Source organism: Calditrichota bacterium (assembly GCA_013151735.1).
Taxonomy (GTDB): Bacteria; Zhuqueibacterota; JdFR-76; order JdFR-76; family BMS3Abin05; genus BMS3Abin05.
Genome location: JAADHR010000127.1, coordinates 1 through 57,671 on the forward strand (window position 1 = coordinate 1; position 57,671 = coordinate 57,671).

The 57,671-nt window shown below is 48.8% G+C and carries 51 protein-coding genes, 1 tRNA gene and 1 pseudogene (1 of these 53 running past the window's edge); 51 read left to right on the forward strand and 2 right to left on the reverse strand.

Annotation, left to right across the window (positions count from 1 at the left end; all coding sequences use genetic code 11):
* From GXO76_08705 to GXO76_08715, 3 genes are all read left to right on the forward strand, one after another.
* A partial coding sequence (locus GXO76_08705) for a PD-(D/E)XK nuclease family protein (GenBank protein NOY77933.1) occupies positions 1–195 on the forward strand: 195 nt, incomplete at its 5' end.
* 105 nt (positions 196–300) lie between these two features.
* Positions 301–1,431 carry a hypothetical protein gene (locus GXO76_08710; GenBank protein NOY77934.1) on the forward strand — a complete coding sequence of 377 codons (1,131 nt, stop codon included), beginning with the start codon at positions 301–303 and terminating at the stop codon, positions 1,429–1,431.
* Positions 1,432–1,653: 222 nt separating this feature from the next.
* A complete protein-coding gene (locus GXO76_08715) occupies positions 1,654–4,431 on the forward strand; it encodes an AAA family ATPase (GenBank protein ID NOY77935.1) in 2,778 nt (925 codons plus the stop codon).
* A gap of 23 nt (positions 4,432–4,454) precedes the next feature.
* Here the strand turns inward: GXO76_08715 and GXO76_08720 are convergent, their stop codons facing one another.
* Positions 4,455–8,312, reverse strand: coding sequence for a PAS domain S-box protein (locus GXO76_08720; GenBank protein ID NOY77936.1), 3,858 nt, complete (start codon positions 8,310–8,312; stop codon positions 4,455–4,457).
* Positions 8,313–8,701: 389 nt separating this feature from the next.
* Between GXO76_08720 and GXO76_08725 the strand changes: the two genes are divergently transcribed.
* From GXO76_08725 to ftsZ, 13 genes are all read left to right on the forward strand, one after another.
* Positions 8,702–9,508, forward strand: a complete 807-nt coding sequence (locus GXO76_08725) for a hypothetical protein (protein NOY77937.1) — start codon at positions 8,702–8,704, stop codon at positions 9,506–9,508.
* Between the two features lie 301 nt (positions 9,509–9,809).
* Positions 9,810–10,223, forward strand: coding sequence for a division/cell wall cluster transcriptional repressor MraZ (locus tag GXO76_08730; protein NOY77938.1), 414 nt, complete (start codon positions 9,810–9,812; stop codon positions 10,221–10,223).
* A 272-nt stretch (positions 10,224–10,495) separates the two neighbouring features.
* A complete protein-coding gene (gene rsmH / locus GXO76_08735; GenBank protein NOY77939.1) occupies positions 10,496–11,431 on the forward strand; it encodes a 16S rRNA (cytosine(1402)-N(4))-methyltransferase RsmH in 936 nt (311 codons plus the stop codon).
* A 17-nt stretch (positions 11,432–11,448) separates the two neighbouring features.
* Positions 11,449–11,868: a hypothetical protein gene (locus tag GXO76_08740; GenBank protein NOY77940.1), complete on the forward strand. Its 420-nt coding sequence runs from the start codon at positions 11,449–11,451 to the stop codon at positions 11,866–11,868.
* Between the two features lie 96 nt (positions 11,869–11,964).
* Entirely contained in the window at positions 11,965–14,073 is a 2,109-nt protein-coding gene (locus GXO76_08745) for a PASTA domain-containing protein (protein ID NOY77941.1), read from the forward strand.
* A gap of 136 nt (positions 14,074–14,209) precedes the next feature.
* Positions 14,210–15,616, forward strand: coding sequence for a UDP-N-acetylmuramoyl-tripeptide--D-alanyl-D-alanine ligase (locus GXO76_08750; GenBank protein NOY77942.1), 1,407 nt, complete (start codon positions 14,210–14,212; stop codon positions 15,614–15,616).
* Positions 15,617–15,626: 10 nt separating this feature from the next.
* Positions 15,627–16,715 (forward strand): phospho-N-acetylmuramoyl-pentapeptide-transferase, encoded by a 1,089-nt coding sequence (locus tag GXO76_08755; protein ID NOY77943.1) that lies wholly within the window; start codon positions 15,627–15,629, stop codon positions 16,713–16,715.
* A gap of 10 nt (positions 16,716–16,725) precedes the next feature.
* Positions 16,726–17,880, forward strand: a complete 1,155-nt coding sequence (locus tag GXO76_08760) for a cell division protein FtsW (GenBank protein ID NOY77944.1) — start codon at positions 16,726–16,728, stop codon at positions 17,878–17,880.
* Entirely contained in the window at positions 17,877–18,995 is a 1,119-nt protein-coding gene (gene murG, locus GXO76_08765) for an undecaprenyldiphospho-muramoylpentapeptide beta-N-acetylglucosaminyltransferase (GenBank protein NOY77945.1), read from the forward strand. Before GXO76_08760 ends, murG begins: the two co-directional genes overlap by 4 nt.
* A 169-nt stretch (positions 18,996–19,164) precedes the next feature.
* Entirely contained in the window at positions 19,165–20,073 is a 909-nt protein-coding gene (murB, locus tag GXO76_08770) for a UDP-N-acetylmuramate dehydrogenase (protein ID NOY77946.1), read from the forward strand.
* A complete protein-coding gene (locus tag GXO76_08775) occupies positions 20,074–20,913 on the forward strand; it encodes an FtsQ-type POTRA domain-containing protein (GenBank protein ID NOY77947.1) in 840 nt (279 codons plus the stop codon).
* Positions 20,914–21,122: 209 nt separating this feature from the next.
* The gene (gene ftsA / locus GXO76_08780; GenBank protein NOY77948.1) at positions 21,123–22,457 is read left to right on the forward strand and encodes a cell division protein FtsA; all 1,335 of its coding nucleotides are present in this window, start codon (positions 21,123–21,125) and stop codon (positions 22,455–22,457) included.
* A 389-nt stretch (positions 22,458–22,846) separates the two neighbouring features.
* Entirely contained in the window at positions 22,847–24,025 is a 1,179-nt protein-coding gene (ftsZ, locus tag GXO76_08785) for a cell division protein FtsZ (GenBank protein ID NOY77949.1), read from the forward strand.
* A gap of 307 nt (positions 24,026–24,332) precedes the next feature.
* Here the strand turns inward: ftsZ and rpmB are convergent, their stop codons facing one another.
* Positions 24,333–24,527, reverse strand: a complete 195-nt coding sequence (gene rpmB, locus GXO76_08790) for a 50S ribosomal protein L28 (GenBank protein ID NOY77950.1) — start codon at positions 24,525–24,527, stop codon at positions 24,333–24,335.
* 196 nt (positions 24,528–24,723) lie between these two features.
* Between rpmB and dusB the strand changes: the two genes are divergently transcribed.
* The 35 genes and pseudogenes from dusB to GXO76_08965 form a co-directional block, all read left to right on the forward strand.
* Entirely contained in the window at positions 24,724–25,689 is a 966-nt protein-coding gene (gene dusB, locus GXO76_08795) for a tRNA dihydrouridine synthase DusB (GenBank protein NOY77951.1), read from the forward strand.
* Between the two features lie 314 nt (positions 25,690–26,003).
* The gene (locus GXO76_08800; GenBank protein NOY77952.1) at positions 26,004–27,326 is read left to right on the forward strand and encodes a GTPase; all 1,323 of its coding nucleotides are present in this window, start codon (positions 26,004–26,006) and stop codon (positions 27,324–27,326) included.
* A gap of 3 nt (positions 27,327–27,329) precedes the next feature.
* Positions 27,330–28,277, forward strand: a complete 948-nt coding sequence (arcC, locus tag GXO76_08805) for a carbamate kinase (protein NOY77953.1) — start codon at positions 27,330–27,332, stop codon at positions 28,275–28,277.
* A 64-nt stretch (positions 28,278–28,341) separates the two neighbouring features.
* On the forward strand, positions 28,342–29,499 hold the full coding sequence (gene sucC, locus GXO76_08810) for an ADP-forming succinate--CoA ligase subunit beta (GenBank protein ID NOY77954.1): 1,158 nt from the start codon (positions 28,342–28,344) through the stop codon (positions 29,497–29,499).
* Between the two features lie 44 nt (positions 29,500–29,543).
* Positions 29,544–30,422: a succinate--CoA ligase subunit alpha gene (gene sucD / locus GXO76_08815; GenBank protein NOY77955.1), complete on the forward strand. Its 879-nt coding sequence runs from the start codon at positions 29,544–29,546 to the stop codon at positions 30,420–30,422.
* Between the two features lie 34 nt (positions 30,423–30,456).
* Complete coding sequence (locus GXO76_08820; protein NOY77956.1) at positions 30,457–30,702, forward strand: 4Fe-4S dicluster domain-containing protein; 246 nt, start codon at positions 30,457–30,459, stop codon at positions 30,700–30,702.
* Positions 30,703–30,730: 28 nt separating this feature from the next.
* Positions 30,731–31,852 (forward strand): 2-oxoacid:acceptor oxidoreductase subunit alpha, encoded by a 1,122-nt coding sequence (locus tag GXO76_08825; protein ID NOY77957.1) that lies wholly within the window; start codon positions 30,731–30,733, stop codon positions 31,850–31,852.
* 1 nt (position 31,853) lies between these two features.
* Complete coding sequence (locus GXO76_08830) at positions 31,854–32,678, forward strand: 2-oxoacid:ferredoxin oxidoreductase subunit beta (protein ID NOY77958.1); 825 nt, start codon at positions 31,854–31,856, stop codon at positions 32,676–32,678.
* A 5-nt stretch (positions 32,679–32,683) separates the two neighbouring features.
* Positions 32,684–33,289: a 2-oxoacid:ferredoxin oxidoreductase subunit gamma gene (locus GXO76_08835; protein NOY77959.1), complete on the forward strand. Its 606-nt coding sequence runs from the start codon at positions 32,684–32,686 to the stop codon at positions 33,287–33,289.
* Positions 33,290–33,468: 179 nt separating this feature from the next.
* Positions 33,469–33,891 (forward strand): nucleoside-diphosphate kinase, encoded by a 423-nt coding sequence (ndk, locus tag GXO76_08840; protein NOY77960.1) that lies wholly within the window; start codon positions 33,469–33,471, stop codon positions 33,889–33,891.
* 340 nt (positions 33,892–34,231) lie between these two features.
* The gene (locus GXO76_08845) at positions 34,232–34,753 is read left to right on the forward strand and encodes a DUF177 domain-containing protein (GenBank protein ID NOY77961.1); all 522 of its coding nucleotides are present in this window, start codon (positions 34,232–34,234) and stop codon (positions 34,751–34,753) included.
* 49 nt (positions 34,754–34,802) lie between these two features.
* Positions 34,803–34,985, forward strand: coding sequence for a 50S ribosomal protein L32 (gene rpmF / locus GXO76_08850; protein ID NOY77962.1), 183 nt, complete (start codon positions 34,803–34,805; stop codon positions 34,983–34,985).
* A 25-nt stretch (positions 34,986–35,010) separates the two neighbouring features.
* Positions 35,011–36,018 carry a phosphate acyltransferase PlsX gene (gene plsX, locus GXO76_08855; protein ID NOY77963.1) on the forward strand — a complete coding sequence of 336 codons (1,008 nt, stop codon included), beginning with the start codon at positions 35,011–35,013 and terminating at the stop codon, positions 36,016–36,018.
* A 23-nt stretch (positions 36,019–36,041) separates the two neighbouring features.
* On the forward strand, positions 36,042–37,010 hold the full coding sequence (locus GXO76_08860) for a ketoacyl-ACP synthase III (GenBank protein NOY77964.1): 969 nt from the start codon (positions 36,042–36,044) through the stop codon (positions 37,008–37,010).
* Positions 37,011–37,145: 135 nt separating this feature from the next.
* Positions 37,146–38,237: a tetratricopeptide repeat protein gene (locus tag GXO76_08865; protein ID NOY77965.1), complete on the forward strand. Its 1,092-nt coding sequence runs from the start codon at positions 37,146–37,148 to the stop codon at positions 38,235–38,237.
* Positions 38,237–39,154 (forward strand): ACP S-malonyltransferase, encoded by a 918-nt coding sequence (gene fabD / locus GXO76_08870; GenBank protein NOY77966.1) that lies wholly within the window; start codon positions 38,237–38,239, stop codon positions 39,152–39,154. Before GXO76_08865 ends, fabD begins: the two co-directional genes overlap by 1 nt.
* A gap of 17 nt (positions 39,155–39,171) precedes the next feature.
* Positions 39,172–39,918, forward strand: coding sequence for a 3-oxoacyl-[acyl-carrier-protein] reductase (gene fabG, locus GXO76_08875; GenBank protein ID NOY77967.1), 747 nt, complete (start codon positions 39,172–39,174; stop codon positions 39,916–39,918).
* A 108-nt stretch (positions 39,919–40,026) separates the two neighbouring features.
* Positions 40,027–40,269 carry an acyl carrier protein gene (locus GXO76_08880; GenBank protein ID NOY77968.1) on the forward strand — a complete coding sequence of 81 codons (243 nt, stop codon included), beginning with the start codon at positions 40,027–40,029 and terminating at the stop codon, positions 40,267–40,269.
* A 231-nt stretch (positions 40,270–40,500) separates the two neighbouring features.
* The gene (gene fabF / locus GXO76_08885) at positions 40,501–41,742 is read left to right on the forward strand and encodes a beta-ketoacyl-ACP synthase II (GenBank protein NOY77969.1); all 1,242 of its coding nucleotides are present in this window, start codon (positions 40,501–40,503) and stop codon (positions 41,740–41,742) included.
* Positions 41,743–41,820: 78 nt separating this feature from the next.
* Positions 41,821–42,582, forward strand: coding sequence for a ribonuclease III (rnc, locus tag GXO76_08890; protein NOY77970.1), 762 nt, complete (start codon positions 41,821–41,823; stop codon positions 42,580–42,582).
* 15 nt (positions 42,583–42,597) lie between these two features.
* Complete coding sequence (locus GXO76_08895; GenBank protein ID NOY77971.1) at positions 42,598–43,749, forward strand: acyl-CoA dehydrogenase; 1,152 nt, start codon at positions 42,598–42,600, stop codon at positions 43,747–43,749.
* A 577-nt stretch (positions 43,750–44,326) separates the two neighbouring features.
* Complete coding sequence (locus tag GXO76_08900) at positions 44,327–45,856, forward strand: hypothetical protein (protein NOY77972.1); 1,530 nt, start codon at positions 44,327–44,329, stop codon at positions 45,854–45,856.
* Positions 45,853–47,163 (forward strand): ribulose 1,5-bisphosphate carboxylase, encoded by a 1,311-nt coding sequence (locus tag GXO76_08905; GenBank protein NOY77973.1) that lies wholly within the window; start codon positions 45,853–45,855, stop codon positions 47,161–47,163. Before GXO76_08900 ends, GXO76_08905 begins: the two co-directional genes overlap by 4 nt.
* A gap of 172 nt (positions 47,164–47,335) precedes the next feature.
* Positions 47,336–48,583, forward strand: a complete 1,248-nt coding sequence (locus GXO76_08910; protein NOY77974.1) for an NmrA family NAD(P)-binding protein — start codon at positions 47,336–47,338, stop codon at positions 48,581–48,583.
* Positions 48,584–48,816: 233 nt separating this feature from the next.
* On the forward strand, positions 48,817–49,692 hold the full coding sequence (locus GXO76_08915) for a HEAT repeat domain-containing protein (GenBank protein ID NOY77975.1): 876 nt from the start codon (positions 48,817–48,819) through the stop codon (positions 49,690–49,692).
* A gap of 16 nt (positions 49,693–49,708) precedes the next feature.
* A complete protein-coding gene (locus tag GXO76_08920; GenBank protein NOY77976.1) occupies positions 49,709–50,338 on the forward strand; it encodes a YigZ family protein in 630 nt (209 codons plus the stop codon).
* Positions 50,335–51,558, forward strand: coding sequence for an HlyC/CorC family transporter (locus tag GXO76_08925; GenBank protein ID NOY77977.1), 1,224 nt, complete (start codon positions 50,335–50,337; stop codon positions 51,556–51,558). The genes GXO76_08920 and GXO76_08925 overlap by 4 nt, the downstream gene beginning before the upstream one ends.
* Before the next feature lie 152 nt (positions 51,559–51,710).
* Positions 51,711–52,262 carry a hypothetical protein gene (locus GXO76_08930; protein NOY77978.1) on the forward strand — a complete coding sequence of 184 codons (552 nt, stop codon included), beginning with the start codon at positions 51,711–51,713 and terminating at the stop codon, positions 52,260–52,262.
* A gap of 212 nt (positions 52,263–52,474) precedes the next feature.
* Complete coding sequence (locus GXO76_08935; GenBank protein ID NOY77979.1) at positions 52,475–54,358, forward strand: AmpG family muropeptide MFS transporter; 1,884 nt, start codon at positions 52,475–52,477, stop codon at positions 54,356–54,358.
* Positions 54,359–54,431: 73 nt separating this feature from the next.
* The gene (locus tag GXO76_08940) at positions 54,432–55,385 is read left to right on the forward strand and encodes a tetratricopeptide repeat protein (protein ID NOY77980.1); all 954 of its coding nucleotides are present in this window, start codon (positions 54,432–54,434) and stop codon (positions 55,383–55,385) included.
* Positions 55,382–55,870 (forward strand): annotated as a pseudogene (rfaE2, locus tag GXO76_08945) (D-glycero-beta-D-manno-heptose 1-phosphate adenylyltransferase). The gene GXO76_08940 and the pseudogene rfaE2 overlap by 4 nt, the downstream one beginning before the upstream one ends.
* 126 nt (positions 55,871–55,996) lie before the next feature.
* On the forward strand, positions 55,997–56,488 hold the full coding sequence (locus GXO76_08950) for an HAD family hydrolase (protein NOY77981.1): 492 nt from the start codon (positions 55,997–55,999) through the stop codon (positions 56,486–56,488).
* A gap of 122 nt (positions 56,489–56,610) precedes the next feature.
* Positions 56,611–56,687: transfer RNA gene (locus GXO76_08955), tRNA-Val, on the forward strand.
* 98 nt (positions 56,688–56,785) lie between these two features.
* A complete protein-coding gene (locus GXO76_08960) occupies positions 56,786–57,175 on the forward strand; it encodes a DUF3783 domain-containing protein (protein ID NOY77982.1) in 390 nt (129 codons plus the stop codon).
* Between the two features lie 30 nt (positions 57,176–57,205).
* Positions 57,206–57,671: the start of a peptidase U34 gene (locus tag GXO76_08965; GenBank protein ID NOY77983.1), read on the forward strand. The gene runs 830 nt beyond the window's last position; only the first 466 of its 1,296 coding nucleotides appear in the window; its start codon is at positions 57,206–57,208; the stop codon falls past the right edge of the window.

The following is a 57,671-nucleotide window of genomic DNA, read 5'->3' on the forward strand; positions in this document are numbered from 1 at the left end:
CGTGTGGAACTCCGCTTTCTGGAATCGGGACAGACCGGATCCGTGGATGTGGAAAAAATGAAAATGGACAAATTCCTGGACGATATTCAAACGGCTGCTCATGGAATTCGCCAGAGAGATTTTGAAGCCCGGCCGGATTATATGAGCTGCCGCTACTGCGCGTTTAATTCCATTTGCCCCAGCGTGCAGAGTTAAAGGAATTTTATTTTTTTGTTTTGGCTACAAAGGCACAGGGACGAAAAGATTTCCCGGTCCGGTTTTTCAATGAACAACCTATTCGAAAAAAGAGAGTAAAACCACATGGCTTTTAAGATTCTCCATTTTGCAGATGTTCATCTGGACATTTCATTTGCGGGAATGGGGTTCCCCGTAGACGTGGCCCGGCAGTACCGACAAGCCTTGCGGGAAGCCCTTAAGCGTTTGATCGATATTGCCTTGCACGAAAATGTGGCAGCAGTAACGGTTGGCGGCGATTTGTACGAACAGGAACGGTTTACGGCCGATACGGGTAATTTTCTGGCCGAGCAATTCGCTCGGTTGGGTGCCATTCCCGTGTTTATGGCCCCCGGCAATCACGATCCTTTGGTGCCGGACTCCCTTTACCGTCAAACCAAATGGCCGGAAAATGTGACTATTTTTCCGCATCCCAAACTGGAACCCATTCCCCTTTCGGAAGACATTGTCCTGTGGGGGTTGGCCCACCCCTCGCCGTCGTGGCGGGAGGCACCCTTGAAAAAATTCAGGGTTCCTGACGATAGAATCCACATTTTACTGCTGCACGGGTCGGACATGTCCAGTGTGCCGTCGAACAAGGTGACCCATGCGCCGTTTGTTCCGGAAGAAATCGGGCGGGCAGGATTTTCATTTGCCCTGTTGGGGCATTACCACCAGGGGCGGTTGTCTCCGGAGGAAAACCCGATTTTGGCTTACCCGGGAAGCCCCGAGCCTCTTGCTTTTTGTGAATCGGGATTGCACGGGGCGGTTCTACTGGAGATTGAAACGGGTGGCCTGTCCGCGCGCCACATCTCCACGAGCACCTACCAGTCGGTTCAAAAAAACGTAGCGGTTTCCGAACTGAGCAACCGGGACGCTATTCTGGCCAAAATTCACGAGGAACTTCGGGAACATGCCGGGCCAAAGGTCCTGGCTCGGGTGATTTTGGAAGGCACCCGGCATCCGGATGTGGCCTGGGATTTGGCCGTACTTCGGGAAAATCTGCCGGAAAATTTTTTACATGTTTTTCTGGAAGATCACACCCTTCCGGCTTTTCCGCTCGATGAGTTAAGAGAAGAAAAGACCGTTCGGGGTGAATTTGTGCGCCGTTTGCTGAGTGAGATGGAATCGGCTTCGGACGAGCAGAAAACGCTGATTAAAGATGCCCTTACATTCGGCCTGCTGGCGTTTGAAAAGAAAGAAATTGTGACGGATTAATCGCCGGGTTGCTCTAAAAGGGGTTTGCCCGCGAATTTTGCGAATTTTCACGAATGGGTTTTTTATTGAAATTAGATTTGTGTCGTGGAGTATTTTGACAGGATTTACGGGATATTTTTTTTGTCATAGCGAAAATGCACACATATTTCATTCGCGCATTCGCGGCTTTTAAAATGAGATTTTTAAGTGCCGCTGTTGCGCATTTTCTAAACGGACTATTCCATGAAACTGATTCACGTATCTATTCAGGGCTTTGGAAAATTAGCCACGCTGTCGGTTGATTTTTCACCGGCCCTCAATCTGGTGTGGGGTCCCAATGAAGCGGGGAAATCCACTTTTCAGCAGGCGATTTTGGCGGCCCTTTACGGATTTTATCAGGGAAATCGAGCCAGCACGCTTGAAAAACAGGAGCACCTTCGCTTCAAACCCTGGACGCATGCCCACTACGGACTTCAACTGACCTACGCGCTGGAAAACGGCCGGCAGTTTCAGATTTTGCGCAATTTTGCTGACGATGATGTCCCCACAAAGGTGCTGGATGCACAGACCGGGAAGGACCTCACCCGGCAATTCAAGGTTCGGCGCCACGGGAATATTTCATTTGCCGCCGAACACACCGGCCTCAGCCGGGAAATCTTTGAATCCACTGTTTTTGTCCGCCAGGCAGAGGTGAAATCCCTCCAAAATAAATCGGGGCTGGTGAATGAAATTATCAGCTTACTGGATTCCGGGACGACACAGACCTCTGCGGAAGAGGTGATTGCCTTTTTAGAGGGTCAAATTGCACGCGTTGGAAGTGACCGTGCCCGAATTAAACGGCTTCCCCTGGCTCAGGAGCGATTGAAGAAACTGCAGGCGGAGTACGACGCCTTGCTTCGCGCCAGAGAATCCCTTCACGACGCCGTGCTGCAAAAACAGGACATGGAGCGCACCCTTCAGAAGGATCGAACCAAATTACTGCAATACCAGTATTTAATTCTCGATAAACGGATCCTCGAGCTTGATCAGAACCTGAAGCGTTCGGAAGACATTCGGGACCGGCTCAAATCCCTTCAGGAAAAAATAAACGCACTTAAAGCGGGGGAACCCATTTCGGATGCCCTTCGGGAGGGAATTGTCCGAAAATTTCAGACGCTGGACAATCAAAAAGAGCAGATCGAAGAAATTCGGGAGAAGATTGCCCAACAGCAAAGCGTGGTCAAGGGACTTTTTAACGCGTTGTCAGAATATGCGGGCATGGAAAAACTGGCAGAGTTTTTGTCCTACGATGAATTTGCCGCTCTTCAGGCACGGTGGGAGGTGGCGCATCGTGCCTTTGGGAATGCAGCCCGGGAGTACGATGAGGAAGTAAAGCGGCTGAGGTCTCAGAACCTGGATGTGGAGCGTTTACAGCGGATTTACCAGTTGAGTGCGGAAGACTCCCGCGCCCTCCGCCAGCAGGAAGAAGACCTGGAGCGTTTGCAGCGGGATATCCGGAATCTGGAATGGGAACAAAAAGAGCTGGCTCAAAAGGCCCCCTTTACGAAAACAATGCGGTGGGGATTTTCCGGCCTTGGATTTGTGGGAATGGTGGGCGTTTTCTTGTCGTTGGTGTGGGGTTTGGCTCCATGGGGGGCCATTGCCGGCGGCAGTTTGGCCATTCTCGCGGCAGCGGGCTTTTTCATTTATTCACAAAAGCAGAAACGCCACTCAAACAGCCTGAACGACCTGATTACGAATTTGAATGGTCTCATTGCCCGGAAAAATGACCTCGAGTCCGATTATCGCTCCCGACTAACTGATCTGGGCGTGGAAAATTTCAGGGATTTATTGGAGAAACGGCTTCAATTTGAAGGCCTGTCCCGAAAGGCGGATGCCCGCCAGCGGGCACGGGAGGAACTGGATTCGGTGGAGTTTCAGCTCCTGAAATACCTCGGGTCGATCGGGGTCCAGTCCCTATCGGAGGAGGAGCTAAAAACGATTGGCAGCCAGTTCAAATCCTATTTTGGTTTGAAGGAGCAATTCGATCGGGAAAAACGGATTCTGGAAGAGGCCCGCAAAGATCTCGTGCGTGTTCAGGATCGGCTGGAACTGACCCGTGAATCTCTTCTGGAGAGACTGCAGGAGGCCGGAATTCGCGAGAAGGATCTGGAAAAGGCGCTGCAGCAGTTTAAAAAGCTGCTTGAAAAGCGGAAGGAAAGGGATCGGCTCCAGCGGGAAGCGGAAAAATTGCAGTCGGAACTGGAGGGTCTTTTTTCCGGAAAATCCGAAGCCGAATGGCAGCAGCAGCGACAGGAATGGCAGCAGCAGCGGGACGCTTTGGTGGCGCATCATCCGGAATTAAAGGGGCTTTCCTCGGGGTGGACGTCGCAGAAGCTTTTGCACGAATACACCACCCTCGACCAGCGGCGGCAGGAGCTTGAAAAGCAGATCGAAGGTTTGAAAGCGACCATTCAAACGGTACTGACTGCGCACCGGCCGCAGGCGGAGATTGAAGAGGAACTGGCTCAGGCCGACCGTGACGTGCGGCAGCTTCTGAATGTGCGGCATGCTCTGGAAAAGGCTCGCACCACTCTTCGGGATGTCATGGAAAGCTACCATCGGGATCTGGCACCCATGCTTAATCAAAGCGTTGGAGACGGGCTTCGCCTGGTTACAGGGGAGCGGTACAGCGATGTCCGAATCGACCCGGAAACCTTCCGTGTAAACCTTGTTGTTCCCGAAACCGGAGAGGTTCAGCCATCGGAGAAGCTCAGCCTTGGGACGCAGGAACAGATTTATTTGCTGCTCCGTGTGGCGATCGCCAGAGTGCTGAGTGAGAATGCTGAACCTTTGCCTCTCATTCTGGACGACCCCTTTGTGCATTTTGATCACCAGCGGCTGCTGAATATGTTGGAATTTTTGACTAAATTATCGGAAAAAAATCAGGTTATTCTCTTTACAAAAGATGAAGATGTTGCGGCCTGGATCAAAAGACACGTGGAGCCCGAGCGAAGAATGATTCTGGAGATGAACGGGTAGGTTCTGGGGTGCCGGGGATTTTTTTAGTGGGGTGATGCCACAACCCGGTCGGACTGAAGATGATGGACCCCGTTGGAATCCAGTGAATCCCGCACTTTTTGAAGGAACTCTTCGCTGTCAAAGGGTTTGGGCACGACGTCAATTTTTCCGCTGTAGTTTTCAAATGTAATTTGACCTGCACTATATCCGGAAACAAAGAAAAATTTTTGAGAAGGCTTGAGCCGGAGGATCTCCTGAATAAGCTGGGGACCGCTCATTTGCGGCATAACAACGTCTGAAATCACCAGGTCAATTTGTTCCATTTTTTCCTGGAATATTGTGAGCGCTTCAACGCCGTCCGTTGCAGGAATAACGGTGTAGCCCTTGGACCCCAGAATTCGAATGGCCGTTTTTCTCACAAAATCTTCGTCCTCAACAAAAAGGATACGTTCATTCCCGCTTACATGATTTTTTGTCTTCTCCGGAGCAGTCTTTTGTTTCTCTTCCTGAATGGCCGGAAAATAAATCTTAAAGGTTGTCCCCTGCTTGGGATCGGAGTATACGTGAATAAACCCGTTGTGCGATTTCACTATTCCGTACACAACCGAAAGCCCAAGACCGGTTCCTTTTCCCAGTTTTTTGGTTGTGAAGAAGGGATCAAAAATCTTGTCGATAAATTTCTTGGGAATTCCGGTTCCTGTGTCTGAAACGCTCAATAAAACGTAGTTTCCGGGTTGAGCGTACGTGTGGAACGCCTGATAGGCCTCCGAAATGGTGATCGGTTTGGTTTCAATACTGATGGTGCCGCCCTGGGGCATGGCGTCGCGTGCATTGATGGAAAGGTTCAGTAAAATCTGGTGAATTTGTTCCGGATTAGCCAAAATATGACTGACGGGGTGAGTTGTGATTTGAAATGAAATATTCTCCCGAAATGTCCGTTGAAAAAGTTTTATGGATTCCTTGACGAAGTGATTCAAGTTCAGTATTTCTTTCGTTACATTATTTTTGCGGCTAAAGGTTAGTAATTGATGAATCAGCCGGGCCGCCCGTTCTCCAAGTTCCACAATTTGCCGGGCATCTTCATAAGACGGATGATCCGGGGACAGATCTTCAAGCATAAAATTGGCGCTTCCGATAATTCCCGTCAGGATATTGTTGAAATCGTGGGCAATTCCACCGGCCAAAATACCAATGCTTTCCATTTTTTGGGCCTGCAAAAGCTGCTGTTCCAGGCGTTTCCACTCTGAGATGTTTTGATGAATTCCCTCAATGTACCGCCACTCCTTGTTCTCACCGAATTCCACCCGAAAATTTGATTGGACGATAATTTCTGACTGGTCGCGGCACTTAAATGTCGCTTCAAAATTTGTAATCCGTCCTGACTTTTTTAATTTCTTCAGAAGATCGTCAAATTCATCGGGGTTTTTCAGCAATTGCCTGAAATTCATCCGAAGCAATTCATCGTCGTTGGAATAGCCGAGCATATGAATCAGCGTGGGATTGGCGGTTAAAAATGAGCCGTCCGGAAAGAATTGTGAAATTCCAATCAGGGCGCTTTCAAAAAGATGGCGATAGCGACTTTCGGATTCCTTGAGGCTTTGCTCCGCTTTTTCACGAAATGAGAGATCCCGGATGATATCCAATAAGGCAATTCGCCCGTTGTACGTAATTTGACTGACCGAGATTTCAATGGGAATTTCTCTCCCGTCTTTGTGTACGGCCTTAACGGTGTAAACGGGAGGTGCCGGTTTTCCCGCCATTCGACTTTTGTAGAATTTGCTTACCGTTGGCAGAGACTCCGGACTGACGAAGGGAATAAAGGGCTGGTTTAAGATTTCCTCTTGCTTGTATCCCAGCATTCTGGCCAGTTGGGGGTTCACAAATTTGAACACCCCGTCCTGAACAATGGTTATACCGTCAGAAGCGTGTTCGACCAATGTGGCGTATTTTTGTTCGGATTCCTTTATTTCAGCAAAATAGAGTGCCCGCTCAATAGAAATGTTCGTCAGGCTCAAAAATGTCTGCAAATAAGCGAGGTCTTCATCGGAAAAGCCCTCGTTCTTTGTGGTATAAAGTGCAATGAATCCCAATGGGAGATGTTTTTTAATAATGATCGGGAGAAAAATGGCCGATTTGTATCCCAATTCCCGGGCAGCTTTTTGATGTCTCTTGCAGAAACACGTCTCAAAATCCTGAATTGTGAGCGGAACTTTGTTGTGAATACAGGATACCAGGATTTTCTCAAGACATTCCGACAAATTGTCGTCATTCAGAAGAAGCCGGATAAGTTTTTCTCCGCCCCCGTTCCAACTGTGGATGTGGATTTTTTTGTTTTCCAAATCCCGGGCAGCGATCCAGGCAAAAGGGAATGAAAAATTTTCCGTCAGAGCCTGGGTTACTTTATCGAAAATTCCCTCAAGGGAAATTTCCTGATTAATATCTTTTGAATACGTAATCAGGCGGCTTAAGAACACATGGTTGTGTTTCAGCTGATCCTCGTAAGATACCCGTTTCGTGATATCCAGGATGCTTCCCTGAATAAACTGGGACCCATCAGGAAAAGTAAGCAGTCGGGCGCTTTCCAGAGCGAAAAGCAAGGAGCCGTCTTTGCGTTTGAGGACAGATTCAAAATTATGAACCGAACCCTCTTTCGTTAATTTTTGAACAAATGCTTTTCTGTCTTCCAAATGCAGATAAATGCCTTCCGCAATGGCAATATTCATGAGCTCATCGGGGGACGTGTAGCCAAGCATCTTGGCGAAGGCCGGATTGACCTGAATAAATTTTCCGTCCAGGGTGCTCTGGTAAATGCCTTCGAGGGCTTCGGTAAAAAGGTCTCTGAATCTTCTTTCGGACTCCAGTATGCTTTGGGTGCGGCTGTCCAGCTCGTTGTTAAGGTCTTCCGTCCACCTGCGGTAGCTCCGGATAATAATAAGTGAAAGAAGAAGAATGACGATCAGAGAAATGATCCACAACAGCAGTTGCCGGGCATAGGCTTGTTTTAACGGTCTGGAAAGCTCCGAACGCGGCCCGACAATAAACAAGCGGTAATTAAAACGGCCAATCTTAATATCCTGCCCCGCAACAAAAGAATTTCGGAAGAAGGGGAATTTTTGGAAAAGGGCGATCTCGTGATGCGCCTGAAAAGCGCGGGCAAGAGAATCTTTGCTGACGGTTATTCCCGTGATCGAAAGCAGATTCTTCCCTATGAAATCCCGGTTGTTGTGTGAAATAATTGTACCGTCTTTGTCAACCACAAAAATATGATCATTTTGATCATTTGAGGTGATTAATTTATGAAAGAGGTCCGGGAGAAATTCCACCGGGATAAGCGCGGCCAGGGATCCTGAAAAAATGGCTTGTGCGTTTTTTTTCCGGAAAACCGGAACGTGCATGATGATGGCCTTATATCCCTGTATGGCCTGAATGGGTTTTGAAATGACAAATTTGTGCTGTGCCAGGATATACCGAACATGGGGTTGGTTTGAAATGTTTCTTCCAATTGATGCGGGGTTGGGAGGAAAAACGGCAACCAAAACACCGTTTGAATCCATTCTCGAAATAGACTTTACGGAGGGGGCAAGCGCCGAATACAGACTTTTTAAGGCAGGCTGCAGCTTGTCATAATCGGACGACTGGATCCGCGGATCAAGCGCGTAAAACCCCAATTCCTTATAGATTGAATTAAAGGTGTTCGAAAGATTGGTGCCAATTGCCCGCGCAATGGTCTGCTGTTCCTGCTGGAATTCCTGAATGAGCTGTTTCTGATTGGTCCGGTAAATCTTCAGGTTCAAAAATGAAATGAATCCCAGAAGGACAAAAATAATTCCAACGGTTAAAGGAAATACAAACCGCTTGTTTAAGAAATGAGGAAACAAATTCGGGAATTTTTGATATGTCATACGACGAATCATCCTTGACAAAATTAATAAAGGTCTCCCATAACCCGCCGCTTATGGTTGAGCAACCGCAGGGAATCCATTTCCCCGGGCAGTTTCCAATTGTGTATTTTCAACCAGCAGCTCCTTTCTCCGTGACCATTTAATTGCTGGAGAACGGTGATATCAAAGTCCCCGTAATTATTAATCGGCACATACCCCGATTTAATGAAATAAGAAATTCAGTTGAATGTCAAGTTAATTTTTTGTAAAATAGGCTATAATGTATTAATCGAATTCATTTTTGAGAAAACACGCTTAGCGAATAGAATTGACAGGGTTTACAGAATACTCAGGAAGATGATCTTTTTCGTAAAACGATTGAGAATGACCATGAAAAACACAGCCCCCAAATGCAAAAGAATCTTCACATAAAATCTGAGCTGGTTCGGAAAGCCATCCGCGTCCTAAAGGAAAATCCTGACGGCATTCCCTGCAAAGAATTGGCAGAATATCTGTTCCAGATGGAAAATATAACAGAGGCACTCGGGCTGAAATTACTGCAGGCACTTTTGGGAGAAGACGCCCGTTTTCAGCTCGTGGATGGACGATGGCTTTTTGGCCGTACCGAATTCTGTTTGACCGTCTCGCTTGCGGAAACAACGTTTGTTGTTCTGGATGTGGAAATTATCGGCCGCGGAAAATCATCGAAAATCGTGGAATTGGCCGCTTTTAAGGTAAAAGGAGGGGCCGTACAGGATGAATTCTATTCCCTGGTCAATCCGGGCCGCCCTCTTTCCCCCGGCTGGACGGGTCCCTCTCGATTTGCAGGTGAAGCCCTGGAACAGGCACCCGATAGTTCTGTTGTTTTACAAAAATTTGCGGATTTTGCAGAAAATGCCGTACTGGTTGCCCATAATGCCCGATTTGATATTCGCGTTTTGAATCTTGAATGGAGCCGGGTAACCCACTTCCGCCTGGCTGCCCCGGTCATTGACACGTTGATTCTCTTTAAAAAGTGGCTCCCGGGCCTGGACGCCTACACCCTTCCCCACGTAGCCGCCTATTTTGGAATCGACCTGCCGCAGCACCACCGCGCCCGCAGTGATGCACTGACCCTGTGCCGGATTTTCAATCGCATGCTGCAGCGCCTGGAGAATCAAGGTGTTCAAACCCTGGACCAATTGCAGGATTCCTTTTTACCGGGAATAGGCGAGTAAAATTTGACCCGCTTCGGTCCGCATATTCAGTTGTAAAAATAGGGGGAAAGAATAGGAAAGTTGGGAGATGATTGACCATCGAATCCTGCCCAGAATTGTCTCTTTTTTATGACATTCCGCTCCCTTCCTCCGGGATGCTTTACTCCGTCGAATCTGCTTGAAAAACAATAAGATGTGCCTCGAAATGTGAATTTTTGGTAATATTCAGATTTTTCACTTGACAAAGTCGTCAAAAAGTATTATAATTGTTCCATAGGAATAAAAAGGTGTAAATAGGAAAATATAGGAAGGCAATAGGAGAATGTCCTATCTTTTTGGAAATGCGGCAACCACCGTGGACGACAAGGGTCGTCTGAGCCTTCCTGCTATTTTCCGAAACGCCATTGATGAGAAGATTCGCGATAAATTATTTCTCACCTTGGGGCACGACAACAGTTTTTACGGGTATCCCCTGGACGAGTGGGAAAAAATAATTGAACGAAACCGCTTAAAAGATTACGATGATCCGCAGGTTCGATTACGGATTCGACAAATGGCCACCAATTTTGATGTTGTAAAAATAGACAAGCAGGGGAGAATTTACCTGCCCGCGCATTTAATGCAAAAAGCGGGAATCCAGAAAGAGGTGTTGATCCTGGGTACGGTCGACAAAATGGAATTCTGGAATCCTCAAACCTATCAAGCGTATGTAAGCGAAAATCTGGCTGCAGATTAAGATATCGAATTCGAATAAAAAAATCAAGATTAAATGCAGGGACCATGACGACAACGGAATTATTGGCATTACGAAAGCATTCAAAGGAGTGGACTCGCACTCATCCGTTGTGGAACCACCTCAGTTTGTCTGATTTTACGCTGGCCAGAGCTCAGTATTCACAGGAAATGGCACTGGAAAGTTCAATTCATGTCAGTACGGGAATGCTTTTCGACATTCAACTGGATGGCCATTCTGCGGGAAAGGGGTATTATCAATTGTCAGAAAAATCGATAAAATATGCCTCCAATTACCACGTTCCTGTTTTGCTGAAGCATGTTCTGCATTCACTCATTACGGATCCTTCGGGACTTTATATCGACGGAACTCTGGGAGGGGGCGGGCACGCCGAAGGAATTCTTGAGCGTTTATCGACCGGAGGAAAACTTATCGGCATCGACCGGGATGCGGATGCCATTGCGTTTTCACGAAAGCGTCTGGGCCGGTTTGGAAATCAGGTTCTCCTTCGCCAGGCAAATTATGATGAATTGGAAGCGGTTCTTCGGGAAAGCGGGTGGTCCGGCGTAGACGGCATTCTCCTGGATCTGGGAATTTCCTCGTTCCAGCTGGACGAAGGTCGGCGGGGCTTCAGCTATTTGAATCCGGGTCCCCTGGATATGCGGATGGATGTTTCCGACAGGTTGAGTGCCTTTGAGGTTGTAAATACCTATTCGTATAACGATCTGAAGCGGATTTTCAAGGCGTACGGCGAGGAACGACAAGCCGGTCGGATTGCAATGGCCATCCTGAAGGCGCGGGAAAATGAAAGCATTCGGACGACGGACGAACTGGCCCAAATTGTTGGCAGAATGGTTTCTCCCGTTCATCGAAACAAGGTCCTGTCCCGCATTTTTCAGGCCATTCGCATTGAGGTCAATCAGGAACTGAATCATCTGGAAAATGCGTTGTCACAGGCGGTTCGGGTATTGAAACCGGGCGGACGGTTGGTGGTTATCAGTTACCATTCGCTGGAGGATCGTCTGGTCAAGCATTTTTTCAGAAAAATGGCCCAACCCTGTGAGTGTCCGCCCGAATTGCCGATTTGTTCCTGTGAAGAAGAACCGACGCTGAAAATACTGACGCGGAAGCCGGTTGAGCCGACGGCCGAGGAAAAAATACGCAATCCCCGGTCACGGAGTGCCAAACTGCGGGTTGCGGAAAAATGTTGAGAATGTGAGACAATCAAATGCCAATACGCGCAAAGAAACGCCGCACCGTCAAACGAAAGGTAACCAAACGTCATCTTTCCTGGAAAATGACGTGGATTGTGGCTCTGGTAACCCTTTTATTCCTGGGCCATCTGTGGCAAAAAGACACCATTAAACGTTCGCTCAAGAAGATTCACACGAATAAGCGGATCATTGCGAATTTGGAGGATGAAAACAAGCAGTTGCGAGCCAAAATCACGCAATTGACCAGTGCCGGCTGGATTGAGCGGATTGCCCGGGAGCGGCTCGGGCTGAGTGATCCCGATCACGAGCCGATTCTTCTGGGGTATTCTCCGGCATTTGAAAAAGAAAATAAGGCTCTGGCGTCAGACAATTCTCGCAAAAAATTTGCGCAACAAGAGGTTCCAGCGAAAATTGCACAGCTCCTTTCAAAATAGAAGAATGTGCCACCGCACCTGTTGTGTTGTTTTCAACGATTCATTATTGAAACTTTTTTACACATCAACTGAAACATTGGGTGGTCGACACATAAAATGGAACAGTCAAGAAAATCTCGAAAAATTATCTTTGTCTGGATTGGACTGGCGATTTTCGCTTATGGGATTCTTTTATCCCGTTTTTTCACGATTCAGGTTATTTCCCGCCAAAAGTACAGTGAAATTCGAAAGAATAAATCTCGTGTAAAAGTGACGCTAAAGGGGGAAAGGGGGCTGATTCTTGATCGAAATTTGTCCGTTTTGGCAGACAATGTTTACCGCTATTCTCTGGGTGCAGACCTTTCCAAAATCAGAGATCGTGAGAAATTAGCCACTCTTTTTGCCCGAGCAACGCATCAACCCCCTCGAACCATTTTAAGAAAACTTCGTCCCAAACGGGGTTTCGTTTATCTTGCAAGAGATATTCAGAAAGAAGAAATTGAGAACTGGGAATTGCCCAGCCGGGAAGAAGAGCCCGGTTTTCAGACCATCCGGGAAAACAGGAGAATTTACCCGTTTAATCAGGCCGGGGCGTCGATTATTGGATTTACAAATGTTGATAATCAGGGGATGAACGGCGTTGAAGGAATGTACAACACCATTCTGCAAGGTGAAGACGGCTGGAAATATTTTCGAATGGATGCCCTCAGTCATCTTTCGCCGGGGCTCAATCTTCCTGAAAAACCGGCCACACGCGGAGAAACACTGATTCTTTCGTTAAACATGAATTACCAGATGATTGCAGAGGAAGAACTGGAACAGGGAGTGGTTGAAAACAAAGCACGCAGCGGGACGATTGTTATGCTCGATCCCAAAACCGGTGAGGTTCTGGCCATGGCGACCTATCCCGGATTCAATCCCAATAAATATCGGGATTATGATGTCAGCCGCTATAAAAACCGCGCCATCACAGATGTGTACGAACCGGGGTCAACATTTAAGATTGTTACCGCCGCCGCCGCGTTGAGAAGCAGACGATTTAAATTGAATGACACGATCTTCTGTGAAAAGGGACGATACAAAATGGGCGGGGTCTCTATCCGCGACCACAAACCGTTTGGAAATTTGACCTTCAAGGAGGTTATTGAACACTCCAGTAATATCGGAGTCGCAAAAATTGCCAGGGCGATCGGAAAAAAGCGGGTCTTTGACATGGCGCGGGCCTTCGGATTCGGAAACCGGACCGGCATTGATTTGCCGGGGGAAGCCAGCGGCCGTTTGAGGAATGCCACTTTTTGGAGCAAGTCGGATGCTACGCGTATTCCTATTGGGTACAGTGTGTCGATTACGACGCTTCAACTGGCCAATGCGTATGCGGCGGTGGCGAACGGCGGCTACCTGCTCCGGCCTCACGTGGTGAAACTGGTGCTTAATTCGGATGGAGATACGATTCGGGAGGTGAAAGCCGACACCATTCGCCGGGTTCTGTCGGCGCAAACCGCCCGATTGCTGACTACCATTTTTAAGGGGGTTGTAAAGGTGGGCACGGGGAGGCGGGCGGCGCTGAAAAATGTGGCCATTGCCGGGAAAACGGGGACGGCCCAAAAATACGATCCGGTACGCCGCCGCTATTCGCGAAAACGCTACGTTGCGTCCTTTGTGGGGTACGTGCCCGCGGACGATCCCAAAATTGTGTGTGCCGTGGTTATCAACGAGCCCCGGGAAAAGTATTACGGCGGCGAGGTGGCTGCACCCATTTTCAGAAAAATTATGCAGCGGATTGTGGATTCCGTGGACAGGGGGCTGCCGCTCGGTTCCGTTGCGCAGGCCACAAATCAAAAAAAAGCGGGATGGACGTCTGTTCCGGATGTGCAGTTTATGGCTTATTCACGGGCAAAAGCCATTCTTGAAAAAGCCGGGTTGAAAATTGCCGCGGCCACTCACGGGAATTTTGTTGTTAAGCAAAATCCTGCTCCCGAACATTTGGTAAAACGTGGCTCTCTTGTTTCCGTGACACTGGAGAATCAAAAGGCCCTTTCAACCAGCCAGGATGCCGATGTTCCCGATGTCCGCGGACTGAGCCTCAGGCAGGCCGTTGCCAGACTGGCTTCGTTCGGTTACGATGTACGAATTGAGGGAACGGGTTTTGTCATTGGACAATCGGTCGTAAAATCAAAGAAAAAGATCTGTAAAATTACGTGTAAACCGCGCATCAATACAGGGTGAACTTCCTTCATTTTTCTGTGTTGAATAATTTGTCAGGATCGACAAAGGGTGTTGGTAACGCGTGTCGGCGGCTTTGAGAGTTACCCTTCATTGCCCGCTGATGGAGCAGAAATCAATTTTTTTCGGAAAAAGGTGAATGAATTTATCCATACAAGAGGTTCAGCGCGCAACAGGGGGCCGGCTTTTTCATATTTCCAAAAAGGCGCTCGGAAAACCCGTGCACGCCGTGGTCATTGATTCACGAAAAGTGGAGCCGGGTGATCTGTTTTTTGCTTTACGAGGGGAGCGCCACGATGCTCACACTTTCTTGGATGCTGTTTTTCGCGTACCGGACGTAACGGCGGTGGTTGACCAGAAAGGGTTTGAGAAGCAGGGGGGACGGCTTTCCGGACGGATGATTGTGGTTCAGGATACGCTGGAGGCCCTGCAAAATGTGAGTGCATTTTACCGGAGAAAATTCACTCTTCCAGTACTGGCTGTTACCGGATCGAATGGAAAAACCACAACCAAGGAAATGATTGCAGCCGTTTTGGGAGAAGGCTACCGTGTCGTAAAAAATTCCGGTAATTTGAACAATCACATTGGGGTGCCCTTAACGCTCTTTGAAATTGATCCGGGAACGGAGTTTGCCGTCGTTGAAATGGGTGCCAATCATTTTGGCGAGATTGCCCGTCTGTGTGAGATTGCCGACCCGGATTGGGGTCTGGTGACCAATGTGGGGAATGCCCATCTGGAGTATTTTGGCAGCCTTCACGATGTGGCCCGTGCCAAAGGAGAGCTGTTTACCTATTTATCCAGGAAGAATGGACTGGGTTTTATCAATCAGGATGATCCTTTGGTTCGGGAAATAGCCCGGGTGTTACCCCAAAAACGTTCCTTTGGGTTGACCCCGGATGCAGATGTGCAGGGTGAATTTCTGTCGCTGGATGATCGGGGTCAGGCGGTGTTCCGTGTCAATGGCGAAACGATTCATCTCCGCGTGGCGGGAATTCATCAGGTTTCGAATGCTCTGGCAGCGGCGGCAGTGGGTGTGCACGCCGGGTTGTCCCTTCGGCAGATTAAACAGGCTCTGGAAGCCTTTACAGGCGTGGGGAAACGGATGGAACTCTTGGAGCTGGGGGACATCCTGGTTCTCAACGACACCTACAATGCCAATTTGAATTCTATGGAATATGGGCTGAAAACCCTGGCCCATATTCGGCATCAGCGCGGGGGGCGGTCATTTGCGGTCCTGGCCGATATGCTGGAGCTGGGGCCTAAAAGTGAGGAGCAGCATGGTTTGGTCGGCGAAATCGCGGCCGAAATGGGAACCGATTTTCTGTTGACTTTTGGAGAGGAGGCGCGTGCCATTCACAAGGCCGCACTCGAAAAAGGCCTGGTTCATGCCTATCATTTTGAAGAAAAAGAGGACCTGGAGAATTTTCTTCAGGCCTACCTGAGGGGTGGTGATCTGGTGTTGGTAAAGGGTTCCAGGGGAATGGAAATGGAAACGATCGTTCGGTTTTTGAAGGATCGCTACGCAAACCATTCACCCGAGAAATAAGGACGCGCCCATGTTTTATCACCTTTTGTACCCGTTGAAATCGTTCTATTTTGGGTTTAACTTATTTAAATATATTACATTTCGTTCGGCGCTTGCGGCGGTTACGGCTCTTCTCATCAGTTTTTTGGTGGGGCCCTGGATCATCCGACTGCTCCGGCGGTATCAAATCGGGGAAGAAATCCGGGCGGACGGCCCCGAATGGCATCAAAAAAAGAAGGGCACTCCCACAATGGGAGGGGTGATTATTTTAATTGCCGTTTTAGTTCCTACTCTGCTTTTTGCCCGGCTGGACACGATTTTTACCCAGCTCATCGTACTGGCTACACTGTGGATGGGAGGAATCGGATTCTTGGACGATTATCTCAAAGTGATCAAGAAAAAACCCAAGGGCCTGGTGGGCCGGTACAAACTCGCAGGGCAGTTTATTCTGGGGACGGTTATCGGAATTATCGTGCTCAAGTCGTCCGTTTTTGCAGGAGTCAACACAAAAACATTTTTGCCGTTTTTTAAGAATTATATGCTGGATTTTGGATGGCTCTACGTTCCCATGGTCATTTTTGTGATTGCCGGGACGTCGAATTCCGTCAATTTAACCGACGGCCTGGATGGACTGGCCATTGGCCTGGTCGGAATCGCGGTTATGGCGTGGGCGGCGATCAGCTACATCAGCGGCCGGGTGGATTTTTCGAGCTATTTGAATATTACGTATTTGCCGGGAGCCGGAGAACTCACCGTTTTTTGTGCCTCGGCCATTGGGGCGGCTCTCGGCTTTCTCTGGTATAATTCGAATCCGGCCGAAGTGTTTATGGGCGATACCGGCTCGCTGGCGCTGGGAAGTGCTCTGGGAACACTGGCGATTCTCACAAAAAAGGAATTGCTTTTAATTATCATTGGCGGTGTTTTTGTGGTTGAGAGTCTGTCCGTAATTTTGCAGGTGTTGTCGTTCCGTTACCGCGGCGGAAAACGAATTTTTAAGATGGCACCCATTCACCATCATTACGAAATGCTGGGCTGGCCGGAACAGAAAGTTGTGGTGCGGTTCTGGATCATCGGAATTATGCTGCTGCTGTTGAGTTTGACCACATTTAAAGTGCGGTAAGAAAGAAGGCATGCGAGAGGAATCCAAAAAATACTTGTATCTGGCAGCGCTCACATTTGCCCTTATTTGTATGGGACTTGTAATGGTGTACAGCGCCAGCCACCCGATTGCCAGTCAAAAATACGGGAATTCCAGTTTTTTCCTGCTGCGTCACTTTGTCCGGTTGATTATCGGATTTGTGTTAATGGCGATCGGTATGGCGGTTCCATATCAAAATTGGGCAAAATTCGGCCGCGTGTTGATCCTGCTCTCGTTTGCACTTTTGCTTCTGGTGCTGATTCCCAGTCCCTACCGCCTGACCATTAATTATGCGCACCGCTGGCTCAGGATCGGCGGGCTCCAATTTCAACCGGTGGATTTTGTGCGCCTTTTTGTGATTTTTTACCTGGCCGATGTTCTCTCGCGAAAAGAGGCGCTTTTGGGGCGGTTTAAAGAAGGACTCCTGCCTCAACTGATCGTACTGGGCATTCTTCTGGGAATGATTATGCTTCAACCGGACCTGGGATCGACGCTCATTCTGGCAATTATTATTGGTATTTTGTTTATCACCGGGGGCATTCCCCTCAAATTTTTGGCGCCGTTTGCAGGAATTGTTCCGCTTGGGTTCCTTCTCATGCACGATTACCAGCGGTTGAGAATCATCAAATTTGTAAACTCTGTGATTCACGGGGAACCCGTATCGTACCAGGTAGCTCAATCTCTGGTTGGTTTGGGAAAAGGCGGCTTTGTGGGGGTCGGGCTGGATAACAGCACGCAAAAATTGCACTTTTTGCCCGAGCCCTTTTCAGATTTTATCATTTCCATTCTTGGGGAAGAATTTGGGTTCTTGGGTATTCTGGTTGTACTAACCATCATTTTGGTTGTAATTATTATGGGCTACCGCATTGCCCTGCGGGCCTCTACCAAAGAGGGGATGCTTATGGCCGTTGGCATTACATCCACAATTGCGTTGTACACCTTTGTTAATGCCGGTGTGGCAACCAGTTTGCTGCCCACCAAGGGGCTCCCCATGCCATTTATCAGTTACGGCGGGAGTTTTCAGATTTCCATTCTCTGGGGGATAGGTATTTTGATGAATATTATGAAGCAGTCTTCAGATGTTGAAGAAGTGGCTCCCGAAAGAGGCCGGATATTCCGGCCCCGGGCAGCCTGGGTACAAAAATGAAAACGGCCTCGCAAAAACGATTTCGATTTGACATAGCCGGTGGCGGAACCGGGGGGCATCTTTTCCCGGCGATGGCCATTGCCCATGAAATCAAGCGGAGACTTCCGGAAGCGGAAATTACGTTCTGGGGAACCAAGCGGGGGATTGAAGCGAAGATTTTGCCGACAACCGATTATTCGCTGGAATTCATTCCGGTGCGCGGATTTCAAAGGCGGCTCAGTTTCGGAAATGTGCTTTTCCCGTTTGATTTGAGTGCCAGTCTGATGAAGGTCTTCCGGGTGCTGCTTTCGAAGCGTCCGAAAGCCGTCATCGGCACGGGGGGATACGTCAGCGGTCCGGTGGCATTTGTGGCCTGGCTGCTGTGGATTCCGGTTTTTATTCAGGAACAGAACAGCTATCCGGGGGCTACTACACGGCTGCTTGCCCGAATAGCCAGGCGTGTTTACATCGCCTTCGAGGTTTCAAAAGAATATTTTGCGAACCGCGACAAACTGCAAGTCACCGGCAATCCCGTGCGGGCCGATATTCACCGCGCAGACCGGAACGAGGCCTTTCGTCGATTTGGTTTTTCGCCGGACCAGCCGGTTCTCTTTGTTTTTGGGGGAAGTCAGGGGGCGCGCCGAATCAATCAGTTGCTGGCAGCCATTTTACCGGATTTGCTCGAGGAAACACCCGTGCAGATTTTGTGGGCCACAGGCCCTCATGATTTTGAGGAGATTCGGGAAAAAGTCGGCACAAATGACCGGGTGAAATTATTTGATTTTATACAGGATATGCCGTCTGCCTATGCCGTTTCATCGCTGGTTATTTCCAGGGCGGGAGCCACTACGCTGGCTGAACTGGCTGCCTGCGGCTTGCCGTCGGTCTTGATCCCGTACCCTTTTGCAACGGGCGGTCATCAGGTTTTCAATGCCAGAAGTTTTGAATCGGAGGGTGCCGCGGTTTGTCTGCTGGAAAAGGATCTCACGCCGGAATCCCTGAAAAGAACTCTTCAGGAGCTGCTTAGGGATCCGGAGAAATTGAAAAGAATGGGACGATCGGCCCAAAAACTGGCGAAAGCAGATGCGGCAAAAAGAATCGTGGACGATATTTTTACGGAGTTGAAAATCGAATAAGCGCCCTATTCCAGGGCGGAATTGGATCAGATTTTTTGCAGAGAGGCGTTTTTCTGATTGACGTTTAAGAGCGATTCAAATCACAAAAATTAATTCGTGAAAATTCGCGACATTCGTGGCAAAAGACTTTTAGGAAAGAGCATGTTGACTATCAGAGGCTGTTTGAATTTTGGATACAATTGAAGCGCTTGCAGCGGAGTTAACATCCCGTGTGCGGGGCAAGATCAAAATTCGGGAACCTTTTGCCAGGCACACCTCATATCGGGTGGGCGGGCCGGCGGATATTTTTGTGGTTCCATCCAGTCGGGACAGTCTCAGGGAGGTCCTGAAATGGACGCAGGAAAAACGGCTGCCGGTGTTTGTTTTGGGGAAGGGAACCAATCTGTTGGTCAGTGATTCCGGGTTTAGAGGGGTCGTTGTTTATTTGGGAACATGCTGCAAGGACTGGAAACAGGACGGTACGCGTGTTACCATCGGCTCGGGTTGGCCTTTGAAGAAGGCACTTGAGCGCCTGGCCGATGAGGGGTTGAGCGGGTACGAAAAGATTTACGGAATTCCCGGAACAGTGGGTGGAGCCCTTCACATGAATGCAGGGGCTTTCGGAACGGAAATCGCGGACCACCTGGTGTGGGTGGAAATCATGGATTTGTCCGGGGAGATACACCGTATTTCCAGAGAAGACCTCGGATTCGGTTATCGGCGCGGGATTGTCAACCCGGAGTGGATCATTCTCTCGGGTACGTTTGAACTGGAGAAGGACAATCCGAAAAAAATCCGGCAAAGTATGAACGAAGTTCTTGAACGGCGGCGCAAAAAACAGCCCCTTTCCCGGGCGTCGGCGGGGAGTGTTTTTAAGCGTCCGCCGGGCCACTACGCCGGGGCGCTTATTCAGGAGGCCGGATTAAAGGGATTTCGCCACGGGCGGGCACTGGTTTCCAGAAAACATGCCAATTTTATCATTAATGCCGGGGGAGCAACCGCATCTGAAATAAAAGAATTAATTGAAATTGTGCGTTCCCGTGTGTTCCAAAAATCCGGAATTCATTTGGAACTTGAAAACGAATTGGTTGGCTGGTAAATGGCAGGACATACCGGAAAGCAGTCGAGTGAGGCCATTTTGGTCGGACATCCGCCTAAAAGGAGCGAGAGCAGCCGCAGGCAAGCAGGACCGCCTGTTGCTCAACAAACGGCAGGGTGGATGCGTGTGCTCTGGAGCATTTTGGGGCTAACCCTGTTTGTCTTGTTCTTGTGGGGACTGCATTCCTGGATGATCCATTCCAATGCATTTTTGCTCCAGACGATTGACGTACGGGGCAATCGTATTTTGGATAAAGCGGATATTTTGAAAAATGTTTCTTTCAGGCGGCAGACCCGATTGACCGATGTACAGCTTTCTGCAATCGAAAAAAAAATCCTGAAAAATCCTTATTTAAAAACGGTCATTGTGTACAGAAAATATCCGTCAACATTGGAGATTGAAGTGGAAGAACGAACACCCGTTGCGTATGTGGCCGGGAAAAGGGTGTGGATGATTGATGATGAAGGGGTGCTTCTGCCGAAACTAACCGGGAAAAAGGCCCTGGCGCTGCCGGTTATTACGCACAGCGGCCCGTTCCGGGAAAAGGCCGGTGTTCGGACCAAAAACCCCCGGTTGCATCGGACGGTCTGGTTCTTGTCAATGCTGAAGGCTCTGGATAAAAATTTGTTTTACAAGATAAATTCGGTGGATTACACGGCACAAAAGGGAATGGTCGTTTATCTGACGGAGCATGCGTTTCCGTTCTATTTTGGCAACGATCTGGACATCCGTCAGATTGAGTACATGAAAGCCATCTTGGGGAAATTAAAGCAAGAGCGCCGTGTGGCTAACGTACGCTATGTAGATCTCCGTTTTGCTAATCAGGTGGTTGTAAAGTAAGGGGGCTGACTATCGGCCGTGTTCCCGCGGCTGACGAACGCCATCTTGGAGATGGGCAAGAATAAATGATAGCGCATTTAGCTACCATAGTTTGTAACTATTGGCTTAGAAAAAATAAAAAGCAGGTGTCAGAAATCCTTTTTTGAACCTCAAAAATGGTTGCAGCCATGAAAAAGAGAGAAGATGTAGAAAGTTTGGACTTGTTTTCGATGACAGATAGAGGTAATGGAACCGCGCGCAAGGAACGAAACTTTGAGAAAAGCACGACTCTGTCGCCGAGGAAAAAGACGAAAAGCGTATCGCACAAAATCCTTACCGGACTGGACATCGGTACCAGTAAGATTGGAGCCATTATTGCCGAAGTGGATAACCCGGACGATGTTAAAATCGTCGGTGTCGGCGTTTCTCCTTCGGATGGTTTGCGGCGGGGCGTGGTGGTGAATCTGGAAAAGACCGTGCAGTCCATTAAGCGGGCCATCAACGAGGCGCAGCTCATGGCCGGGACCGAAGTGGGCCCGGTGTATGTAGGAATTGCCGGTGACCATATTCACAGTTTCAACAGCCGGGGGGTTGTGGCGGTTTCCGGGCCGGATCACGAAATTAAATCGGATGATATTCGCCGGGTCATTGATGCTGCCAAAGCCGTATCGCTGCCAATCGACCGAGAAATTATTCATGTGATTCCCCAGGAATTCATCGTGGATGATCAGGACAATATCAAGGATCCGGTGGGATTTTCCGGCGTCCGTCTGGAAGCCGAAGTGCATATTGTGACCGGCGCCGTGACATCGGCACAGAATATTTACCGGTGCGTAGAACGGGCAGGATTGAATGTCCAGAATTTGGTGCTGGAACCGCTGGCCTCCAGTTACGCGGTTCTGGGAGAGGATGAAAAAGAAATCGGTGTTGGATTAATTGATCTGGGGGGCGGCACTACGGATATTGCTCTGTTTTTTGAAGGGAGTATTCGCCACACCGCTGTAATTGGGCTGGGCGGGCGAAATGTAACCAACGACATTGCTCAGGGACTTCGCACGCCGGTGGATCAGGCCGAGAAAATTAAGCGAAAATTTGGAGCCGCTTTGCCACGATCCGACGATCAGAATCACTTGATTGAGGTCCCCGGTGTGGGCGGACGCCCGGCAACCCGTGTTCCCAGGCGCTACCTGACCTCGATAATCCAGCCCCGGGTCGAGGAAATCCTTACCCTGGCCAGGCGGGAAATTCAGCGTTCCGATTACCGGGATTTTCTCAATGCAGGTCTTGTTCTAACCGGGGGTGGTTCCTTGCTGGAAGGAATGGTGGAACTGGCCGAACAGATTTTCGATATGCCGGTGAAGGCCGGTATTCCGCAGGGTTTCGGCGGGCTGGTGGGGCTGGCACGGACCCCCATTCATTCCACGGGTGTGGGACTGATCTATTACGGAATCCGCCACGGCTCTGAGGAATTTGTGGCCGTTGACGAGGACGGTGGTAACGGAGACAATCACCTGTTCAATAAAATCGTTCGCACAATGAAACGGTGGGTCACGGAATATTTTTAGGGTTTTTCAGTTGAGATATGATTCGTTCCTGCATGTGGCTTTGGGGTCTACCCCAATGGTCGAAAATCGGTGGGTGAAAAGACGTGCGACGTTGATGAGGCCTTGCAGGAGCGGGGTGTAACCGCACCCTTTACGGGTGCGCCTTACGACAAGTTCATCAATTGTTTTGGACATCTCTCAGTGTGTAGCCGCACCCTTTATGGGTGCGCCTGTTTGTAAAAGCGCAGGCATAAAGCCTGCGACTACATTAGTAATGGGGGGCGTGCGCCTGCTCAAATACTCAATGCGCCGGGAACGCAATTAAGACGGCGCATTGGGATGTCATCTAAAAATAGATTTGCTTAAAATAAAATCAAAAAGAGATCGAACCAAATAATGGGAGAACAAAAATGCCCCTGACCTTTGAATACGACAGCTTAGCCGACCAGTCCGCCAAGATGAAAGTGATTGGCGTGGGTGGTGCCGGTGGAAACGCGATCAATCGAATGATTGAATCGGAATTGAAGGGTGTTGATTTTCTGGCGATCAATACCGATCTTCAGGCCCTCAACACAAACAAATCGAAAAATAAGATTCAGATTGGGAAAAAGCTCACAAAGGGTCTGGGTGCCGGAGCAAATCCCGATGTGGGACAAAAGGCCATCGAAGAAGACCGCGAATCTGTGGAAGCGGCCCTCCAGGATGTGGACATGGTTTTTATTACGGCCGGCATGGGGGGCGGAACCGGAACCGGGGCGGCCCCGATTGTGGCTGAAATTGCCAAAGAATTGGGCGCCTTAACCGTTGCGATCGTAACCAAGCCCTTCCAATTCGAGGGAGTTAAACGGATGAAACGGGCGATGGAAGGCATCCGCCGCTTGCGGGAGAAAGTCGACACGCTGATTATTATTCCCAATCAGCGTCTTTTTTCCATCGTGCCGAAAGGAACCCCCTTGCTGGAAGCCTTCCGGATGGCTGATGACGTGCTGCTCCATGCAACGAAGGGCATTTCCGATCTCATCACTGAACCCGGTCTCATTAATCTGGATTTCGCCGATGTGCGCACGGTTATGGCGGAGATGGGCGACGCGCTGATGGGAACGGGTATTTCCACCGGTCAGGACCGCGCTCAGGAAGCGGCCATGCGTGCCATTTCCAGCCCCCTTTTGGAAGATGTGTCCATCTCCGGTGCACAGGGTGTTCTCATCAATATTACCGGCGGGTTGGACCTTTCTCTGGACGATGTGAACAATGCCACCTCGATCATTTTTGAAGCGGCCGGCCCCGATGCAAACATCATTTTTGGGGCTATTCTGGATGAAAATATTCAGGATGAAGTGCGTGTAACGGTAATTGCTACCGGGCTAAACGATGGGGCCTCTGCCCAAAGCGCCGAAGAGGATCGAAACGTGCTGGAGCTTTTCGGAACGCGGCGCAAGGTTCTGGATATTCCCACATTCAAACGAAGGGAAAAACCGGCCTTTCCGTTCGAAACCTCGAAAGAATCGCCGGAAGACGAAACGCGGACAGCCTCGGATGATTATCTTGACATCCCGACCTTTCTGAGGAAAAAACAGGCACAGGACTGAAAAGGGAAACAATCAAGAACGGATGTAGCCGCATCCTTTACGGATGCGCTTGGACACGGATTCGCAGGCATAAAGCCTGCGGCTACATTGTGATTTGATTCGCAGGCATAAGGCCTGCGGTTACGGGATGCCTTTTCCGGAAACGCCAAATTAGGAAGGGTTCGGGCCAAATATAAAAAAAGCGGAAACATTTCCGCTTTTAAAAAATAATTGAAATGGGGGGTTGAGGAACGATCGTTTGAAGGAAACCGGTGATTGGAACGGGAAGCACTAAATGCTCGGAAAACCAGTTTCCCGCCATTCGGGATCAGGCGGCTTTGGTAACCCGTCCTGACCGAATACACTCGGTACAAACCATCATTCGTTTGACCGTTCCGTTTTCAAGACGAACACGAACCCGTTGCAAATTCGGTAACCACCGTCGTTTGGTCAAATTATGAGCGTGGCTCACGGTATTGCCAACTATTGGCCCTTTGCCGCAAACTTCACAACGCTTTGCCATTTTCCATATCTCCTTATGATTTCAAATTAAGCGACTTTAAAAATACAAAAGAAAATTTGTAAATGCAAGATTTTTTTCTCCAAATCGAGCGAAATCCGAAAAGCCGTTGAAATTTTCGGGATTTTGTGCTATTCTCAAATAAAAAAACAGGTACCGTAAGTTACAATCCACTGAGAAAACGATCGACTATCCGAGCGTGGAAAAAGAATTTTTAAAAATCAAAATTACAAATCCGGCATTTTTAGCGCCGATGGCCGGTTTTACCGATCAGCCTTTCCGCCGCATCTGCAAAAGATTGGGGGCCGGGTTTCTTTTTGGTGAATTCGTCAGTGCCGACGGCCTGGTGTACGAAAGCCGGAAGACCTTCGCATTGCTGGATTTTTTGGAGGAAGAGCACCCCTTTGCCATTCAAATATTTGGCAGTGATCCCGGAATTATGGCCCGCGCGGCCCGAATCGTTCGTCGTTTTGAGCCGGATGTGCTGGACATCAATTATGGCTGCCCTGTAAAAAAGGTGGTAAAACGGGGAGCCGGTGCCGCCCTGCTGCGGGATCTGAATCGCCTGGAAGATATTGCCAAAGCGGTTGTGGATGCTTCGGAAGCTCCCGTAACGGCCAAAATCCGGATTGGCTGGTCGAAGGACGAGATTGTGGCGGTTGAGGTGTCACAGCGTTTGGAACGGGCGGGTATTCAGGCCGTTACGGTTCATGCCCGCACGCAAACCATGGGATATTCCGGCCGTGCGGTCTGGCCGGTGATTGCAGAGGTGAAACGGGCGGTATCCATTCCGGTGCTGGGGAATGGTGATATCTGGCAGGCCTCCGATGCCGTCAGAATGTTCCGCGAAACCGGCTGTGATTTTGTGATGGTAGGCCGGGGTGCCATCGGAAATCCCTGGATTTTTCGGGAAATAGGAACTTTGCTGGGGGACGGAACAGAACATCCCTCCCCGACTTTACAGGAAAGAGGCGAAATTTGCCTTCAGCATTTTGGCTGGGCTCTGGAATTTTATGGGCGTCAGAAGGGGGTCTTTGAGATGAGGAAGCATCTGGCCGCCTACACTAAGGGACTGCCGGGAGCCAGCCGGTTTCGGGCACAGCTAATGGCCCTGACCCAGCCCGAAACAATCATTCGTGAAATAAGGATATTTTTTGGAATGTGATGACTTTCTGCGGCATTCAAAACGAATGACGAAATGTGTTTGGGGAAGATTACCAATAGTGGGGTTGAAAGTCCTTGCTGTTTTTCACCTCCATGATTTCATCTCCAACAGCCAAGACCCTTATAAAAGTAAAATCCACAGGTGATTTCCGTTTTTTCCTTAAATAAAATTAATTTTTTTTCACATTCAGGCAATTGTCAACAAAAATATTGAAATTTGTCTATTTTTTTCTTACATTTTTCTGGTTTGTTTGTTAATGGTTTTTATTTTAATTAGGTTATGATGATTTTTAGATAGAAGAAAGTGAGGTGGATATGAAAAGGCAGAATGTTCTGATTATGGGTGCGGCTGGCCGGGATTTTCACAATTTTAATGTGTATTTCAGGGATAATGAAGCCTACCATGTTGTTGCGTTTACTGCCACTCAAATCCCCAATATTGATGACCGAAAATACCCCAAAGAACTGGCCGGAAAATTGTACCCTGAGGGCATTCCCATTCATCCCGAATCCGAACTGACCCGCCTGATCAAAAATGAAAACATTGACCTGGTTGTGTTCGCTTATAGCGACGTGAAACACGAGTATGTTATGCACAAGGCATCGGAAGTAATGGCAGCGGGGGCCAATTTCATGGTGATGGGCGGAGAAAAAACCATGGTCAAAAGCACAAAGCCCCTCATTTCCATTCTGGCTGTTCGCACCGGATGCGGTAAAAGCCAGACAACCCGGCGTGTGAGCCGGATTTTACGGGCTATGGGCAAAAAGGTGGTTTCTATCCGACATCCGATGCCTTACGGCAATTTGAATGCCCAGAGAGTACAGCGGTTTGCCACGATGGAAGATATGGACAAATATGAGTGTACCATTGAAGAACGCGAGGAATACGAACCTCACATCGCTATGGGAAATGTTATTTACGCAGGTGTTGATTACGAGGCTATTTTACGCCAGGCGGAACAAGAGGCTGACGTTATTCTCTGGGACGGGGGAAACAATGATATGTCGTTTTACAAATCGGATTTAACCATTACGGTAGTCGATCCCCACAGGCCGGGCCATGAATTAAAATATTTCCCCGGGGAAACCAACCTGAGGTTGGCTGACATTGTGGTGATTAACAAGATCGATACGGCTGAGCCTGAAAATGTGGAATTGGTCAGGCAAAATATCGAGAAGATCAATCCGAAGGCGGTGGTTGTGGATGCAGCATCGCCTATTTTTGTGGATAAACCGGAGATCATTCGAAATAAGCGGGTGTTGGTTGTGGAAGACGGGCCAACCCTGACGCACGGTGAGATGACATACGGCGCCGGTGTGGTGGCCGCAAAGAAGTTCGGTGCAGCCGAATTGGTGGATCCCCGGCCGTTTTTGGTTGCTTCTATCGAAGAAACCTTCAAAAAATATCCTTACATCGGGACCCTGCTTCCGGCAATGGGATATGGAACCAAACAAATTCGTGATCTGGAAGAGACCATAAATCGCACGGATGCGGACAGTGTAATTATTGCAACACCCATTAATTTACAACATCTAATTAAGATCAACAAGCCCAGTACCCGAGTTCGTTACGAGCTTCAGGAATTAGGCACACCCGATCTTGAATCTCTTATCAAAGACTTTTTTGAAAAGCTTTAACCCATGTCCTCTCAAAAAAAAGCGGTCGTCGCGCTTGGCGGGAACGCCATCACTCGCGAATTTGAAGAAGGCGATATTTATCAGCAATTTGCCAACACACGCAGAAGTCTGCTGGGTGTTATTGAAATGGTGGAACAAGGGTACCATCTGGTACTAACCCACGGGAACGGCCCTCAGGTTGGCAATTATCTGATTCGTATTGAGGCCTCCCGCCACCTTGTTCCCCCTTTGCCTCTGGGTGTGGTGGTTGCCGATCTGGAAGGCGGGATGGGCTATATGATTAGCCAGACCCTTTTTAATAAACTGCACTTGCGCTCGATCAAAAGAGATGTGGTAACGCTGTTAACCCAGGTTATTGTCGATAAAGATGATCCTTCCATTTTAAACCCGACGAAATTTGTCGGGCCTTTTTATAAGAAGGAAGATTTACCGTCCCTTCTGGCCCGTGGCTGGATTGTGAAGGAAGACCCCGGGCGCGGCTACCGGCGTGTGGTTCCTTCTCCCAAACCTCTGGATATTGTTGAAAAAAAAATTATTCGGCAGCTCTTTGACGAAGGCATTATTGTGGTGGCTGCAGGCGGCGGCGGGATTCCGGTTTATGTTGAAAAAGACGGGACGCTTGAAGGGGTGGATGCTGTTATCGATAAAGACCTGGCCTCAGCGGTTCTGGCCAGGGAGATTGGAGCCACGGAATTGGTTATTCTCACGGCTGTTGAAAAAGTAGCCCTTAATTTCCGCAAACCCGATCAGATCGATCTGGATACGCTGACCATTTCAGAAGCAAAGCGTTACATGGCCGAAGGCCAATTTCCACCAGGGAGCATGGGGCCGAAAATTCAGGCTGCGATTAATTTTCTGGAAGATGGCGGCGAGCGGGTGATTATTACCTCGGTAGAAAAACACCCGCAGGCCATGCGGGGCGAAACAGGAACTCAAATTCTTAAAAAATAAGATCGTCATAAAAAAGTTTTTATTAAAGAACTGAAGCGTCTAATGGTAAGGAGGAATAATCCAAGTGAAGATTCATGAATATCAAGCCAAGGAAATTTTAAAGAAGTTCGGTGTGGCCGTTCCGAAAGGGAAGGTGGCCTTTACGCCGGAAGAAGCCCGGAGCGTTGCTGAAGAGCTGGGCGGAAAAGTTGTGGTAAAAGCGCAGATTCATGCCGGCGGGCGAGGAAAAGCAGGCGGTGTCAAATTGGCCGGAAGTCCGGAAGAAGCCGAAAAGATTGCCCGGGAATTAATTGGGAAGGTTTTGGTGACTCATCAAACGGGACCGGAAGGCAAAGAAGTCCGCAAGGTTCTTGTTGAAGAAACGATGGACATCGAACGCGAGCTGTATGCCGGGGTTGTTCTGGATCGTTCCCGCTCGCAATTGGTGTTTATGGTGAGTACAGAGGGCGGGGTTGAAATTGAAAAAGTAGCCGCTGAAACCCCGGAAAAAATCCTGAAAGAATACATTGATCCGGCGGTCGGCCTGCTACCGTTTCAGGCCAGAAAAATGGCGTACGGGCTCAAGCTTGCTGGCGATCAGGTGAAAAATGGTGTGAAATTTTTGATGGCCCTGTACAACGCGTACGTCGCATCCGATGCGTCACTCGCCGAAATTAACCCGCTGGTGGTTACCAAAGACGGACGGGTTCTGGCTCTGGATGCCAAAATCAATTTTGACGACAATGCCATGTATCGTCATTCCGACTATGCGGAACTAAGGGATTTAAATGAAGAAGATCCTCTGGAGGTTGAGGCCTCAAAATATAATTTGAACTACATTAAGCTGGACGGCAACGTTGGCTGTATGGTAAACGGGGCCGGTTTGGCGATGGCTACCATGGATATCATTAAATTAGCCGGTGGGGAACCCGCAAATTTTCTGGATGTGGGTGGAAGCGCCAGTGCAGAGACGGTTGAAAATGGGTTTAAGATCATTTTGTCGGATAAAAATGTGAAGGCCATTCTCATCAATATTTTTGGCGGAATTGTCCGCGGGGATCGCGTGGCCCGGGGTGTTGTGGAAGCCTCCAAAAAAATCGGCGTGAAGGTGCCGGTTGTGGTTCGCCTGCAGGGAACCAATGCGGAGGAAGGCGGGCGTATTCTGAGAGAATCCGGCTTGAATTTTACAGTTGCCGAAAATCTGAAAGATGCCGCCGAAAAGGTAGTTGCCACTGTTAAATAAATATCTTCGAAAAAACAAAAAGAGTGCGATAAAGGAGGTCTAAATTGAGTGTCTTAATTGATGAAAATACGCGTCTTGTGGTTCAAGGAATCACGGGCGGTGAAGGGTCATTTCATACACGCCAGATGATGGACTACGGCACACATGTTGTGGCTGGCGTTACGCCCGGCAAGGGGGGGCAAAAATTTGATGATAAAATCCCGATTTTTAATACCGTTTCGGATGCCGTGCGGGAAACCGGTGCCAATGCGTCCGTAATCTTTGTTCCGCCTCCGTTTGCGGCCGATGCCATTATGGAAGCGGCCGATGCCGGTATTGGGGTAACCGTTTGTATTACCGAAGGCATTCCCACACTGGACATGGTAAAGGTGCACGCCTATTTGGAAGATCGCTCAACCCGATTGATTGGCCCCAATTGTCCCGGGATTATTTCTCCCGAAAAGGCAAAAGTAGGCATTATGCCCGGATTTATTCATAAACGGGGCAATGTGGGGGTTATTTCCAGAAGCGGTACGCTCACGTACGAAGCAGTACACCAGCTAACGGTTTTGGGCATTGGGCAGTCAACCTGCATTGGGATCGGGGGCGATCCAATTATCGGAACGCCTTTTGTAGAGGCGCTAAAGCTTTTTAAGGATGATCCGGAAACGGAAGCCATTGTTATGATTGGCGAAATTGGCGGGACAGCCGAAGAAGAGGCTGCCGCTTACATCAAAGAAAACATCAATAAACCCGTGGTGAGTTTTATTGCCGGACGAACAGCTCCTCCGGGGCGGCGTATGGGACACGCCGGAGCCATTATTGCAGGTGGAAAAGGAACCGCCGCCGAAAAGATGGCTGCTCTGCGTGCGGTGGGAATTCATGTGGTTGAAAGCCCGGCAGAAATTGGCATAACCGTTCAGCGGGCGCTTCAAGGAAACTAACTTATGTAAAATCAGGAAAATAAGGAGAGTAATAATGGCTGCGGCTGAAGTGACAGCAAAACCAAAGGCAAAAAAAGAACCTCCCGTGATAGAGGTTATTTTTGAAAATTGCAAGGGCTGTGACATTTGCGTGGATGTTTGTCCTACAAATGTTTTGGCTCTGATTAAGGCTCCCAACAAATGGGAGGGGTATGTGGTGGAAGTGAAATACCCCGAAAAATGTACCAAGTGTATGTTGTGTGAAATTCATTGTCCTGATTACGCCATAAAAGTTTATTAAGTTTGGAGGAAAGAACGTGAGTCAAAAAATGAAATTATATAGCGGAAACGAAATGGTAGCAGAAGCTGCAATTGCTGCCGGATGCCGCTTCTTTGCAGGATATCCCATTACTCCCTCCTCCGAAATCGCGGAGAGAATGTCCAAATTGCTTCCGGAAGTGGGAGGACGGTTTATCCAGATGGAGGACGAATTGGCCAGTATGGCGGCGATCATCGGCGGCTCCCTTGCCGGGCGAAAATCCATGACGGCCACCAGCGGTCCGGGTTTTTCCCTGAAACAGGAAAATTTAGGGTTTGCTACAATTGCCGAGGTGCCCTGTGTAATCGTGAACGTCATGCGCGGCGGTCCCAGCACGGGGTTGCCAACCGCCCCCTCTCAAAGTGATGTCATGCAGGCCCGTTGGGGCACTCATGGGGATCACCCGATTATTGCCCTGACCCCCAGCTACATGCGGGAAATCTTCGACGAAACCGTTCGGGCCTTTAATCTGGCCGAAAAATATCGGACGCCGGTTATCCTGTTGCTGGATGAGGTCATCGCACATCTTCACGAAGGGGTTGCCCTACCGGATCCGGATGAAATTGAAATCGTGGACCGCAAGAAACCGACGGTTCCTCCGGAAGAATACGAGCCCTTTGCCGATACGGAGGATCATGTGCCTCCCATGGCCAATTTCTTTGAAGGCTACCGCTACCACGTAACAGGTTTAAGCCACAATCAAAAAGGGCTTCCCACCACGGATTTTGAGGTGGTTCACGCAATTCAAGTCAGGCGCCAGAAAAAGATCGATGAGCATCTGGAAGATATTCTCAAATGGGAAGAGATTGACATGGATGATGCGGAAATTGCCGTGCTGGCGTACGGTTCAATTGGTCGCTCTGCTACGGACGCCGTCAGGGAACTGCGGAACGAAGGCCTGAAAGTCGGCTTGTTCCGTCCGCTCACAATTTGGCCGTTTCCTGAACAACGGGTGGCTGAAATTGCCAAACAGGTGAAAACGATTATTGTCCCGGAAATGAACCTTGGACAAATTGTCCTGGAAGTGGAACGAATTGCCAAATCGGATGCCAGGGTGATTGGAATCAACCAGGTTGGCGGCGTGATGATTCGTCCCCGAGAAATTGTCAGCAGAGTGAAGGAGGTTGCATAAAATGGCGTTTAACTATGACGAATATGTAAGAACCGAAACCATCCCGCACATGTGGTGTCCGGGATGCGGAATCGGAATTGTGATGAAAGCGATCATTCGCGCATTTACGGCGCTGCAATGGGATAAAAATGATATTGCTTTTGTCTCCGGAATCGGGTGTACCAGCCGGATGCCCGGCTATATGGACATGAATACGCTTCATACCACGCACGGTCGTGCCCTGGCGTTTGCAACGGGAATTAAACTGGCCCATCCTGAAAAGCACGTGGTGGTGGTAGGCGGCGACGGCGATGCGACTGCGATCGGCGGCAATCACCTGATTCATGCGGCCCGCAGAAATATTGACATCACCCTGATCATTAATGATAACAATATTTACGGGATGACCGGAGGACAATACTCCCCGACCACACCCGCCCACATGATTGCCAGTACGGCCCCCTACGGAATGGTTGAACCCAATTTTGACATCGCCAGGCTGGCCATGGGCGCCGGTGCTACCTACGTGGCGCGGGAAACCATTGCCAAAGGGATTATGCTCGAAAAGTACATCCGTACGGGAATGGCTCACAAGGGATTTAGTGTCATTGTTGCCGAATCGACCTGTCCCATTCAATTCGGCCGCCGCAATCGCCTGGCCGATCCGGTGGAGTTGATGCACTGGGTCCGGGACCACGGTGTTCCGAAAACAAAAGCGGCCAAAATGGAGCCGGACGAGCTCCAGGGCAAATTCGTGACCGGCGAGCTGGTTCGCGATGACTCCCGCCCGGAATTTACAGAAGTGTATCAGCAGATTATTGACCAAGCGATGAAAAAAGGAGACTAAAAAACATGTCTAATCGAGTTGAACTCCGGTTTAGCGGAGTGGGTGGACAGGGTGCCATTCTGGCCGGTGCCATTCTGGCGGAAGCTGCCGTCTATTTCGATGGAAAATACGCCCTGCAAAGCCCAACCTATACGGCTCAGGTGCGCGGAGGAGCCACAAAAGTGGACGTCATCATTTCTGACGATCCGATCATTTTTCCGCAAACCTCTGAAATCAATTTTTTCCTGGCGTTTGCGCAGCGGGCATACGATCGCTATTACGGTGGAAACAATCCGAAAAACCGCTTTTTTAATGATCTGGCAAAAGATGCAATCATTCTGGTGGATTCGGATCTGGTAACCGATTTCAACGATCCCCCGCACAAGATTATTAAGCTGCCCATTCTCCAGTTGGCTCTGAAAGAATTGGGGCGGACGGTTTTCTCAAATGTGCTGGCTCTTGGCATTGTTGTCGGAATTACAAATGTGGTTTCTGACGATGCCATTAAAAATGCGGTTAAGCGCCGTGCACCCCGGGGTACAGAAGAAATGAATCTGAAAGCCCTGGATATCGGATTCAATTTTGCCGAAGAGTATATGAAGAAAGAATCCCTGGATTCCGTTGCGGGTTGAGCAGACAAAAAAATGCGGAAAATCAGTAAACCCGGTGCGTTCTGAAGGCAAGACGACCGGGTTTCCTGTGTCAATGCCCGAAGTGGGGGTGTAACTAAGCACGGAGGAAAAGGTCTGTTTTGCAGGGGTTTTTCGCGGGTTTTAAATATGAAATAAAATCAAAAAAGGAGGTTGGCTTGATACAACAGACACTGGCAATCCTGAAACCGGATTGTGTGGAGAGAAATCTGATTGGAAAGGTTTTGGATCAAATTGTGACGGCCGGGTTCAGAGTGGTCGGAATAAAAATGGTTTCCATGGATGCAAAAACGGCTGGTGAATTTTATGCGGTTCACAAAGAACGTCCGTTTTACAAGGATTTGGTGGCGTTCATGTCATCCGGGCGCTGCATTCCGATGGTACTGGAAAAGGAGAACGCGATAGAAGACTTTCGCAAGCTGATTGGTGCAACGGATCCGGCAGAGGCCGAAAAGGGCACGGTTCGCCAACTCTATGCCGAAAGCAAACAAAATAACATTGTGCATGGTTCGGATTCACCTGAAAATGCCAATACGGAAATTCATTTCTTTTTTTCTGAAACAGAACTTATTCCAAATCGATAAATAAAAAGCCCAAAAATCCCCGTTGGAAACCCCTCTATTTTATGGAATTCCATTGGGGATTTTATTTTGGGAGTGTTTTTAGACGGTTTTTCTTTTTCCCGGAAAATAATTTGGTGACGAACCGAAGAGATAAAAAACCTGATCAGAAACAGTGGAAAGAGGTCTGAAAATTAAAACGGCAGACAAAAAAGTTTTGCAATTTAGGATATTTTCGATTAAATTGTTCTGAATTTTGGGATATGATGAAACTTAAAATATTGTTTTATGTAAAATTTAAATGTGCAGCAAAAATAATTCTTGACTGATAGGCATTTTTTTTATAAATTTAGAACTATTTGAAATGAAGCTAAAAATATCGCATTTGTCACTTGGCCTTCAGGAATTTGATTTCGAAGAAAAAATTGATTCCTTTGAGATCGAAGGCAAGGAAAGATTCCCGAATCCGGTTCGTGTACACGTAGAAATTGACAAGGAAATCTCAAATCTGATTATTAAAATTCGTGTGTGTACACTGGCTCATTTTACGTGTGACAGGTGTTTGGGTGAATTTGACAGGGAAATTTGTGAAAAAACCGAGCTGCTCTATTCAAAAGAGCAGCCAGCAATTGAATTCAGCGACTATTTTCACAATTACGATGATGAGATTCGGCCTTATCCGGCAGACATGGACATTATTGATATTACCAAGGATGTCCGCGACACGTTGTTGTTGGCTGTTCCAATGAAGGTATTGTGCCAATCGGAATGTAAAGGGCTTTGTCCGGTTTGCGGGGCCAACCTCAATACGGAGACCTGCCATCACAAAAGTGATGTGGTTGATCCGAGATGGGAAAAATTGAGGGGACTGCTGAATAGTAATTAATGGATTTTTATAGGATAAAATTCGGTTCGAAAGGAGTAAAAAACACGAAATGGCAAATCCAAAACGAAAAACTTCAAAGGCGCGACGCGATAAAAGGCGTACACACTGGAAAATAAGTGCTCCGACGGTTGTTGAATGTTCACATTGTCATCAGCCGAAATTGCCGCATCGGGCATGCCCGAATTGCGGATATTATGGTGATCGAATGGTTTATACCCCGCGGGAAGCCTAAAAATTAACCTGGAGCCCTGCCAGAAATGAAAATTGCTGTAGATGCGATGGGTGGGGATTATGCCCCACAGGCGATAGTGGAGGGTGCCGTGCAGGCGGCAAAAGTAGCAAAAGGGCGCTACGGAATTATATTGGTTGGGGATGAGGCAAAAATAAAGGATGAGCTGGCCAAACTCGATGCCCTGCACGCGTCGGGGATTGAAGTGGTACACGCTTCTGAAGTGATTGAAATGCACGATGCCCCAACAGAGGCCATTAAAAAGAAAAAGGATGCTTCCATGGTGGTGGCTACCCGGCTTCAAAAGGCGGGTGAGGTGCAGGCCGTTGTGAGTGCGGGGAATACGGGTGCTTTTATGGCCACCTCTTTGCTGAGTCTGGGAAGGCTCAAGGGGGTCAATCGACCCGGATTGGGTTCGTTTATCCCCAATGAAAAGGGGATGTCTGTCGTCATCGATGTGGGGGCAAATGCCGAGTGCAAGCCCATTAATTTACTGCAATTTGGTATTATGGGTTCGTTATACGTGCGCCATATTTTTGACACCGAAAATCCCCGGGTGGGACTGTTGAGCAACGGGGAAGAAGAGAGCAAAGGGAACACGCTTACACGGGAGGCGCACCAACTTTTAAAGAACAGCCGTCTTAATTTTATCGGGAATGTTGAGGGACGGGATATTTTAAAGGGAACGGCCGAAGTGATCGTATGCGATGGGTTTGTGGGCAATATTGTGTTGAAATTTGCCGAGAGCATTGTGGGGATGCTTAAAAACACCTTAAAAAAAAGTATTGGCAAAAATATCCTTTCTAATTTAGGGGCCATTCTTATGCGTCCGGCTTTTCGGCAATTGTCCAAACTAATGGATTATCAGGAATATGGGGGAGTGCCTCTCCTGGGGGTAAATGGCGTGAGCATCGTGTGCCACGGGAGCTCATCCCCGAAGGCCATACGGAACGCCATTCGGGAAGCTGAAAAAATGATTAATCGGGATGTGAATAAATTAATCGAAGCGGAAATAGCGAAAAATCCAGGAGTGTGAGTTTGGCGAAAAAAACAATTGCAATGATAACGGGTACCGGGCACGCCGTTCCCGAGCGGGTGTTAACCAATCATGATCTGGCAGAAATGGTGGACACCTCTGATGAATGGATCCGGACACGGACGGGAATTGTCGAACGACACATTGCGAATGATAATGAAGGAACCTCTGATTATGCAGCACGGGCTGCAAAAGAAGCCTTAAAAGAAGCACATCTGGCAGCGGACGAATTGGACCTGATCCTTTTCGGAACGGTAACGCCAGATATGTATTTCCCCTCTGCCGCTTGTTTTCTTCAAGAAAAAATTGGCGCGGTCAATGCAGCCGCATTGGATATCAGCGCTGCCTGTTCGGGCTTTTTGTACGGATTGACGCTTGCAGAAGGCATGATTGCCTCCGGTAAGTATAAAAATATTTTGGTGATAGGAGCTGAACTGCTCAGCCGCATTACCGATTGGACGGATCGGGCAACCTGTGTTCTTTTCGGCGATGGCGCCGGTGCGGCTGTTGTGCAGCCTTCAGATGGCGAAAGAGGAATCATTAGCTCCTATATAAAAAGTGACGGACGGCTTTGGCACCTTCTTAACATGCCGGGCGGAGGATCGTTATTGCCTCCCGCTAAGGCAAAGGATGATCCCAAAGCCTTCTATCTGAAAATGGAAGGGCGAGAGGTGTTCCGCCATGCCGTGACTTTAATGGGTGAGTCTTCCGTTCGCGTTTTGGAAGAGGCCGGATTAACGGGTGAGGATCTGGATATTTTTATTCCTCATCAGGCGAATCTTCGCATTATTCAGGCCATCGCCAAACGCTTGAATGTTCAGGATGATAAGGTGTATGTCAATCTGGACAGATACGGAAACACCTCGGCAGCATCAATTCCGATTGCATTGAACGAAGCCCGAAAAAATGGTCGAATCAATCCCGGAAACTTGATTCTGGCTGTTGCATTTGGCGCTGGTTTTACCTGGAGCTCGGTGCTTTTCCGCATCTAATTCAAAACCCGTAATTTTAGATATATCAATTCCTTTAGCCGCTTTTGCGGGCAAAAATCTGAGAGGGACACCTGTCGTTTTTTCGGAATCAGGGAAATTAGGATTGCATCGATAGTGGAGAGAGAGGGTTATAAAATGGCAGAACGTCATAAAAAACAGAGCAAAACGATGAAGTCTTTTGCACGAGTGGGGCTTTTTCTCACACTAATTGCAAGCATTTTTGTTGGATTTGCCTGTGGACCGACCAAAGTGCCGGTTCACGTGATGAAACCGGCCAGGGTAAACCTGAAAGGGATTCGGCGAGTGGCCGTGACCGAATTTACCGGTCCGGGGCAATCCGGTAATTTGGTTGTCAGTATTTTGAATTCCCAGTTGCTGAATTCCAATTATTTTGACGTTTTGGAACGGGAAAAATTGCAGGACGTCATGCGGGAATATCAGCTTTCGATGGCCGGCATCGTTAATCCGGATCAGGCCAAACAAATCGGACAGCTGTTAGGTGTGGACGGGATTATTACGGGGGAAGTAACGGCCTATTCCGTTGAGGATGAGAGCGGCAAGGAGCGCGTAAAGGAAAACGTGTGGACCGGCAAATACGAAAAGGACGCCAAAGGTAATTTCATTTATACCAAGGATATTTTTGGAAAAAAGCACAAGAAGAAGGTCTATCGTGAACAGTTTGTGACGCATTATTACAAGATTCGCCGGGGGACGGTCACGGTTACCTTTCGGGTAATTGACGTGGCCTCAGGGGCGATTTTAACGGCAAAAACCTACAGCCGGAACTACACAAGCTCCAAAATTCGGGATGGCCGCGGCACCCTGAAATCGCGCGACGCCATTTTAACGGATTTAACGCGTCAAATTGTCCGTGAATTTGTGATGGACATTGCCCCCCACGAGGTGACGCTGAAACGTGCCATTTTGGGCGGCCCCGGCCCCATTGACGCGGGCAAAAAAATGGCACAAAACAATTTGTGGCCGGAAGCTACCAAATTATGGGAGCAGGCCGTTAAAATATACCCTAATAAACCCGAAGCATATTACGATTTGGGGTTGGCTTACGAGGTTCAGGGGCGCCTGGACGAGGCCGAAAAACTGTACCAGAAGGCGGTTCAGCTAAAACCGGATAAACTGTATATGCGGGCCCTTTCGGAAATTCGTCAGGCCAAACTGGAGCGGTTAAAGCTGGAAGAACAACTTAAGGGAAGGAATTTGAAGCGCTGATGACAGGGTTTGTTTTTCCGGGACAGGGATCGCAGCAGGTGGGAATGGGAGCAGATGTGTACGCATCCCACAAGCTGGCAAAAGAATATTACGATTATGCGTGCACGGTGCTGGATTTTGATCTTAAAACGGTTTCGTTTGAAGGCCCGGAGGATCGCCTTAAACAAACCTATATTACACAGCCTGCGCTTTTTGTCCACAGTGTTGTAATGGATGCTCTTTTAAAGGAAAAGGGAGTTCGTCCGGGGCTTGTTGCCGGACACAGCCTGGGAGAATATTCGGCTGTGGTGTCGGCGGGGGCGCTAACCTTTGAGCAGGCCTTGTCTCTGGTAAAACTGCGCGGGGAGCTGATGCAGCATGCGGGAGAAAAGCAGCCGGGAACCATGGCCGCAATTATCGGGTTGTCGGAGGAGAATGTTCGGGAGCTTTGTAAAACCGCTTCATCTGCAGGTGTTGTGGTTCCGGCGAATTTCAACTCTCCCGGGCAAATTGTTATTTCCGGCTCCGTGGAAGGCGTGCATCGGGCGGTGGAGCTGGCCCGGGAACAGGGTGCCAAACGGGCGGTAGAACTGGTTGTGAGCGGAGCCTTTCATTCCCCGCTCATGGAGAGTGCCGCAGGGGAGCTGGAAAAAGCGCTCAAGGCGGCCGATTTTCATAAACCGGAAATCCCGCTCGTGTCGAATGTCACGGCACGCGCTACCACTGATCCGGAGGAAATCCGATCCAATCTGCTTCAGCAGCTCACTCATCCGGTACGATGGGTGGAAAGTGTGAAGGAAATGATTGCCCGGGGTGTCACACAGTTTTTTGAAGTAGGCTCCGGGCGCGTGTTGACGGGGCTCAGCAAGCGGATTGATCGACGTGTTCCCTGTGTACCGGTCGGAACGGTACAGGATTTGGAAAAAATTTCTATCTAAAAACTTTGGGAATTTTTATGAAAAAGCTTACGGACAAGGTCGTTGTGATTACGGGGGCTGCCCGTGGAATTGGCCGGGCGATTGCGCTTCGCGTGGCTGAGGAAGGAGCCAGGGTTTCTATCGTAACGCGCTCAAGCGTGGAAAAATTGGCGGAAGTGGCCGAACAAATCGAGTCTGGCGGCGGAGAGGTCCTTCAAATTCAGGCCGATGTTTCCGGTGTGGACGAGGCCAAACGAATTATTTCTGAAACGATTGAAAAATTTGGGAAAATCGATATCCTCATTAATAATGCCGGAATTACCAAAGACAATCTTTTGATTCGTCTGAAGGAACAGGATTGGGATTCCGTGATGGCAGTCAACTTGAAGGGAACCTTCAATTGCCTCAAGGCCGCGGCCCGTCCGATGATGCGGCAGCGATCCGGTAAAATCATTAACATGAGCTCCGTCGTCGGAATGATGGGGAACGCCGGGCAGGTCAATTATGCTGCCTCCAAGGCCGGAATTATCGGAATGACCAAGGCGGCTGCCAAGGAGTTGGCGGCCTGGAATATTACGGTCAATGCGGTTGCTCCGGGTTACATCGAAACCGACATGACCGCATCCATTCCGGAAGAAGCGAAAAAGCTTATGTTGCAATGGATTCCGCTTCAACGTCCCGGGAAGCCTGACGATGTGGCCGGGGTGGTTGCCTTCCTCTGTTCGGATGATGCGAACTACATGACCGGCCAGATTATCCAGGTGGATGGCGGTATGAGAATGTAGGTGAAAAGGATGATTTTGTTTTTTTGTTGAAAGAAGAATGCGGAAATGTTCCCTTAAACAAAAATGGAACATTGAGAAATACGAACTAAAAATGGAGGTAAAGGACGCATGGCAGTTGACGATCGGGTAAAAGAAATTATTGTGGATCAACTGGGTGTGGATCCAAGTCAGGTTACAGAAGATGCTCATTTTATCGAAGATTTGGGCGCTGACTCATTGGATACCGTTGAACTTGTGATGGCCTTTGAAGAAGAGTTTGGGATTGAAATTCCTGATGAAGATGCTGAAAAAATGACCACCGTCGGAAAGGCAATCGAATATCTGCATCAGAAGTTGGCAGAAAAAGAATAAACTTTTTTTCTACAAATACGTGTGATCGAAAAACATCTTTTTTAGGAGTATTTTTCGATTCTGTTGGCCAGAAAAAAGAAGTGCCTGTTTCCTTAAAAGATTTTAATTTCGGGGGCGGGCACTTCCCCAATTATTAAAGTTCTTACCCAGGGGCGCGGATCAGATGAATCCGCTCCCCAGTTTTTAAGTATGAAATAACCGATCATTTGGAATCAGACGAAAGGATGCACCATGAGTCGAAGGGTTGTGGTTACGGGCATGGGCGCCATAACTCCCATCGGATTAACCGTGGATGATTTCTGGAAATCCCTTGTGGAGGGTGTCAGTGGGGTCGATTATTTGACCAAATTTGACACCAGTGAATATGCAACCAAATTTGCCGCCGAAGTAAAAAATTTTGACCCCACCCGGTACATGGATCGCAAGATTGCCCGGCGGATGGATGCATTTACTCAATATGCCGTGGCGGCCGCCAAAGAAGCCGTTGAACACTCCGGTCTCGAATTTGAGAAAGAGGATCCGTTTCGTGTGGGTGTGGTTGTGGGTTCCGGAATTGGCGGACTGAAAAAATTTGAAGATGAAGTGCGCAAGCTGGTTGAGTTCGGCCCCAAACGCGTCAGCCCGTTTTTGATTCCAATGATGATCTCGAATATTTCTCCCGGGTACATTTCGATGATTTATGGCGTGAAGGGCATCAACTACTCCCCCACGTCGGCCTGCGCCACCGCGGCCCACGCCATTGCTCTGGCTTATCGGGAAATCAAATACGGCAATTCGGACGTCATTATTTCCGGAGGAAGCGAAGCGCCTTTGACCCATGTCGGAATATCCGGGTTTAATGCCATGCATGCCATCTCCGAAGAGAATGACAATCCCAAAAAAGCGAGTCGCCCATTTGACGCCACACGAAGCGGATTTGTCATGAGCGAAGGGGGCGCCATTGTTATTCTGGAAGAATTGGATCACGCAAAAGCCCGTGGGGCCAAAATATTTGCAGAAGTTGTCGGCGCCGGAATGACGGCCGATGCCTACCATATTACCGCCCCCGATCCGGAAGCGATTGGCGCGGCCAATGCAATGAGTCTGGCAATCCGGGAAGCCGGCCTAAAACCGGAAGAGGTCGACTACATTAATGCTCACGGTACATCCACACCTCACAATGATCGGATGGAAACAGAGGCAATCAAAAAGGTTTTTGGCGATTATGCGTATGAAATCGCCATAAGTTCCAACAAGTCGATGATCGGGCACATGCTGGGCGCAGCGGGTGCCATTGAATTTATTGCCAGCATTTTGACGATCCGGAATGGGCTTGTTCCCCCGACCATCAATTACGAACATCCTGACCCGGAATGTGACTTAAATTACACCCCCAACAAGGCCGTTAAAAAAGAGGTTCGCACGGCCATTAGCAATTCCTTCGGATTCGGGGGACACAATGTAACTCTGGCGGTGAAACGTTTCGATGAATAAACCCGGCGCCTGTACACAGTTAATCTTCGAGTTTACAATGTTTCCGATGGCGATATCCGATTTATTTTGCGATTCTTAATGAAGAAGTGGTTTTCAAAAATTAGCCTGTTGGGCAAGAAGGAACACCGAGAAACAAACCGTTCCGAAGACGAAGAAAAATTTTCACGTCTTTACCAGGCCCTGCACTATCGATTCAAAGATCCGGCTCTATTGATCCTGGCCCTGAAGCACCGCTCGTTTGTGGGGATGACCCATCACTCTCACGCCGAAACGAATGAACGGCTCGAATTTTTGGGAGATGCCATATTGGGCCTGATTGTTACCGAATTCCTTTATAAGAAATACCCGACTCAACCGGAAGGCCGCCTGACGGAAATTAAATCCCTTGTGGTCAGTCGAAAAATTCTCACGCAGGTTGCCCGAAAAATCCACTTGGGCGAGTACCTTTATCTGGGAATGGGTGAAGAAAAATCAGGGGGCCGCGATCGAAGTTCGATTATTTCGGATGCCATGGAGGCGGTGTTTGGTGCCGTTTATCTGGATGGCGGCTATGAGGCCATCAAAAGCGTCATTGATTCACTTATTTTGGCCCATTTGGATGACATTCTGCACCGGTATTTAAATCGAAATTTTAAGAGCCAACTGCTGGAATACACGCAAGCCCACGGATTTGGAGTGCCCAGATATTTTGTTGAAGAAGAAACGGGGCCCGAACACGACAAATCCTTTCGGATTTCCGTTCAGGTAAAAGATAAAACGTGGGGTGTGGGCCAGGGAAAAAACAAAAAGCAGGCCGAGCAGCAAGCGGCAAAAGATGCGTTAAGTAAAATAGAACATTAAGCACGGAGGACATTCATGGATTACTTTTTGACCGAACAACAGCTCATGTTGAAAGAACTTGCGCACAAGGTTGCTGAAGAAAAAATTCGACCCGTGGCTGCGGAGTACGATCGCGAAGGGAAATTTCCCTGGGATATTGTGAAGATTTTTAAAGAACTGGGCTTTTTTGGAACGTATATTCCGGAAGAATATGGCGGATTTGGCGGGGGAATTATGGATCTGGTCATTATGGTGGAAGAACTTTCCCGCGCCTGCGGGGGTATTTCTCTGGCCCTGGCCGCCACGGCACTCGGCACCTATCCGATTATTCTGGCGGGAAGCGAAGAACAGAAAAAGAAATACCTGCCGGAATTGGCCGAGGGGAATTATCTGGCGGCCTACTGTCTGACGGAACCGGGCGCCGGTTCGGATGCCGGATCCATTAAAACCCGGGCCATTAAGGATGGAGATTCTTATGTGTTAAATGGCACCAAACATTTTATTACCAACGGCGGCGTGGCGGGTTTATACACGGTTTTTGCCAGTACGGATCCGGCCCGCGGCATGCGCGGAATTTCTGCCTTTTTGGTGGAAGACGGCACACCGGGACTCAAATTTGGAAAAAAGGAAGATAAGTTGGGCATTCGGGCCTCAGCAACAAGTGAAGTGATTTTTGAAGATTGCCGCATTCCGGCCAAAAATCTGCTTGGAAAAGAAGGCCGGGGGTTTCGGATTGCCATGGATACCTTTGACCGCACCCGGCCGGGCGTAGCGGCACAGGCATTGGGGATTGCCCAGGGCGCCCTCGAATTGGCCGTGCAGTACACCAAAGAGCGGCACCAGTTCGGGATGCCTATTTCCTCCTTTGAAGGCATTCAATTTAAGATAGCAGACATGGCCACCCGCGTGGAAGCCTCCCGCGGATTGGTTTACGGTGTTGCCAAAACGGTTGACGCCGGCACACAGAAGGATGTTTCCCGTGAATCGGCAATGGCCAAATTATTTGCTTCCGACACCGCTATGTACGTGGCCACCGAAGCCGTACAGCTTTTTGGCGGATACGGCTACATGAAGGATTACCCGGTTGAAAAATATTTCAGAGATGCCAAAATTACGCAGATTTACGAGGGCACGAACGAAATTCAGCGTCTGGTTATCGGACGCGATGTGGTAAAAAAAGGCGCGTAACGTACCCAAAAGCAGCGGTTCCCGGGGATGAGTCCTTTCCCTTTGGGAGCTTGTCTGACCGAACATCCGGATTGGCCGCAAACAGCATTTGCCCGACTGGTTTTGTCATGGGATATTCAGATCCCGCAGCCAGCGGCAAATGACAAGCGGCAAGCAATACGATATAAAGGACCTCCGCTGCGTTCATGGATTTTTGCCCAACTTCTGTCGAAGGCATTACGTAATCGCAGATTTTATGCCTGCGAAGGTTTTCCGTTTTAACCCAGCGGCCTGAAAGGTTTAGGCCCCAAAATAGCGGGCAAAGGCTTTTTGGAGTCAAGCCCCATAAAAGGCCGCTTATGTGATATCAAGTGAACATTTTCCGCACAAGTTTGATAAAAATCATACGGATTAAGGATTAAGCCAGCCACTCCTCTGCAGACCGGTAACCGGTTCTTCGAAAAAATAAAGCTGATGTGATTTGAATAAACGCAGATCGCGATGGCAGCGTGAAACTTTTAGAAAATCTAATCGTGCAATAATTAACAAAACGTCCAATGAATTCTTTTTAAGAGAATTCGTATCTTGAGGCCATAAAATGGCACAGTTTATTTTGGCGCACGATGTTGGAACAGGCGGAAACAAGGCCGTTTTAGTTGATACAACCGGCAAAATCCGCAGCACCTCTTTTGAACCGTACCGCATTGACTATCCCCGTCCCAATTGGGCCGAACAAGACCCCGAAGAGTGGTGGGGAGCCATTTCAAAATCCACGCAATCTCTTCTCCGAAAAAGCGGCATTTCTTCCCGCGAAATAATTGCTGTGACTTTTAGCACGCAAATGCTTGGGATTATTCCCATGGATTCCCACGGTTCCGTTCTGCGACCGGCAATCATCTGGCTGGATGAGCGGGCAGAAGAACAGGCCCAAAAATTGATGCGGAAATTTATCAGTCCGAAGATTTTTGCCAAACTTGCCGGTGCGGAAATGTGTGGAAAAGACGGCATGCCCAAACTGCTCTGGCTTAAAGAAAATGAACCCCAGACCTACCAGAAAATGTGTTGTTTTCTGGATGTAGGCGGGTATCTGCTGTACCGAAGCACCGGAAAAATGGTGATGGAGTGGACAGGGGCCTCCGTGTTCGGAATGAATTTGAAGAAGAAAACCTGGCTTACCGGGATTTTTCGCTATGTCGGACTGGACCCGCAAAAATTTCCTCCTCTTGTTCAATCCACCGCGGTTGTCGGAACGCTTACCGCGCAGGCTGCAAGAGACCTGGGCTTGCTGGAAGGGACACCGGTTGTGGCTGGTTCCGGGGATGCCCCGTCGGCTGCTGTGGGCTCCGGCTCCGTGGGCGAGGGAGAAGGCCACGCCTATATCGGGACCTCCGGCTGGCTGGGGGTCGTCACCACTAAAACCCCAACAGGCAAATCCGGTGTGGCCACCATTCATTCAAGCGATCCCCAAAAGACCTTTCTTTTTGCGGAGTCTGAAATGGCGGGAGGATGTTTGGAGTGGATGGCCCGGGAAGTGTGCCGGGATATGCAGACGGCAAAGAATTCGGCCGGTATTTATGCGGCAATGGATGCCGACATTGCCGACATTCCCCCCGGGGCCGGCGGCTTGATTTTTACACCCTGGATGTACGGCGAACGGGTTCCGGTAAACGACACCCGGGTTCGTTCCGCATTTATTAATCTCAGTGCAAATCACCACAGAGACCATATGCTGCGGGCGGTTTATGAAGGGGTGGTTTATAATTTGCGCTGGTCACTTGAGATCGTGGAAAAAAGGTTCGGCTTCCTTTTGCCCGCATTGCGTGTGATTGGCGGAGGCGCAAAGAGCGCAATCTGGATGCACATTCTGGCGGATGCCACCCGAAGAAAGGTGGAAACGGTTCGTTATCCGCAAGAGGCAGGGGCCGTGGGTGTCGCTCTGGTGGCCGCCGTTGGATTGGGAATCTATCCGGATTTTGAGTCTTTGAAAATGCTCATTCAACCCGCTCAGGTTTTTGAGCCGAATCCGGAAAACGCTGAGGTTTACGATTTTATGTTCGAACGATACAAAGAAGTTTATACCCGTTTGAAGGGACTGTATTCCAAAATGCACAAAAGGAGGGAAACATGAATCGATTAGAAATAGAGGCTTTGCCAACCGCTTTGCCGGACGGCATTAATGATGACGAATACATTGTGGCCACCTATTTGGCGTCTTTTCCTGCCAACGTTCCGGTTCCCCAGCTGTCGCTGGCTCTGGCCATTGAACAGAGTACAGGCACGTGGGTTCCGGTGCCCGGTGAAACCCCCGAAGTCCGTGTAAAGCATGTGGCCAAAGTCATCGGAATCTATGAAATGCCCGATCTTGAATTTAGTGTGCCCCCGTCCATGGAAACCCGAAATTACATCCTTCAGATTGCCTATCCGGAGATCAACATCGGGGAACAGATCCCCATGCTCCTGACCACGGTGGTTGGGAATATTTCGATGGGGGGGCGTGTAAAGGTTCTTGATATTCGTTTTCCCGAAAAATACGTAAGGGGATTTCAAGGCCCGGGGTTTGGAATTGAAGGTATCCGGAAGATTCTGGGTGTGCCCAAACGGCCCCTGTTGAATAACATGATCAAGCCCTGTACCGGATACCCTGTGGAAGTTGGCGTGGAGCTCTTCCGGGCGGCAGCACTGGGCGGCTGCGACGTGATTAAGGATGATGAACTGCTCGCTGATGCTTCTTTTAATTCTCTGCAGGAACGGGTGAAACGATACATGGAGGTGGAAAGACAGGTTTTCGAAGAAACGGGTGAGCACACGCTTTACACGGTAAATGTAACGGATAAAATCCCCAAGGTGTTTGAGAATGCCAGGAAAGCGGTGGAACTGGGGGCGAACGCGATTATGGTGAACTATCTTGCCGTTGGATTTCCGGTTTTGCAGGCGCTTGCTGAGGACCCTGCCATTGACGTACCGATATTGGCCCACATGGATGTGGCAGGGGCGCTGTACATGTCGCCTTTTCATGGCATCAGTTCGCATCTGGTGATGGGAAAACTACCCCGGTTGGCCGGTGCAGATATTGTGGTCTTTCCAGCACCCTATGGCAAAGCGCCTGTGTTGGTGGATAAATTTAAAAATGTGGCCAAAAACCTGACGTTTCCCCTGTATCAGCTAAAACCGTCTTTCCCCATGCCGTCCGGGGGAATTACCCCGGCGGTGGTTCCCAAATTAATTGAGGACCTGGGAACGGAGGTGATGATCGGCTCCGGTGGAGGAATCCATGCCCATCCGGACGGCCCCATCGCCGGGGCACGTGCCTTTCGGCAGGCCATTGATGCTGTAATGGAAGGGGTTCCGCTCAGCGAGGCCGCTAAAGCGCATCCCGAACTGGCGAAGGCCCTGGAACAGTGGAAGGACCCGTTTGGTAAGGGACTTTCGCTTTAGCCGGGAGAGGTTTACAGGGGACCTGTTCAATATCGGCAGGGCCTCTGATGGGTGCGTGCCCTGGCGGAGCCTTTATCCAATGAAAGATTTAGTTGAATGCCTTGTTTACAGAGCAGACCAAACGCTGCGGTTTGTGTAAAGGGGCGCAATGAAAGAATCAGGAGGCAAAAAAATGGCACAGATAACCGTTTTTGGAGGTGCGGGACACGTGGGAAGTGTGGCCGTTCAGCTGTTAACGGCCTCAAAGCAGTTTTCAAAGATTATTATTGCGGATAATGATAAAACGCGCGCAGACCAGCTTATCCGGACATTGGGCAATTCACCCGTTCTTTCATTCATCGAAATTGATGCCAATTATCCGGAGAGCCTGAAAAAGGCCGTTGCAGGGTCTTCAGTTGTGCTAAACTGCATCGGTCCCTTTTACAAATACGGCCCCACTATTTTGCGCACCGTTCTGGAATCAAAAATTAATTACGTAGATGTCTGTGACGATTTTGATGCAACTGAAAAGCTTCTGGACATGGACAAAATGGCACGGGACGCCGGTGTTTCGGCTCTGATTGGAATGGGAAGCTCCCCGGGCATCGCCAATGTGCTTGTCCGCCTGGCAGCAGATGCCCTGCTGGATGCGGTCGACTCTGTGGATATTTACCATGCACATGGCGGAGAGCCGGGTGAGGGTGCCGCTGTCGTAAAACACAGAATCCATTCCATGATGATTGATGTGCCCGTCTTCCTGGACGGGAAATTAACGACCGTAAGGCTTTTCGAGGAAAGCGGGCGGGCTCTTGAAGAAATGGCCGATTTTCCCGATGTGGGCACCTATCCGGTGTATGCCTATCCTCATCCGGAAACCATTACACTTCCGCGGTTTATTCGGGGGGTTAAACGGGTAACCAATCTTGGAATTGTGCTTCCGCCCGCGTACGCCGAATTGATTAAGGGAGTGGTTCGCCTGGGGATTACCGGAGACGAGCCAATCACAGTGAACGGGCAGGAGGTCGTGCCTCTCGAATTTGCGGTAGCCTTTATTTTGTCTCAGCGCCCGCGGCTGATGAAAGAAGCCGGGCTCACGGAGCCGGTGGGCTGCCTGAAAATTGTCGTGAAGGGAGAAAAGGACTCCCAACCCCTGACGTACATTTTTTCAATGTCCTCAAGGGGCAGAGGCATGGGAGAGGGTACGGGGATTCCCGCTGCCCTGGGTGCGATCTTAATGGCTAACGGATCAATTCGCCAGACGGGCGTCTTCCCTCCGGAAGGCGGTGTCAATCCCGGTGATTTGCTTCAGGCCGCCCATCAATTTGTGAAATTGGGTGAGAAGAGAGGCATTCCGATTGCAATTGAACGCATTGACAGCCAGGGAAAATCCACAAAAATGGATAGCGCTGATTTGTTCGGTTCCTTCTTGCGTAACGAATGAAAAAGTTCTTGTTTAAAGCAAGCGGGTTTAATATATTAAAGTGCGATCCATGTGGCTAAAGCGCCCTTTTGAACCATCACCACAATTTATTACCTCAATGAATTTGGGGTGATTGTACAAGGAAAAGCAAGAGTAAGAAGCTGATGTTTGGGCTTCAAAGCTTTCTTCAATTACGTTGAGCCATCACCATAATTTATTGTGGTGATGGTTTTTTCAAAAGGCAGGAAAGAAAAGTGCCTCCAAAGACACCTAAAATATATGATTTTAAAGATGTTCGACGGATAAACGAGATTGAAAATCTCCTGGATACCCTCGAAGCATTTGTACACGAAGGAGACTACGTAGGACTGGATACCGTTATTGTAGGCCTGATGGCGAAATCAACCTGGTCGGTGCCGCGTATTCTCTTTCGTCTGCAAAAATATTTCATTCTGGGAGATGATCAAATGATTAACGCCTATCGGGATGTGCTGGTTCAAATCGGCGCGTCTGCCATTCCGGAAATAAAGGCCTTTTATAAAAAGAATTCCGGCAAAAATATTTTTATTGAAATTGCGTCCGAAATCTACATCAGCGAAATGATCGACAATTATTTTGCCTGGCGGGATCATTATCTGGCGGAAGATTCCTACTATTTGCGCCAGTATCGCCTGGTGGATAAACTCGTTCAGCTGGGGGAACCGGTCGTTCCGCAAATCGTGCGAAATTTAATGAACGTCAATATTCGGGAATATCTGATTGTTGCACTTGGGAAAATCGGGGATCGCCGGGCTACAATGGTTTTAACGGCGTTTTTGCGGGAAACTCAACCCATTGGTTTTGAACGCATTCAGCCTCTGATGCAAAAATTGATTCGTGCACTTGGCGAAATTGGGGACCGGCGGGCCGTCCGGCCGCTGCTGCGTTTTCTTGAGTCCGATTCAGCATCAAATAAGGCTGACATTGCCGAAGCCATCGAGAAAATTCTGGGAAAAAGCTTTGGAAATTACACATCCTTTGGAAAAAATAAGCGCAGTTGGTTTGCCTATCAGCGCCGGGTGTTGGATTATCTGAAAGCACAGGAGCCCGGAGCCTCTCCGATGCAGTTGATTCGGGGCAACCTTCCCTGAAATGGGTTTTTCGACCATGAATTCATCCTCACCGGAATTCTATAAGACCATTCCATCTCCGGTAACGGCTGAAATAAAGATAAAAGGGTCCCGCTTTATTGCCACGGCCGTTCCGGTAACGTCAAAAGAGAATGCTGAAGAGAAACTGGCACAACTTTCCAGGCGGTACCACGATGCCACACATCATTGCTTCGCCTATCGAATAGGCACGGGTAACGCAGAATACTATCGCAGCAGTGATGCGGGAGAACCCGCAGGAACCGCAGGACAGCCTATTCTTCAGGTTATCCGGGGGATGGAGCTGACCCATATCCTGGTCGTGGTAACGCGCTATTTCGGCGGCACCAAACTGGGAATTGGCGGTTTGATTAAGGCCTACACCGAAGCCACACAGGAGGCGCTGAAAAAGGCAAAAATCCGTGAAATACCCGTTTTGCGGCGGTTCCACCTGAAAGTGGATTACGCACACATTAGCGACGTGATGCGAAATATTAACGCTTTTGATGCCCGGATAGCGGCTTCCGATTACGGAGAGAGTGTGCGGCTTCAGGTGGATGTGCCCGTCCGAAACGCACGTGATTTTCGGGACGGTCTGATCAACAGTACGGCCGGTCAAATTCAATTTGAAGGACAATCGAATCCTTGAATCAGATTTTGTTACTCATTGCGATGCTCTTATTGTCTGCGTTCTTTTCGGGTTCGGAAACTGCATTTGTTTCCGTTACACTCTATGAAACGGAAATCTGGCTTCGGAAAGGACGTATTGGAGCCAAACAAGCTCACCGTTTTATTCAACGGCCGGAGATGCTTTTGGTCACCATTCTGGTCGGAAACAATATTGCCATCGTTACCTTCTCTTCCGTCGTTACCTACTATTTCCAGGGGGTATTGAACGACGGAGTGATCCTTCTCCTGAATTCCTTTATTATTCTGATTTTTGCCGAAATCCTGCCAAAAGCCATCTTGCGCGAAAAGGCCCATTCGGTGGTTCGTTTTCTGGCCATTCCCATGCTCGTGTTTCATTACGTAATGCTTCCGATTATTGTGGTTGTGAATTCGTTTTCGAAATTTCTTTTACTTTTTTTTCGCGTTAATCCCAGACAAATGCACCAGTTTTTTAATCGACGGGATATGGAAATTCTGATCCGTGAGGGTGCCAAAAGCGGTGTTGTGGAAGAATCGGAACAGGAAATCATTACACGTATTTTTCGCTTGTCCCGGCTTCGGGTGCGTGAGATCATGGTTCCCCGTACCGACATGGTATCAATTGATTTGGCAGATGACATTCCCACAATCATTCAAACCGTGCAGGCCTTTCGGTTTTCCAGATATCCGGTCATTAACAAGCGCGTGGATAATGTAGTTGGTCTGGTTTTGGCAAAGGACCTGCTAAAACGACCCGCTTCGGTCAAAGAGATTTTGCGGGAAGTCTATTTTGTGCCGGAATCCAAACTCTGCATTGATTTGCTTCACGAATTTCGTCAAAAAAAAATAAGCCTGGCCGTTGTAGTGGATGAATACGGGGGGACCTCCGGATTGGTTACCCTCGAAGACATTATTGAGGAATTGTTTGGCGAAATCCAGGATGAATATGACTTTGAACCGAAGCTCTTTAAGCGGGTTGCTCCCAATACGGTTATTGCCAGTGCCCGCGCCGGAATTAACGATCTTAACCGGGAGTTGAATTGGAATCTGCCGGCCGGAAATTATGAGACGATCGGAGGGCTTATCCTGGAGCGAACCCACGGCATTCCGCCTTCGGGTGCCACACTGGAGGTGAACGGCTACAGAATTCAAATTATGAAAGCCACAAAAAAGCGAATTCTGGTTCTGAAACTTGAAGCGCCCCAGGAAAAACCGGAATAAAATATTGCCTCTCTTAAAAATTCTGTCAAGGCAAAACTGGCTGGTCACTTGATCCAAATTTTAAGTAAATTAAACTTGAATATTTAGCAATAATTTTTTATAATTATTCAGGTGATTTCCAATGATGAAGGTTGTTTTAAGGAGGCATTATGATTGTTGCTGTGCGGGTTGAAAAGGTAACCCTCGATACGTCCACCAATCGGTTTGTGGTCATTTTACGTGATGACACCAATAAACGGTGGTTACCGATTGTGGTAGGTTCTGCAGAAGCGCAGGCAATTGCCCTCCAGCTTGAAAACATTACGCCGCCCCGGCCGCTGACCCATGATTTAATGAAGAATCTGCTTGAAATCATCGGAATGCACGTTTCTCGGATTGTTGTAAATGATCTTCGTGAAAATACTTATTACGCCATCATCAGTCTTCGTGGGGATGGTCTCGATCGGGAAGTGGACGCCCGTCCAAGTGACGCCATTGCTCTGGCACTTCGCATGCACGCACCTATTTTTGTGGATGAAGAGGTGATGCAAAAAGCCGGAATTGTGGAATCGTCGGTTACTGAAGATGCCCAACCGGCCATGAGCCGGCTGGAAGAACTGAACCTTCAACTTCAGCGTGCGGTCCACGAGGAGCGCTTTGAAGATGCGGCCCGCATTCGGGATGAAATCAAAGAACTCACAAAGAATGAGGGCAAAGAATCATAGTCAATTCTTGCAAAAATAGAATGAGTTTTTGACGCATTAGGAATGATGCTGTCGCTTGTGGAAGGCTGAAAACCTTCAGTAAAAAGACTGAAGGTTTTTTTTTAGCCGGATTGAATTTCTTTTGCGGTATTTGTGCATAGTGTGGTCTTGGAAGTGAACATCGCATTTTTGCGAAAAACCTCAAATGATGACTTCTATTCTCTGGAGAAAACATGAAAAAGCAGAGACGTAATCCCTGGCTCTGGGTTCCTTCTCTTTATTTTGCAGAAGGCATTCCTTACATTGTGGTTATGACGGTTTCCGTGATCATGTACAAGCGGATGGGAATCTCTAATGCGGATATTGCCCTTTACACAAGCTGGCTTTACCTGCCCTGGGTAATCAAACCCTTCTGGAGCCCCATTGTCGATCTCTTCAAAACCAAGCGCTTCTGGATCGTCACCATGCAGCTTATCGTGGGTGCTGGTCTGGGAGGTGTGGCGTTAACCATTCCTCTTCCGAATTTTTTTAAGATTACGCTTGGCTTTTTTTGGCTATTGGCGTTTTCCTCCGCCACCCACGATATTGCCGCCGATGGATTTTACATGTTGGGTCTTTCGGAACACGATCAGGCCTGGTTTGTGGGTGTTCGCAGCACATTTTATCGGCTGGCCATGATTACAGGCCAGGGCCTGCTGATTATTCTGGCAGGTTACATTGAAAGCCACAGCGGTCTGCCTGACGTAAATGTGGTTGTCACAACGAAACCCGGCGCCGCCGTAACCCAGATGATTTCCCCCGACTCAGTCAAATTTAAATCGACCGCAGGAAAGATGCGGGTGTTGTACGTGCCGCAGAATCTGCAAATCTCTACCGCCGAATGTTCCCGGGCCACCCTGGATTCTGCCATTCAATTTGCCACAATGTGGAACGCCAAAAACGGATTTATTAAGGTCAAGCCCAAATATTCATCACTTGCGCAGGAACGAAGGGAATCCACCTGGTGGCAAAACCATGTGTCGCACCCTCTGGCGCACTATTTGAGACGGCATTTCGGAGAGAAAAAGCCCGTTCTTCAGAAAAACAATGCGGGAAATTTTGGAGCGGTTTATTTTCGTTTGAGCAAGCCGCCAAAGGCCGGGAAAAAGATAGTCGTGCATTTTGGCCGAATTCGGGGAGATAAAAGCATTTCCCTTGTGGAAGGTGAACGCTTTGTTTTTACAAAGGAAAATTGGCAGAAACCCGCCATTGCCATCATTAAAATTGATCCGAAGTTGAGAGGGTCTACCTCAGCTGTTTTCAAGGCTACTTCCGGTAATATCCCCCTGGCCTGGGTCGTTACATTTTTCTTCCTGGCTGCCATGTTTCTTTTGTTTTTTGTGTATCACAAGTTTATCCTGCCGTACCCCGCCTCCGATAAAGCGGCAAGTGTCGGCAATTCATCCAACTTTATCAGGGGGTATTTTGAGTCGTTTGTTCTGTTTTTTAAGAAAAACAAAATTGGCTGGATTCTGGCATTCTTACTGCTGTATCGATTGGCCGAATCGCAGCTGGTGAAACTGGCCTCGCCGTTTATGCTGGATGCCCAGGAAGCCGGGGGCCTGGCTTTGACTACCGGGCAGGTTGGTTTTATTTACGGCACAATCGGGATTTTGGCGCTTACTCTGGGGGGACTTTTGGGCGGATTTTTGGCCGCAAAATACGGCCTGAAGGTCTGGCTCTGGTGGATGGCCATTGCTATCAATTTACCGGATGCCGTGTATATTTATCTCTCTCATTTTCAGCCGGACAATCTGTTGATCATTAATCTGGCCGTCGCAACGGAACAATTCGGCTACGGATTTGGTTTTACAGCTTACATGTTGTATATGATCTACGTGTCGGAAGGGAAGTTCAAGACAACGCATTTTGCCATTGCCACCGGAATAATGGCTCTTGGAATGATGATTCCGGGGATGTTCAGCGGCTGGCTGCAAGAAGTCATCGGCTACCAGCATTTCTTTATCTGGGTCATGATTGCGACCATACCGGGTTTTCTCGTTTTGCCGTTCATTCCGCTGGATAAAGATTTTGGGAAACGGGATACCCCTGTTGGTGAAAATTTGGGAAATGAGTAGATAAAATCCTTTTTGGGAATTGGGTTCAAGAATCAAAATCCGAATTTGGATTTTTTTGTAGAAAGGAAAGACCTTGAAAATTCGTTCGCGCATTAAATTTATTCTTTTGGCCGGTGTACTTTTGGCGGTCGGATGTGCCGGCCCTACCAAAATGGCCGATACATTTTTTAAACAAAAAGACTATCGCCAGGCCATTTCGAGTTATCGCACGGCACTGAAAAAGGACTCCACCAATGTGAAGGCGTGGGTTCATCTTGGAGAAAGCTACCGTGCCGTTGGGAAACTGGATTCGGCCAAATGGAGCTTCAAAAAGGCCTCTCGACTAAAACCGAAAGATCCTGAAATCAAACACCTGCTGCTGGAAACCGATTATTTGCAAGCCGTGAAAATGGCCAAGGATTCCACGTACCGCTGGGAAGCGGTTCGAAAACTGACGACGGTTCTGGAGAAGGATTCCACCTATCTTCCGGCTCTGTTGGAACGGGGTAAACTGTATGAGAGCCTGGGGGAACTGGATTTGGCCGGGAAAGATTACGCAAAGGCTGTCCGATTGAATCCCGGGCAGATCGAATTGAAGAAAAAAATTGAGCGGTTTGAAACCCGTCGGAGGGAATCGGAGGCGTGGACGAAGAAAGCCGCACACCAGCTTCAGCGAAAACGGTATTTAAAAGCCATTGCTGATCTGAAGAAGGCACTGACCCTGAAACCGGATAACGAGCGGGCGCAGTACCTGCTTCACATGGCAAAAGGCCGGTATTATTACAAGCGGGGAAGTTTGGGCCGCATTTGGGATGCCATCGAGGAGTTTGGAAAGGCCTCTGCCCTGGAACCAAACAATCCTGAGCCGCATTTTTACATGGCGAAGGCCTATTATAAGAAAGACAAGCGAGACTACGACAACACCATTCGTGAATACGAGGAGGCTGTTAAACTGGCCCCTCAGAGTTCCTATGCAAAAATAGCCAGAAAAGAAATCAAAAAACTGAAAAGATTGCAAAAAATCTGGAAGCGATTTTGGCGAAAATGAAAAAACAGTCCCCGGTTTCAAAGGTGGGTACCAAGATAATATCCCGTGACGAACTGTCCGGGATTTGCGCCGGGCTTCGTCGGGAGGGGAAAAAAATCGGGTTTACGTCGGGGGTTTTCGATATTTTGCATGCGGGCCATGTGGAGTATCTGGAAAAGGCCCGTGCTCTTTGCGATGTGCTCGTGGTAGGCATTAATTCGGATGCCTCCGTAAGACGCTACAAGGGTGAAAACCGTCCCTTTGTGCCGGAAAATCTCCGGGCCAAGGTTCTGGCCGGATTGGCGTCGGTTGATTTCGTTTTTATTTTTGACGAAAGGCGAAACCAGCAGAACATTTTAGCCCTTCGCCCGGATTTTTACATCAAGGCGGGTGATTATTCGCCGGAACAACTGACGTCCCGGGATGTGGTGGAATCCATTGGCGGGAAGGTTGTTCTTATTCCGGTGGAAACGGAGATTTCGACAACGGAGATTATCAAACGAGTGATCCGCGCCGAAGGCGGCACGGCCGAACAGGTAGTGGAAAAAGAGGGGGCGGTTCATTTTTCAAGAAGACCCCTCAAAGCGGCACCGGCCGTTTTCCTTGACCGTGACGGCACCATCAATGACGAAATGGAGTATCTTCACGATCCCCAAAAATTCAAACTGCTTCCCAATGTTCTGGAAGGGCTAAAAAAGCTTCAGGACATGGGCTACCGATTGGTGATTGTGACCAATCAGGGCGGGATCGGACTGGGGTACTACACGGAAGAAGATTTTTATCGGGTGAACCGGGAGATGTTTCGGCAATTGGCCCCGGCCGGAATCAAAATCGATAAAATCTATTTTTGTCCACACAGCATCACAGAAAAATGTACGTGCCGCAAACCCAATACCGGACTGATTGAACGGGCGGTAGCCGACCTTAATATTGATTTGCCAAACAGTTTTTTCATCGGAGACAAAACCATCGATCTGGAAACCGGCCGCCGTGCGGGCATCCGAAAAATTCTGGTGCGAACGGGACACGCGGGGACCGATGCCACGTACTCAGTCACTCCGGATTATGTGGCCGATGATCTATTGGATGCCGCCCAGTGGATGCTTCGCCAGGAACGCAGCTGAGAAATTTTTGGGCCGACAGCGGACCGCGGCAATTTGCGGCAGCAATGGAAATGCTTACAGCATTTTTCAAAAATTTTATTGAAAAACAAAATAATTTTACGTATATTTATTTCGATTTTAAAGGGCGATTAGCTCAGTTGGTTAGAGCGCTGGTCTCACATACCAGAGGTCACTGGTTCGAATCCAGTATCGCCCACCAATTCATTCCTTCATAAAAACGGTGGAAGCGGGGATATCCCATCGTACCAAGAAACACAAGTCTAAGAATATCTCCCGATTCAATCTTAAAAAATAGGAATGCCGCTGGTGTCCGAGCATCGTCAACTTTTATTGGGCGGTTTTACCGATCACGAAAAAGCAATTCTCAGTCGATTTGTTGAAGATATTGAGTTTCCACCCATTATGGAAATCGAACCCAATCAATCCGGATTAACAATTGCAGAAATAGTGAAGGGGAAAAAAGGAACAGGCGAAGGAAAACCGTTTACAGAACGATTTATTATTTTTTATAATTTTCAGCGCCCGGAAATAAGTGCCTTTATCTCCGTTTACAAAACGTTAAACCTCCCGCGTCCGCTTTTTGCCGCGGTAACGCCTTATTCAATGAAATGGTCCCTTGAAAAGTTGCTGCACGATTTGGTCGAAGAGCGGCGAAAATTAGCCGCTCAAAAAAGGAAAACTCCTTGATTTTATTGTGACAAAAAAAAGGCTTTCGCCATGTGTGATACGCTTGTAGCTCTTCAAAATTATTCATCGGATGGAAGCATCCTGTTCGGGAAAAATTCAGACCGTGAACCGGATGAGGCTCAGGAGATTCTCCGTTTTCCCGCAGTCGATTATCCGCCAAACCAAACCGTTCATACAACCTATCTTTCAATTCCCCAGGTCCGTCACACATTCGAGGTCATTCTGTCCAAGCCCTTCTGGATGTGGGGGTGCGAAATGGGAGTTAATGAAAACGGTGTGGTTATGGGCAATGAAGCCATGTTTTTAAAAACTCCGGTGGAAAAGAAACCCGGCTTGCTGGGAATGGATCTCATGCGGCTTGCCCTGGAACGAAGCGAAACCGCCGGCGAAGCGGTCCGCGTGATTACGAATCTTTTGCAAACGTTTGGACAGGGCGGAGTGTGTGGCTATCGCGATAAAAAATTGTCCTACCATAATTCCTTTCTCATTGCCGATT

Bases quoted from the DNA above. Each gene is read 5' to 3' on its own strand.
- GXO76_08745 (NOY77941.1), top strand. From the start codon at position 11,965: ATGGAACAGTCAAGAAAATCTCGAAAAATTATCTTTGTCTGGATTGGA.
- GXO76_08895 (NOY77971.1), top strand. From the start codon at position 42,598: ATGGATTACTTTTTGACCGAACAACAGCTCATGTTGAAAGAACTTGCG.
- GXO76_08820 (NOY77956.1), top strand. From the start codon at position 30,457: ATGGCTGCGGCTGAAGTGACAGCAAAACCAAAGGCAAAAAAAGAACCT.
- GXO76_08950 (NOY77981.1), top strand. From the start codon at position 55,997: ATGGAGTATCTTCACGATCCCCAAAAATTCAAACTGCTTCCCAATGTT.
- GXO76_08710 (NOY77934.1), top strand. From the start codon at position 301: ATGGCTTTTAAGATTCTCCATTTTGCAGATGTTCATCTGGACATTTCA.
- GXO76_08800 (NOY77952.1), top strand. From the start codon at position 26,004: ATGAAAAGGCAGAATGTTCTGATTATGGGTGCGGCTGGCCGGGATTTT.
- GXO76_08900 (NOY77972.1), top strand. From the start codon at position 44,327: ATGGCACAGTTTATTTTGGCGCACGATGTTGGAACAGGCGGAAACAAG.
- GXO76_08775 (NOY77947.1), top strand. From the start codon at position 20,074: ATGGCAGGACATACCGGAAAGCAGTCGAGTGAGGCCATTTTGGTCGGA.
- GXO76_08730 (NOY77938.1), top strand. From the start codon at position 9,810: ATGTCCTATCTTTTTGGAAATGCGGCAACCACCGTGGACGACAAGGGT.
- rpmF (NOY77962.1), top strand. From the start codon at position 34,803: ATGGCAAATCCAAAACGAAAAACTTCAAAGGCGCGACGCGATAAAAGG.
- GXO76_08720 (NOY77936.1), bottom strand. From the start codon at position 8,312: ATGACATATCAAAAATTCCCGAATTTGTTTCCTCATTTCTTAAACAAG.
- ftsZ (NOY77949.1), top strand. From the start codon at position 22,847: ATGCCCCTGACCTTTGAATACGACAGCTTAGCCGACCAGTCCGCCAAG.
- GXO76_08740 (NOY77940.1), top strand. From the start codon at position 11,449: ATGCCAATACGCGCAAAGAAACGCCGCACCGTCAAACGAAAGGTAACC.
- arcC (NOY77953.1), top strand. From the start codon at position 27,330: ATGTCCTCTCAAAAAAAAGCGGTCGTCGCGCTTGGCGGGAACGCCATC.
- GXO76_08755 (NOY77943.1), top strand. From the start codon at position 15,627: ATGTTTTATCACCTTTTGTACCCGTTGAAATCGTTCTATTTTGGGTTT.
- murG (NOY77945.1), top strand. From the start codon at position 17,877: ATGAAAACGGCCTCGCAAAAACGATTTCGATTTGACATAGCCGGTGGC.
- GXO76_08920 (NOY77976.1), top strand. From the start codon at position 49,709: ATGAATTCATCCTCACCGGAATTCTATAAGACCATTCCATCTCCGGTA.
- rpmB (NOY77950.1), bottom strand. From the start codon at position 24,527: ATGGCAAAGCGTTGTGAAGTTTGCGGCAAAGGGCCAATAGTTGGCAAT.
- fabG (NOY77967.1), top strand. From the start codon at position 39,172: ATGAAAAAGCTTACGGACAAGGTCGTTGTGATTACGGGGGCTGCCCGT.
- GXO76_08935 (NOY77979.1), top strand. From the start codon at position 52,475: ATGAAAAAGCAGAGACGTAATCCCTGGCTCTGGGTTCCTTCTCTTTAT.
- fabD (NOY77966.1), top strand. From the start codon at position 38,237: ATGACAGGGTTTGTTTTTCCGGGACAGGGATCGCAGCAGGTGGGAATG.
- fabF (NOY77969.1), top strand. From the start codon at position 40,501: ATGAGTCGAAGGGTTGTGGTTACGGGCATGGGCGCCATAACTCCCATC.
- GXO76_08715 (NOY77935.1), top strand. From the start codon at position 1,654: ATGAAACTGATTCACGTATCTATTCAGGGCTTTGGAAAATTAGCCACG.
- plsX (NOY77963.1), top strand. From the start codon at position 35,011: ATGAAAATTGCTGTAGATGCGATGGGTGGGGATTATGCCCCACAGGCG.
- GXO76_08960 (NOY77982.1), top strand. From the start codon at position 56,786: ATGCCGCTGGTGTCCGAGCATCGTCAACTTTTATTGGGCGGTTTTACC.
- GXO76_08825 (NOY77957.1), top strand. From the start codon at position 30,731: ATGAAATTATATAGCGGAAACGAAATGGTAGCAGAAGCTGCAATTGCT.
- GXO76_08725 (NOY77937.1), top strand. From the start codon at position 8,702: ATGCAAAAGAATCTTCACATAAAATCTGAGCTGGTTCGGAAAGCCATC.
- GXO76_08860 (NOY77964.1), top strand. From the start codon at position 36,042: ATGATAACGGGTACCGGGCACGCCGTTCCCGAGCGGGTGTTAACCAAT.
- GXO76_08905 (NOY77973.1), top strand. From the start codon at position 45,853: ATGAATCGATTAGAAATAGAGGCTTTGCCAACCGCTTTGCCGGACGGC.
- GXO76_08830 (NOY77958.1), top strand. From the start codon at position 31,854: ATGGCGTTTAACTATGACGAATATGTAAGAACCGAAACCATCCCGCAC.
- ftsA (NOY77948.1), top strand. From the start codon at position 21,123: ATGACAGATAGAGGTAATGGAACCGCGCGCAAGGAACGAAACTTTGAG.
- GXO76_08845 (NOY77961.1), top strand. From the start codon at position 34,232: ATGAAGCTAAAAATATCGCATTTGTCACTTGGCCTTCAGGAATTTGAT.
- GXO76_08910 (NOY77974.1), top strand. From the start codon at position 47,336: ATGGCACAGATAACCGTTTTTGGAGGTGCGGGACACGTGGGAAGTGTG.
- rnc (NOY77970.1), top strand. From the start codon at position 41,821: ATGAAGAAGTGGTTTTCAAAAATTAGCCTGTTGGGCAAGAAGGAACAC.
- GXO76_08880 (NOY77968.1), top strand. From the start codon at position 40,027: ATGGCAGTTGACGATCGGGTAAAAGAAATTATTGTGGATCAACTGGGT.
- GXO76_08835 (NOY77959.1), top strand. From the start codon at position 32,684: ATGTCTAATCGAGTTGAACTCCGGTTTAGCGGAGTGGGTGGACAGGGT.
- GXO76_08865 (NOY77965.1), top strand. From the start codon at position 37,146: ATGGCAGAACGTCATAAAAAACAGAGCAAAACGATGAAGTCTTTTGCA.
- GXO76_08760 (NOY77944.1), top strand. From the start codon at position 16,726: ATGCGAGAGGAATCCAAAAAATACTTGTATCTGGCAGCGCTCACATTT.
- GXO76_08750 (NOY77942.1), top strand. From the start codon at position 14,210: ATGAATTTATCCATACAAGAGGTTCAGCGCGCAACAGGGGGCCGGCTT.